This is a genomic window from uncultured Chloroflexus sp. (assembly GCF_937129525.1).
Classification (GTDB): Bacteria; Chloroflexota; Chloroflexia; order Chloroflexales; family Chloroflexaceae; genus Chloroflexus.
Window position 1 is genome coordinate 1 of sequence record NZ_CAKZNK010000019.1, and the last position, 51718, is coordinate 51718.

Sequence of the window (51718 nt, forward strand, 5' to 3'; positions counted from 1 at the left end):
TAGCCGGGGGTAGGGGCGCAGCGGTGCTGCGCCCTTCTGTTGTTGCTAGCGGGTAGCCGAGAGGCGAGAGGCGATAGGTGATAGGTGATAGGTGGTCTCTGCGGTCGCGGGCGTTCATCATCTTCCGCGAGTAGGGGCGGGTTTCAAACCCACCCCTACAGACGTTTCCCCCCCTGCCTGGAGGGGCTGGTTGGTTGTGGCGTGGTATGTCGCCAGGGGATAGGCGATAGCTGATAGGCGATAGGCGATAACCAATCGTTTCTCTGCGCACTCTGCGACCTCTGCGGTAAATGAATAGGCTACAGGCGAACAGGGAGATCTTCCGCTCGTTGGGAACGAGAACCCGATTTACGCCGTCGCCATTGCTGCTTTCTGTTTCGCCTTCTCTTCCTCCACCAGCACGCGACGCAACACCTTGCCTACCAGCGTCTTTGGCAGCTCGGTGCGGAACTCGACCTCGCGCGGCACTTTATACGGCGCCAGATGTAGCTTGCAGAACTCCTTGATCTCTTCAACGGTTGGCTGCTCGCCCGGCTTCGGCACAATAAATGCCTTCACCGTATCATCACCGCGCTGTGGGTGTGGAATGCCAACCACCACCGCCTCCATCACCTTTGGATGCATGAAGAGGACTTCCTCTACATCGCGCGGCAATACCTTCAAACCGCCAACGTTGATCATGTCCTTCTTACGATCGACAATGTAGAAGTAGCCATCTTTATCGACACGGGCAATATCGCCGGTGTGCAGCCATCCTTCACTGTCAATCGTTTGCGCCGTCTCCTCAGGCCGTTGCCAGTACCCCTTCATCACCTGCGGCCCGCGCACGCACAATTCACCGGTCGCATCGCTGCCAGGCTCAATCTCCCGGCCTGTATCGAGATCGATCACCTTGGCCTCGGTATCAGGCAGCGGAATTCCGATGCTGCCGGCCCGTCGCTCGCCAAAAACCGGGTTGCAGTGCGTCACCGGGCTGGCCTCAGTCATGCCAAAACCTTCCACCAGGCGACCGCCGGTAAGCTGACCGAACTTCTCCTGAACTTCCATCGGTAGCGGCGCCGATCCGCTAATACATGCCTTCACGCTGCGCAGATCGTATTCGTTGACCTTGGGATGATTGATAATCCCGATGTACATTACCGGCACGCCGGGGAAGAGCGTGCAGCGTTCGCGCTGAATCACATTCATCACATTGTCAATCGGGCGCGGGCTGGGCACAATCACAATCTCGGCGCCGATGTGGATGCTGTACATCATGGCTACGGTCATCCCATAGACGTGGAAGAAGGGGATAGCCGCCATCATCTTCTCGCCGCCGGGTTGCCCGCGGGTCAGCCATGCCGCAACCTGTACCGTATTGGCGATCAGGTTGCGATGGGTTAACATAGCAGCTTTCGGCAGGCCGGTCGTGCCACCGGTGTACTGGAACAGCGCCACATCATCGGGGCTAACGTTTACTTTGGGCGGCGTAGGACCATACTTCTCCAGCAGATGTTGGAAGAAGAAGATGTCCTGCTCGGGCATCACATCCACCCACTCTGGCGTCTTCTTCTGCGCGCTCTTCACCAGCAGGTTCGATGGGAAGCCGAGCGTATCGAAGATATGCGCCACAATCACCCGCTTAACCGGAGTCTCGGCCCGCACCTCGCGCAGACGCGGCCAGAAGATGTTCAACAGCACAATCGTTTCGGCGCCCGAGTCGTGCAACTGATGCTGCAATTCGCGCCCGGTATAAGTGGGGTTGGTATTGACGACAATCGCGCCCAGTCGCATGCAGGCATAGAAGGTGATGATGTAGTGTGGTGAGTTAGGCAACATCACCGCTACCCGATCCCCCTTGCGCACGCCAAGCTGGTAAAGCGCCGTCGCCATCCGATCAACTTTTTCGTTCAACTGCCGGTACGTCATCTTGCCGCCGACGGTGAATCGTCCGCCTAGCAGGTAGCGCAAGACGAAATTAGTAGCTGTGTGGTCGGCGTAGGTCTTGGCACTGTTGTGCAGCATGTCGCTGAGCGTTATGTCCGGGTACGTCAGCGATGGCGGCACACCCGGTTCGTAGTACGACAACCAGACTTTGTCCAATTTGCACCTCCTTGTGCGCTTAAGTGGGTCGGGAATAAGCGCCTGTACTGCTGCGCGGTGAAAGCAACTCCAACGCTCTCACCGCATCCAATCGTGACTATACATCGTCGCGGAGCCAGCCCCGTTCGCGAGCAATGAATTTAATAGTGGCATCGTCCGGCGGATATAATCCGGCTGCCTGATAAGCGTAGGCGAGCAGCGCTGCGCCGCCAATCAGACCAATAATCAGTCCAAGTAGAAAGGTGAAGACTCCGATCACCTGTTTCATATAACCTCCCCGTAACTATATCCCATATGCATTGGGGGAATACATATCGATTGTACCATATTTTACCGGTTCTGGAAGTGGATCGAGTATAATAAAGGTGTTGCCGCTCTGCTCCTTCCCAATACGTGTCCATATGTTATTCGTCCACTTATTTTACCAGTCTTGTTTCACTGGTTGCTGCTCGATGATCTGAACAAGGAGTTGTCCAATGGCTAAAGTGAAAATGACGCGGGGAAAGTTCAATGGCATCCAGGCTTGCGCTGATGCTAATGGTATTATTGCAGCCGCGGCAATGGATCAGCGCGGTTCGCTCAAGAAAGCAATTGCCAAAGCTCGTGGCGCTGATGCAACCAACGAAGATCTGACCGCATTCAAGACGGCAGTAACCCGCATTTTGACTCGCTACGCCAGCGCGATTTTAATGGATCCAGAATATGGCCTGCCCGCTATCGCTCAACGCGCTCCCGGTACCGGTGTGTTGCTCGCTTACGAGAAGACCGGTTATGATGCGTCGGTGCGCGGTCGTTTGCCCGATCTGCTCGATGTCTGGAGTGTGCGCAAGTTGAAAGAAGCCGGCGCTGATGCGATCAAGATTCTTCTCTACTACAATCCGTTTGACGATGCCGCTATCAATGACATCAAGCATGCCTTCATCGAGCGGATTGGCGCTGAGTGCGCGGCGAATGATATTCCCTTCTTCCTCGAACCGATTGCCTATGATGATACCGTCGGCGACGAGAAGAGCTTCGAATTTGCGCTGGTCAAGCCCAGGTATGTGACCGCCTACATGGCCGAGTTTTCGAAGCCCCAGTACGGCGTCGATGTGCTCAAGGTTGAAGTGCCGGTCAATGTCAAGTTTGTCGAGGGGATGCGGGTATTTAGCGGCCAGAAGGCGTATAGCCGCGAAGAAGCGAAAGAATTTTTCCGCCAGGCTGCCGATGCTGCTCGCAAGCCCTTCATCTACCTCAGCGCCGGTGTCTCTGATGAGGTCTTCCGCGAGACGCTCGAACTGGCCGCCGAGGCTGGTACACCGTTCGCCGGCGTGCTCTGTGGTCGCGCAACCTGGCAAGATGGTATTCCAGTCTACGCCCAGCACGGTCTGGCTGCGCTTGAGTCCTGGCTTGAAGATCGCGGTGTTGCCAATATTATGGCTCTGAATGAGACGCTGGCCAAGGGCGCAAAGCCGTGGTGGACGATTTACGGTGGTCTGGAGAATATCGAAATAGTTGACCTTCCGACGCTGAACTGATCGCGTTCGCTGCCGTTTACGCTCACGCCGAAATTGATCGCTTCCCTTCGTCTAACGGTTTCGCCCTCTCTCACACGAGAGGGCGAAACTGTCGGGCTGTGCATGCTGATACCGGTTTCAGGCGCAATGATATTGCTGACAGCGATTGCTACGATTTCACCAAAACAAGAGACAGGCTGATAGCGTTCTGTTCGACACCCTCACACCGAATCACATCCCCACAATTCCCATCCCGCCACGACCGGCGCGGCGCAATCGCTCAATGGTTGACCAGCGTGGCGCTACCGGCACTCGCACTGGTGGCAGGCCCTGCGCGATCAGGCGCATCGAGTCCCGCCAGCGTGCCGGTAATGCTCCCACTTCTGCCCCGCTCTGCGCAGACTCTTCGGCTAGAAGCAAGGTGATTGCCGCCACTGCTGCCGCTGCTTCTTCTTCAGTCGGCGAGCCAGTAATGATATGCATAGAACTGCCTCTCATCGTTGCGTCAATCTCGTTGTGAAATGTGTTCATCTCTATCGCCGAACCAACCGCTGCACCATCACCCGCTGCGCTGTCAGTTCGCGTTCGGCGGGTAATGGCGGTACCTCAATCTGTGTTCCATAACGTCGGCGCAAAGCCAGCTCAATCAGGTGATCGGTCAATTGCGGATTTTTCGGCAACAATGCGCCGTGCAGGTAGCAACCAAAGGTATTGCGATAGATTGCGCCACCCCAGCCATCCTGACCGTTGTCGCCATAGCCGATCAATACTCTACCCAATGGCCTGACCCCTGCGCCGTGGAATGTGCGCCCGCTGTGATTTTCAAAGCCGACCAACCGCCATGGCCCTTGTCCGAGATCGACCTCGATCACGATGTTGCCGATCATGCGTTGCTTGCCGGCGATCGTATGCACATCGAGCGCACCCAGACCGGGTAATCGTTCGCCGGTATGGGTAAGAAAGTAGTGACCAAGCAACTGATAACCGCCGCAGATCGCCAGCACAACCAGATCGTCCTCGATTGCAGCGCGCAGGGCCGGCCCCTGCCGTTCAATCAGGTCGGTGGTGATCAATGCCTGCCCACTATCCTGCCCGCCGCCAAAAAACGCCAGATCGACTGTCGTCCAGTCAATTGTATCACCGGGATTTACAGCGACGACTTCAAGCTCGATGCCTCGGCGCGCGCATCGCTGGCGTAATGCGATCACATTGCCGCGATCGCCATAGACATTCATATGGTCAGGATAGAGATGGGCTAACCGCAATGTGAACATAAGCCTGTCAGGTGGTAGCGTCGCGCCGTTTTTACTTGCGCACCAGATAATCGCCTTCGCCGATCCAGGTGTACGTTGTTAACTCTTGCAAACCCATTGGCCCGCGCGCATGTAACCGGTTTGTCGAGATCGCTACCTCGGCGCCTAGCCCAAACTGGCCGCCATCGTTGAAGCGTGTGCTGGCATTGACAAAGACTGCCGTGGCATCAACCTCGCGGGTAAAGCGGGCTGCGCTGGTCGGGTCGCCGGTCAGAATGGCTTCGGAGTGGCCACCGTATTGGGCGATGTGATCAAGCGCTTCGTCAATATCGCTAACCACCTTAATGGCGACAATCAATGCGAGAAACTCTTGGCCAAAATCGCTCGGATCAGCCGGTTTTAAGTTCCATGATTCGTGATCGGGCGTATCGGCCAGAATCGCTAGCGCTTCGAGATCGCAGCGCATCTCTACCCCGTGACGGGCAAGCGCCGCCGCGACCATCGGCAGGAAAGCAGGCGCTGCCGCGCGATGCACCAGCAATGTGTCGAGCGCATTGCATGCTCCCGGTCGCTGCACTTTGGCGTTGACGATCACCGGCACGGCGCGGGCAAAGTCGGCGCTCGGCTCGACATAAATATGACTGACCCCCATCCCGCCTACAATCACCGGCACGGTAGCATTCTCAACGCAGAAGCGGTGCAGACTGGCGCCGCCGCGCGGAATGATCATATCAACGTAGCGGTCAAGGCGCAGCAATTGCCGCACCAGCTCGCGGTCAGGATCGGTAATACTCTGGGCGGCAAAAGCGGGCAAGCCGGTCTGTTCCAGTGCAGTTGCAATCACTGTTGTCGTTGCCGCCACACTCCGGGCAATATCGCTGCCGCCGCGCAAAATGACCGCATTGCCGGCCTTCAGGCAGAGCGTGGCAATGTCGATCGTTACGTTCGGGCGCGCTTCATAAATCGCGCCGATCACGCCAATCGGCACCCGTCGCTTATACAGGCGCAATCCCGACGGCAATTCTCGTTGATCAAAGATCTCGCCAACCGGATCGGGCAGGTCTGCAACTTTGCGGCAATCCTCGGCGATGGCGGCAAGCCGCGCTTCGGTCAAGAGCATCCGGTCAATGATCGCCGGTGGTGTACCGTTCCGTTCGGCATCGGCGACATCGGCGGCATTGGCACTCAAAATGTCGCTCTGTCGGGCCAGCAAGCCATCGGCAATCGCATGCAGCGCCGCATTCTTCTGCTCAGTCGTCAATTTGGCCAGCGCCCGCGCCGCCGTCTTGGCGCGCCGGCCAATCGTTTCAAGATCGGTCATCGCGAGAGCCTCCCTGATCGTATTCGTCGTAGCGGCGACGTTCAGACTCAAGATAACGACGGGCACGCTCAAAGCGGTCGTCGAGTTCGCCCTTCTGGTATGCCTGCCAGAGTAACCATACAGCAGCCAGCACTAGCCCGCCTCCGATCACCATCAGCGGTAATAGCGCTGCGGCAAACACGTTTGAAGTGGCAATCACGACCATCGCTGCTGCGCCCAACGCAAAAGCGCGCCGCCGTCGTGAGCCGGGCGCGCTGCGCCGAAACTGCTCAATCAGCAGCGCGGCGATGACTATTGCCACAATTAGCCGAATGATGTCAGGACTCATATTGTCGTTCCCGTGGTATGTTCCTGGCGGCATTGTACCACAGCTACGCCGGTTCGGTTTAGCTTAACGCGGTTGTTCAGGCACTGTGCGCCGAACAGCAATATCCCCGATCCTGAAAGCTGCCCAGATCAGCAGGCCAAAACTGACGTAGTTGATCGGAGTGCGCAGCGCGTTCAATTGATTCCAGGTGTCGCGGGCCTGCGTCCAATCGGCTGGCGGCGCTGTCGGATCCCATCCCAGTACGGCGTTGTTGATCGGCACATTCAGTACAATCGTAAAGACACCGACTCCGAAAAAGAAGAGGATCCATCCCAACGCAGTTAGCCGCCAATACAGAGTATGACGTTCACGCCAGAGTCGAACCAGCGGGTACAATGGCAGCCACATGGCCAGATTGGCCACCACTATCACGCCGGTCGGGAAAGCGTCGAGGGCGCGAATCAATCCCTGCTCGATCCGGGTGTATTCGCCAGCGTTCAGAGTCATCAGAGTGGGGATAACGCCTTGCTCGAAGGTGTAGAGCAGGCCGGCAAACAGCCCAATCGCGAACGTGAAGATAAGGTGAATGATACGAATGCTCAGCATACGCTCTCCTGATCGTAATGCGTTCACCATAGCGGTGGCTCAAAGATTTTCAGCGCCAGAATGATGACTACCAGGATGCCCATCGCCATGCCAACCTGATTGGAACGGCGCGCCAAAGCCTGATATTCCGGATCGTCAGCGCCTTTCGCCGCCAGGGTGTTGATCTGGCGGTTGAGCAGCGGAGTGTAGACGCCATAGGCGATGCTCATGGCGATGAGGTAGAGCGCAATCGCTACCCATAGAAACGGCGCAACACTCTTTCCCCATACGATCATTAACACCCCGGTGACGCCACCGATGAGATAACATGGGTTGGCTACGTAATCATCGATCCATTTCACCCCGCGTAACGCAAAAGCGAGCTGCGTCGGATCGCGCGAGCCACGCATGATCCAGATCGCGTAGCTGGCGTTCAGGCCGACCGCCGTCATTGTGGTAAAGATGTGCAGGAAGACGAGGAGCGTGTATCCCAATGGATGCGCGCCGTCTGGTGGTGGGTGCATAGCTGTTCCTCCTTTGACGAGCAGACGATACGTTGACTATAATGGCAACCGTCTGGATGATCTATGTTGATTCATCCGTTTTGCTTTGCCAATCGTCCACACTCTATGGATGCATTCACCTCCATTCTCGACACGCTGCGCCTCAAAAGCAGCGTGTACTGCCGTTCTGAGCTGGGTTCGCCGTGGGGTTTGCACTTCGCGCCGCGTTCGTGTGCGGTCTTTCATGTATTGCACCGCGGTAATGGTTATGTGCGTCTGTCTCATGAAGAAGCGTTGCTGCCGTTGCGCGAAGGCGATGTGATCCTCTTGCCGGGAGGAGATGAGCATACGCTGCAAGAGACGCCAACGGCGCCGCTGTTCCGCAATATCGAGCTGGATCAATGGGGGGAATGCGCTTTGATGCGCTGGAGTGATCAACCAACGACTGTTGTACTGTGCGGAACGTTCGCCCTTGAGCAACAAGTCCTGCTTCCGTTGTTGACGCAGTTGCCTCGTCTCGTGCATATTCCGCGTAGCGAAGCCGATTCGCTTAACAGTGTGCTGGCGCTGATGGCTGCTGAAGCCGAGGCGTCACGGCCTGGCAAAGAGGTCATTCTGCGTCGGCTGGCCGACATTCTGTTCATTCAGATCATTCAGCGTTGGGTGGCGCTACAAGGTGTCGAACGCTGCGGCTGGTTGGGCGCGCTGCACGATCCGCTGATTGGCAAAGCCTTGAGCCTGATCCACTCGCATCCCCAACATCCCTGGACGGTTGCGGCGCTGGCGCAAGCCGTTGCCTGTTCGCGTTCGGCATTTGCCGCGCGTTTTGCCGCTCTGGTTGGCGAATCGCCAATCGCCTACCTGAACCGCTGGCGCGCGCAGTTGGCTGTTCGTCTGCTGGCCGAGCAACCGCGCGCAAAGGTGAGCGACATTGCCGCGCAGGTTGGCTACGATTCCGAAGCCGCTTTCAGCAAGGCGTTTAAGCGCCAGATTGGCGTCGCGCCGCGCGCGTATCGACTGTTAACCCAACAAGCCTATCCCAATCCAACAGCCTGAATATCCGGCAGTGGTGGCGCTGTTTCGCCATCCTTCTGATCGGGGCGACGTAACCTGATCGGCTGATAACACGTGCCACGCAGCCAGTGTCGCGACCGGTATTGCTCACTTTCCTGCGCGCGATTGCTGCTACCTGTGGTACTATACAAAAATAAGGCAATGCTGCCCGTCATCGTGACGGGCATTTTTGTGCGTTTCATTCCAGAAAACGAGGTGAAGGGTATGTCCGTTGGGGTGGCTTACACGCTGACCTTGCGCTGTCAGATCGAGAACCGGCCCGGTATGCTGGGCCGGCTCACGACGCTGATCGGCGAGTTCGGCGGCGACATCGGCGCCATCGATATTGTCCGCGCCGAACGCAACATTCTGGTGCGTGACATCACTGTGCGCGTGCAAGATGAACAACACGGTGAACAACTGGTAGCCGCGATCAACATGCTTCAGAACATCAAAGTGCTTCAGGTCAGCGACCGTGTATTCCTTACCCACCTTGGCGGCAAACTCGCCACTCAGAGCCGCGTCTCGCTCAAAACCCGCGATGATCTCTCGCTGGCGTACACGCCAGGTGTAGCTCGTGTCTGCCGCGCAATTGCCGATGACCCCGAAAAGGTCTATTCGCTCACCTGGAAGGGTAATAGCGTGGCTGTCGTCAGCGATGGTTCGGCGATCCTCGGTCTGGGTAACCTCGGCCCCGAAGCGGCAATGCCGGTGATGGAGGGCAAAGCGATCCTGTTCAAAGAGCTGGCGAATATTGATGCGGTGCCGATCTGTCTGCGCTCGCAAGACCCTGATCTGATTGTGCAAACCGTTGAGCAGATTGCTCCCAGCTTCGGTGGCATCAATCTCGAAGATATTGCCGCTCCTAACTGCTTTCTGGTTGAAGGTCGGCTCGAAGAGAGTCTCGATGTTCCGGTCATGCACGATGACCAGCATGGCACTGCTGTGGTAGTGTTGGCTGCCTTGCGCAATGCGCTTCGCCTCACCGGTAAAACGTTGTCCGATGTGCGGGTGGTTGTGAATGGCATCGGCGCTGCCGGTACCGCGATCATTCGCGCCCTGATCGAGGCCGGTGTGGGTGAGATTACGGCAGTTGATCGATTTGGGATTCTGGTCGAAGGTGATCATGCCCGCCAGACCCCAATGCAGCGGATTATTGCTTCTCTGACTAACCGCGAACGCCGTCGCGGCGATCTGTCGGTTGCGTTACGAGGAGCTGATGTCTTTATCGGCGTTTCCAGAGGGAATATCCTAACGCCTGACCACGTGCGCGCAATGAGCGCCGATCCGATCATCTTCGCTCTGGCCAACCCCATTCCCGAAGGCGATCCCGATATGCTGCGTCAGTACGCTCGTGTGGTTGCGACCGGTCGCAGCGATCAGCCCAATCAGATCAACAATGTGCTGAGCTTCCCCGGTATCTTCCGCGGTGCGCTTGATGTCAATGCGCGCAAGATAACTTCGGCGATGCGCCTCGCCGCCGCCGAAGCGCTGGCGCAAGTGATCCCTGAAGAAGAGATGAACGAGGATTACATTGTGCCCAGTGTGTTTAATCGCCAGGTCGTGCCGGCGATCGCCGCTGCTGTGGCGCGCGCTGCTATTACCGATGGCGTAGCTCGGCGCGCTTACACGCCGGGTGATTGAGCGCAGTAGCGAGGCGGATAACGACGCTTCGCTCCAGGATGCCGAAACGCCACCTCACCCCGATCGCGCGTTTCGGCATCACCGATTCTGCGTCAACCATACCCGCCATTCGGCTTCGAGTGTTGCCAGCTCAACACCGTATATGCCGTAGTAATCGGCGCTCCCCGCAACGCCATTTCCGCTCTGATAGAGCCGGTCAAATGCGTCACGTCCATACTGACTCAAGAGGTATTCTACAAAACTGGCCCACTGATAGTAGAGGGTATTCATTTCGGCGGCGGATCGTCCCAAATGGTTGGCAACTAGCGGCATCGGCGCTTGCCCGCCGAGAAAGGCGTGAAAGTCAGGCGAGCGACCGAGCCAGTACATTCCCGCACCCCAGGTTGCCCAGCCTTCGAGCAGAATCGGGTCACTCTGAAGATGGGCATCACCATAGTAATCGTGGGCGAGCTGGTGAACAAATTCGTGCGCGAGAATATTCACAGCGCGGGCCGCTGGAATGTCCGCGCATGTAAAGACCTGCGCTTCGCGTCGGCTGGTATAGGCTGCCCCGTGCAGGGCACAGTTCGGTTCAGCCTGAATTGTTACGGTAATCGGCCCGGTTGGCGCAGTTGCCGTGCGCGCGCTGACGTAGGCCAGCGCAGCGTACAGTTCGGCGGTGATGGCCTGGTCGCTTGTGCCCGGGGGCAGCGCGTTTGCTGCGACGATAACCTGTAGTGTCGCCGCGCTCACCGGCATCATCGTTGCCCTGAGGCTCTGCGGCTGCTCAACATTGCCGATACTGGCAACGATTGGCGAAATGTACGGTTCAGATTGGTTGACCCGATGGAAAGCAATCGCGCCGGCTATGATGATCAAAACGGTTGCGATCAGCCACCAGTGTCTCTTGTGCGGTAGCGCCATAGAGTGGCCTTTGCCCTGATCGCGGTGATGGCAGGTCGCTACTGACGTTCGTGCCAATGATAGATTGCCGTTGACGGTTCAAACGGTTGTCGCCAGCGCTTACGCAATCTCTGGCATCTCTCTAACTCTACTCACTGATCACTTCATACTGCGCGCGCTCGCTGGTATGCGGAGTCACGGCAATGACTACCAGGATGCCACGCTCTCCGTTGTTGAGTGTGGCCGTTGCCAACCCGTCGCTATCGGTGGTTAACGCCTCTACGGTTATCTGTCCGTTGGCTGCCGCGCGCACCAGGCGCAATTCCCATTGTTGTGGAAGATCGCCATCGATCCGCGCGAACCCTATCGCTTCCCAATCGCCGGGGCCGTCTTCAACATCGTCGCGAAAGCCGATCTCAGGAATTGCGATGTTGTCGATCATGATACCCGGCGCATGCACACCCTGATCGTTGATCGACCAGAAACGCAAGAGGATCTCGCGTCCGGCAAAGGGAGTGAGATCCATCTGCTCGGTCACCCAGCGCCCTCGCAAACCATCCTCTACATTCGCCTCCGGTCGTCCTGAAACACCGGTCAGACCGTGCCCGTAATTCACCCCCTGCGGATCGTAGTCTGTCGTCCACATACCGGGCAATGTCTCCCAGGTCTGACCCTTGTCCGTGGAAACGGTGACAAAGGCGTAGTCGTAGTCGTCTTCAATTTCAAACCACATATCAAAGGTCAGCGTTGCTGCGCTTACAGCGCGCAGATCGACCTTGCGCGTGAGCATTGCTACGCTATCATCACTCCGGTTGCTCCACCAGGCATAGCGACCACGCGGCATTTGTCCGGCAATGCGCGTTGTTGTATCGCCGCGAAAGGTCACCGCGCGCGTGTTGCGTGGCAGTTCCAGATAATCTACCCCGAACTGGATGATGTCATCACTGTAACGACTGTCAATCGGAGTGGGTCGTATTTTTCGTGGCAACAGGTTGCTCAGTTCAGTGCCGGTATCGTAGGTGTAACGCCCATCGCCGACTCGCGGGTCATTGATCAGATTGGCGACAGCCCAATCAGCCATAATCTGGCGAAAATGGGTAATGTCGGGCCGGGTGCGCGCAGTCAGCGCGACAAATGCCTCGAGATTATGGCCGGCATTAGCCTGAATCAGGGGGCGCAACTGATCGCGACCGGCATACTGCGCATAGATATAGCGCATAAACAGGTGAGCTGCTCCGTAATGTACGCCTGACTGACCGGGCGCGAAGCCCCATCCGGTGAGCTGGATGTCAGGATTGCGCAGGTAAAGCGGAATGAAACCTTCACTCTGGAAGCCATTGAGGTCTTCGGCTAACTGCGACATGCCTTCATTCAACCAGAGCGCGCTACCCGGCTGCTCATTCTGGTGGATCATGTGCTGGAATTCGTGGGCCAGCACGTCAAGGTAGGTATCGCTATCAAACGGCATCAATTCGATGTTCATAAAGAACATCTCGCGCTCGTTGCTGTAACGATTGATCTGTCGGGGTAGCGAGTCGCTGGAGGAATAGTAGCCTAAGATTTGGCGGCTGCGCTCAACCGCATTGAGGATGGTAATGCGGTTGTCACCATCAACACCGGGTTGCGCTTCGCTGCCGAAGATCTCGCGAGTGCGCGGATAGATCTCTTGCTCAAAGGTTTGGGCAGCGCGTTCGAGCGCCCGCTGGTCGTAAGGCACACCCGTTTCCACGTACATCAGCACAATCGGCCCGACGTAGCGCAGCTCAGCAGTAATTTCATATTGGGTATCGTCGCTAAAGTCGGTCACGAAAAAGGTGCGTCGTTCACCCACCTGCACATCGAGTGGCTCGCTGCGTGCTATGTAGGGGCATGCGTCTGGCGCCGAACGACAGGCGCCGAGCTGGCGGGCCAGTTCAACCTGATCGCGCGGCAATCTGGCAGCAGCGTCGATCAGGGCAATTTCGTCAACACTGCCGATCGGTTCCGGTATCACGGTCGCTACCGGAGTTGGTGGGGCCGGCGGCGCATCGGTTGAGCCGGTAATCGGTGTTCTGGAAGGCTTGTCAGGCGTCGGTTCAGCCGGCGGCATGCAGCCTGTCAAAACGGTCAGCACAGCGATGATTGTGATCAGGGAATGAAGTGCGCGTTTCATTATCCTTACGCCTTTGCGCTATCCGCCAAACGCCGTCATGCCTTCCCCTGCATTGTACCGCAAAAAGAGCGCCACTCGCCATCGAGTGACGCCCATAAAAAAGGGGGGAAGGGGATAATCTATGTCAACGCGCTGCGGGCATGGCTGTTACGCGGCGATGGCAGTGTTCCCACTACGATTGGCCATCGCGCGCAGGCGCGAGATTCGCTTGTGCGTCTCCGGGTGGGTGCGGAACAGGCTGGCCAGGCCACCCAATACCGGATTGATAATGTACAGGTGTGCAGTTGCCGGACGCGCCTCTTCCATCGGCATCCGCCCCGCTGCCCACTCCAGCTTCTCAAGCGCGCTGGCAAGTGGCAACGGATTACCCAGAATTTGAGCGCCGCCAGCGTCAGCCATATATTCACGCGAGCGCGAGATCGCCATCTGAATGATCAGTGCCATGATCGGCGCCAGCATCGCCGTAAGCACGCCGCCAACCATCCCGGCGAGGCCACCATCCTCCTCATCACTACCTCCCAGTCCGGCAAAGATCATACCCCACATCACCATGTCGGCCAACATCCCAATCGCGCCAGCGATGGTAGCCGCAATTGATGAAATGAGGGTGTCACGATGCTTGATATGCGCCAGCTCGTGCGCAATCACCCCGGCCAACTCCTCGCGCGTCAGCAGGCGAGCAATGCCGGTTGTCACCGCGACAGCGCCATGCTCCGGATCGCGACCGGTAGCGAACGCATTCGGTGCATCGGTGTCGATAATGTAAACGCGCGGCTTTGGAATGCCGGCCCGTCGCGATAGCTCTTCAACCATCGTGTGCAGTTCAGGCGCTTCGTCAGGCGATACTTCTTGTGCGCCACTCATCTTGAGCGCCAAGGTGTCAGAAAACCACCACGCGCCCATATTCATAATGATGGCCAGAACGAAGGCGATGATCATACCGATCTGACCGCCAACTGCGCCACCGATCACGATAAACAGACCGGTGAGCAATCCGAGCAGGCCGACTGTCTTCAAGCTGTTTATGAATATCGTCATGTGGTCTCCTCCACAGCATGAACAGAGGCTTAATGCGTATTGTTGTAATTGCACTATCAGTATAGCGAAGCGGGTGGAGGTAGCCAAGGGGTTGCCTTTCCCGTTGGAGTGGGAAGAAGTTCCCGTTCGGATGGCGCGCATGGTCTCTGCGCAGCCGCCGAGAGGATGCTGCCGGTAGCGAGTGGGTTGCGTCGAGCAGGAGCCGCAGATGGTACCCTTAGTCCGGCTAGTGCCGCGCCCTATCACCAGCGTGATCGGTTCATTCGATGGCAGATTGGGCAATGCGCGATTGCTATCGGGGTTTTTGGCTTGGGTTGACTGGCTACGCTCTGATCACCCCGACGCGCCTGATCGCGACGTAAAGCGGAGTCTAAACCCTGACAGGCTGGTGTACCTGTCAGGGTTGTGTTACCACCATTGACCGGCACGATAACGTTACCGCTACAACGGTTTCAATCCAGCCTCAATCTCAGCTCGATATGGTTCAAGGAAAGGTGGCAATGCTAGCCGCTCACCCAAGGCATCAAACGGCTCATCGACCGCAAATCCTGGCTCATCGGTTGCCAGCTCAAAGAGGATGCCGTTCGGTTCACGGAAGTAGATGCTGCGAAAGTAGTAACGGTCAACAATCCCGCTGTTGGGGATGCGTAACTCGCGCAACCGCCGTGCCCACGCCTCGTGTTCAGCAAAGGTTGGCACGCGGAAGGCTACATGATGGACTCCGCCGGCGCCTGGCTGAGCCGGCGGTAACTGCGGTTGCCCGATCACGTGTACCTCGGCTGCCGGCCCGCCTTCGCCCATCGTGTAGACGTACACCGTGTCACCGGGATAATCGGGATGCACATAGCTCCGCTGCAATTGCATGCCGAGCGCCATGCGGAGCACGGCATCGGTCGGACCGGGTCGGGCTACGCTCAACATCACCGGCCCTAACCCGCGAATCTGGTGTTCGGCAGGCACCGGACTGTATTGCCACGGCACAAATTCGCCGGCGCCACCATCATCGATCAGGGTCAGCCGTTGCCCTTCCGGGTCTTCAAAATCCAGCGCCAGCCGGCCATCGCGTTCGTTCACCTCGCCAACTACAATGTTCGCTGCGCGGAGTCGTTCGGCCCACCATTCCAGGCTGGCTCTTCCATGAACCCGCAGCATTGCGCGAATGATGCTATGCGTACCGCGCCGTTCGGGTGGCACTGGCCAATCAAAGAAGGTCAGGTCGCTACCGGGTGTGCCGACGCCGTCAGCGTAGAAGAGATGGTAGGCGCTGGTATCGTCTTGATTTACAGTGCGCTTAACCAGTCTCATGCCGAGCACGCGGGTGTAGAAATCGTAGTTACGGCGAATGTCGGCTGAGATGGCTGTAACGTGGTGAATACCGGTCAGAGAGAGCATGATACATTCCTTCGCCGCCATCGCACCATTGCATGGTGCGATGGCATGATTGTCCTGGTCATCAACGGAGTTCCGGAGGCGGCACCAGCCCGCGCTGTACGGCGACAATCGCCGCCTGAGTGCGGTTACTAACGCCGAGCTTCTGAAAGATCTCACTCAAACGGTTGCCGACCGTCTTCTCGGCTAGACTGAGCTTGAGGGCAATAGCGCGATTATCATCACCCTGAGCAACAAGAGCGAGAATATCGCGTTCACGTGGCGTCAGCACTTCATTCAGTGACGGCGCATTATCATTCCGGCGCAGCAGATCAAGCACTCGCGCGGCGGCGCTGCCGGCCAGCGCTGCTTCACCGCGGTAAACCACGTGAATGGCTTCGATCAGCTCAGTCGCATCGGCATCCTTCAGCAGATAGGCGTTAGCGCCGGCCCGCAGGGCCTCGAGCACTGTCTGTTCGTCGCGGTGCATCGTCAACACGACGCAGCGCGTGTTAGGGCTGACCTGCCCGATCTGACGCGCGGCCTCAATGCCGGTCATCACCGGCATTGACACGTCGAGCAGGGCGATGTCAGGTTGAGTGGCCTTGGCCGCTTCAACCGCAGCCGCGCCATCGCGCACTTCGGCGACGACCTGGAAGCCGCCTTTGCGTTCGAGGATTTCTCGTAACCCTTGCCGGAACATTGTATGGTCATCAGCGATAAGGATCGTTATCGCATTGTTCATAATGCCTCCAACCTGCATGCACAGGTTTATCTGAACAAAGTATCTGTCATGCATCTTACCATGGAAGCTTCATCAAATGCCAAAAGCCGGCGCGTCCGGCAGGGTGATGGCGCGCTGGCGAACGGGGCAATCTGTTGTGCGCATCAACGTGGGCGTGGGAAACGGATCAGGTCTGCGTTTTCTCGCTCAGTTGCGTTGTTGGCGAAGAAGCTGTGACCAGTGCCGGCTCTCTGTGCCGTCTCACTCCGTTTCTAAAATCCCTTCCAGCCGTGATGGTTGCGGCGCTGCCTGCGTCTGCCGACCAAAATTGTCGCGGCGGAAGACGATGTTGCCGGCAGCCATAGTCAGCATTACCTGTCCCTTCAGCCGCTGGCCGCGCAGCGGCGTGTTCTTCCCCAGTGACACGAAATGTTCCGGTTCGACCACCCAACTGCGTTCGGGATCGAAGATCACAATATCGGCAGTCGCGCCCGGGCGCAGGTTAGCAGGTGAACGGTTCAAGACCTGCGCTGGCCCCTCAGTTAGTTTTGCAATCAGGTTAACAATATCCATCTCACCTCGATGAACGAGGGTAAGGGTCAATGCCAGCGCCGTCTCAAGCCCGCTAATGCCGGGTGGCGCGATGCCATATTCGCACTCGCGATCAACCAGCGCCTGAGGGGCGTGGTCAACCGCAATGGCGTCGATCACCCCATCGCGCAACCCTTCAACCAGCGCCTCAATATGTTCGACACTGCGCAATGGTGGCTCGACCCGCGTACAACTGTCGTAAGGCGGGAGCAAAGCCGGATTGAGCCACGACGGCAGACTCAGATCAGGATGCGCTCCAGGTCGGCTGGTTTCAATCTCGTTCCGCTCTTCCAGCCAGCCTAGCAGCCAGCGGTCGGTCAGGGTAAGGTGATGAGGTGTTACTTCCGCTGTTACCCGTGCGCCGCGCGCGCGCGCGGCGCGGATGAGCGCCACGCTGCCGGCAGTGCTGACCCGGCTAATATGCAGGTGAGCGCCGGTTGCTTCGGCCAGGGCAATGTCGCGGGCAACGATTGCTTCTTCGGCGGCAGCAGGGATTCCAGGCAATCCCAGGCGGGTACTGACCGCGCCTTCGTGGGCAACCCCTCCGGCAGCCAGTTGTGGATCCTGACAACTAACCATCACCGGCAGCCCCAGCGCGGCAGCATAGGCCAGCGCGTTGCGCATCAACCCCGCGTCGGCGATTGTTCGTCCGCCATCACTGAAGGCAATGCAACCCGCTTCAGCCAGTTCGCGCATCTCGCTCAGCACGCGCCCTTCGTTGCCCAGCGTCAGCGCGCCGATCAGATCGATCCGCACCTTGCCGAAACGGTCGGCCAGTTCACGTAATTGGCGAACTGTGGCGGCATTGTCTGGAGTTGGGCGAGTGGTAGGCCGCGCGCAGAGTGTGGTAAATCCGCCAATGGCAGCGGCAGCGCTGGCGCTGGCAATCGTCTCTTTGTGCTCTTCTCCGGGCTGGCGCAGATGGGTATGCAAGTCGGTAAATCCCGGCGCAACGACGCAACCGCGCGCGTTGATCACTTCCACATCTGGACCCGGCGGCTCTCGTTCGCTGTGCAGGTCGGCGAGGTCGTATAATCGTTCGACTTTGCCATTGGTAACCAGAATATCGCCAATGGTAGCTACCCGGTTGGCCGGATCGATAATGGTGCCATTTTTGATGAGATATCGCATCGGAACCTCCCTTAACCGGCCATTCGGTAAAGTAACGCCATCCGCACAGCAACGCCATTCATCACCTGCTCTTCAATCACTGCCGCCGGTGATGTGGCAACTTCGGGGAAGATCTCAATTCCTTCGTTCATCGGGCCGGGGTGCATCACAATCGCATGGCCGGGCAGTCGGGCGAGTCGTTCGGCAGTCAGGCCGTACACCCTGGTGTATTCGCGCAACGCCGGCAGCAAACCACTCTGCATGCGCTCTTTCTGCAACCGCAGCGCCATCACCACATCCGCCTTGGCCAGTAACGGATCGAGATCGTAGCTGATCCGCACCGTTGGCCAAGTCGCTGTCCAGAATGCCGCCGGGCCGATCAGGGTGGGGGGGCCGCAAAGAGTCACCCGCGCTCCCAGCCGGGTGAGACCCCACAGATTCGAGCGGGCAACGCGGCTATGCAGCATATCGCCCACAATCACCACATTGAGGTCGCGGATCTGACCGAATCGGCTGCGCATAGTATAAAGGTCAAGCAGGGCCTGAGTCGGATGGGCGTGGCGGCCATCACCAGCGTTGATCACTGCGCCGCGAAAATGGCGGGCAACCAGATACGGCGCGCCTGATTGACTGTGGCGCATCACGATAATATCGGCGCCGAGAGCCTGGAGTGTGCGCACCGTATCAACCAGCGACTCACCCTTCTCGACACTGCTCCCGCGCGCCGTGAAAGCAACCACATTCGCCGAGAGGGCGCGGGCTGCCAGTTCAAACGAGATGCGAGTGCGCGTGCTCTCTTCAAAAAACATATTGACCACCGTTTTGCCTCGTAGCGCTGGCACCTGCTTAATCTCGCGCTCAAGCACTTCGCGCATACTCTCGGTAGTCTCTAAAATCTCTTCGATCTCGGTGGCGCTGAAATCATCGAGATCAATCGCGTGGCGGCGTCGTTCAGTCATTGCTTCCACCTCGCTGGATTACCACCTCATCAATGCCATCGGTCTCACGCAGCCGCACCATCACTCGCTCAGAGAGTGAAGTTGGCACATTCTTGCCAACAAAATCGGCGCGAATGGGCAATTCGCGATGGCCACGATCAATAAGCACGGCTAGCTGAATGCGGGCAGGCCGACCAAAATCGGCAATGGCGTCGAGCGCAGCCCGTACCGTGCGCCCGGTAAAGAGGACATCGTCAACCAGGACGATCGTCTTGCCGGTAATGTCAATCGGCAGATCGGTTTTCCGCACTCGCGCTGCCGGGCCGCGGAGTTTCAGGTCGTCGCGGTAGAGGGTAATGTCCAGTTGACCAACCGGCACTCGCGTGCCTTCAAAATCGGCGATTGCGGCGGCGATGCGTTCAGCCAGCGGCACGCCGCGGCTCCGAATGCCGACGAGTACCACATCGCGCAGGCCGCCGTTGCGCTCGTCGATCTCGTGCGCAATCCGCACCAGCGCGCGCCGAATCTCGTCGGCGGAAAGGATCTGTTTCTCGTTACTCATGCCCTCCTCCGCATCAGCCCTTCCGCGCAAACAAAAAAGCCTTTGCCCACAATAGTGGGGCAAAGGATGAGCGGCATGTCAGGCCGGGTTGAATTCAGATTCATCGAATGACTCCTTCACAGCCTCACGGGACTGTATTAAAGGTGTCGTGATCGTATCACATCCCCAACTACCCGTCAATGTCAATCCTGCTCGTCGCGTGTGCCATCTCTGCTGATCGCTATGCCTGACGGTTGCACATTTCACATCAATCCGGGTTCAGGGGTTCTTTCAGATTGGCTGCTGCGATGCCTGGCCCTGTCTCTGCCTGATCGTGTTCCCTCACGACAGCCGGGAATTGCGACTGACCGGCTTCCAATCGCGCGATGCCATCCTTGCCAGCTTGCAATTCCCGTCAGACTGCGTAATCTCTTTGTCGCGCAACAAATAATGGCGAAACATGGTACCATACGTTCAAGTGAGACTCAACTGCGCGCCGTAAGGCGCTTCGCCGGAGATATAGTTATGCCGCGAGTCCTGATTTTGCATGCATCGGTCGGCACCGGTCACAAACGTGCTGCCGAAGCACTGGCTGCCGCCTTCAGTCGTCGCCAACCCGGCGAAGTTCGGGTGGAAGACGTGCTTGACCATACGTCGCGCCTGTTTCGTCTCGCCTATGCTCGTTCCTACCTCGAACTGACCGATCGGGCGCCGCTGGTGTGGGGCTATTTCTACACGCAGACCAACGCCGATCCGAACCTGGCTGAGATTACCAACAACATTCGCAAGCTGGTCGAAAGTATTGGCACCAACGGCCTGAAAGAGGTGTTGCGCGCTTTCCAGCCCGAAGTGATCATCTGCACCCACTTCTTGCCGATGGAGTTGCTGGTCGGCTATAAGCGCAGCGCTCGTCTGACCGAGCCAATCTATTGTGTGATTACCGATTATGCCGCCCATACCTTCTGGACGTATACCGAAATTGATGGCTATTTCGTTGGCGATGAGCAAACGCGCGCGCAACTGATCGAACGGGGAATTAGCCCCCAACAGATTGTGGTGAGTGGCATTCCCATCGATCCCGCTCTCGCCCAGCCCAACGATTGTCGCCAGGCTCGTATCCGCCGCGATCTACCCCTGCAAGGCACCGTTATTACCCTGTTTGGCGGTGGCGTGGATGATGACCACGTGCGCCAGATTGTCAGCGGCTTGATGCAAAGTCCGCTGAAAGCGACCCTGGTCGTTGTCGCCGGTCGGAATACAACCCTGGTTGAGACGTTGAGCGATTTTATCTCAACTCCGAATATTGATCTGCGGGTTCTGGGTTTTATCGATTATGTTGATGACCTGATTACGGCGAGTGATCTGGTGATCACCAAGGCCGGCGGTCTGATCGTCAGCGAGGTGCTGGCTCGCGGCACCCCGATGATTATCATCGACCCGATCCCTGGTCACGAAGAGTGGAATGCCGATTACGTCGTTAGTACCGGCAGTGGCATTCAGTTGCGGATGTGTGAGTCGACCCCGCGCGCAGTGTTGAACCTGCTCAATCATCCCACTATGCTGAGCGAGATGCGCAAGTGTGCCCAGGCGGCGGCGCGACCAAGGGCAGCGCTCGATATTGCCGAAAAGGTGATCGCCGATCTCGAACGGCACCGCTACGATTGACAATCTTATGAATCGACAACCGATCGATGTCCTGTTTGCTATTTCAGATACCGGCGGCGGTCACCGCAGCGCAGCCGTCGCCATCAGCGCGGCGCTCGAACAGATGTCAGGTGACGCAATCAGTTGGGCTATCGAAGATATTTTGCGCGCCACTAATGTGCCCGGCGTGCGCAGCGCCCCTGGTCTGTATGATCAGCTTTCGACCCGCTGGCTGAAGTTGTATAACTTCTCGTTTCAGTTGACCAATTCCGGCTCTACCGTGAGTTTTCTCTCGCGCGTGGTCTATCTGATCGCTCGCCAGAATCTTGAACGCTTGCTGGCTGAACGCCAACCGCGCCTGGTCGTGGTGACCCATCCACTGGTTCATCGCCTGGTCTGCGCGGCCCGGCGACGGCGCCGTAATGCTTTTGGCGTGGTGACGGTTGTGACCGATCTCGTGACACTCCACGCCTCCTGGAGTTATCCCGGTGTCGATCTCGCCCTGACGCCAACCGATGAGGCTTATCGTCTGATGCACAAACGTGGCATGAAGCCGAGTCAGTTGCAGCGTTGCGGCTTTCCCGTACATCCGAAGTTTGCCGCCGAGAACCGCGATGCGGTCACTGTTCGCCGCGCGCTGGGGTTTGACCCCGATCGCTTTACCGTCCTGTTGACCGCCGGCGGTGTCGGATCGGGTCGCCTCGGTGAGCTGGTGCAGGCGCTCGAGCAACAACTACCCGATAAGCAGTTGCTGGTCGTAACGGGCAAGAATCGGGCTTTGTTCGAGGAATTGCAACGCGGGCCGCGCTCGTCCTATACCCATCTGTTTGGGTTTGTCAATAATATGGAAGAGCTGATGGCTGCCAGCGATGTGGTGGTGACCAAAGCCGGCCCCGGTACGTTGATGGAAGCCCTGGTGATGCGCAAGCCGGTGATCGTGACCGAAGCAGTTGGGATCCAGGAACACGGCAATATTGACTTTGTGCTGAATTACGAGCTGGGATTCTTTTGCCCGACGACCGAGCGTATCGTCGCGGCGATTGGTAGTCTCGAAGACCCGGCGCGCTATGCAGCCACTGTCGAGCGCCTGAAGCATGCAGTTCCCCGCGATGGCGCAATGCAAATTGCTCGCGTTATCCATCAGCGCCTGGCGTTGCAGTCGCAGCGTCGTCATGGGTAGCGAGCGATCGGCAATTGCGTGTTGCTGTGGCGACGCGCTGGCACAATTGTGATGCCGATCCCACCGGATGATCGCGGGTGATGCCCGGTGCCATCAGCCTGGCAATACCCGGCGCGCGCTGACGACTGCTCCATTGCGGATCGTTTCACTCTGCGCCGCTTCCTGCCTGGCGCAACAGCCGGCTTAACAGCTCTTGTACCAGCGTCTGCCCCCGTAGTTGTCGGCGCCAGTGTTCGGGAATCCCGCTCAATCCGTAGCGAATCCCGGCGATGCCACCTGCAACACAGGCCGTGGTATCGGTATCGTGGCCAAGCGCAATGGCTACCCGCACAGCGCGCGCGTAATCGGCGCTTTGTTGAACGGCCCACCGCGCCGAGCGGAGCGTATCGACGACGTAGCCCTTGCCCTCTCCTGGTGACAGATCGTCTGGACGAATGTGGCGCTCAAGTTCTATTCTGGCCTGCCCGTCGCCGTAGATTTCACGCAAGCGGTTGGTGGCTCGCTCCCAGGCTGCCGGATCGCCGGCCAGCTCATAGCGCGCCCACAAGCAATACAAGGCGCAACAGACCTGCGCTCGCAGGTGACCATGTGTCGGCAACGATTGCATATGCGCGTCGGCTACCAGTTCGTGATCACTACCGATATGCCATAACGCCAGCGGGAGCACTCGCATAAGCGAACCGTTCCCGTTATCATATTCGCCAGCCGGCCCGGAACGATTGGGGGGAATGCCGCTCTGCAACGCATGAATGGCTTTGACTGTCTGAATGCCGGCATCGAATACCACGCCATCGGGTGTGTACGCGCATTGCTCGTACCAGGACCGAATCTTGAGCGCAAAATCGTTCAGATCGAGCCGATCACACGCCAGCAACGAATCAAGCAGGGCGAGCGCCAATGCGCCATCATCCGACCAGGTGCCCGGCGGCACACCGGGGTGACTGCGCTGGAAGCCGACCGGCGGCTCCATGTCGATCTGGGCCAATGGTGGCAGCTCTGTGGGGGAATGAAATTCATACGGCACGCCAAGCGCGTCGCCGATGAGTAATCCGAATAGTCCGCCGGCAATGCGTTCGGATCGCTCCATGGTGTGCTCCTCGTTTCATGACGGTGCCTATGATCTGTGCTCATTGTATCGAGTCCGGCAGATATTTGCACCAACAAAAAAAGGGCGGGTACTCAACCCGCCCTTGCGTCTGAGCAGCACTGTTATCTACCCCAGGGCCTGCTCCAGCGTACCGGTCGTTGTTCCCTGAGCGTCCAGCGCAGCCGCGATTCGTTCGCCAGCTTGCGCGCCGCTGGCCCAGGTCTTTGGCACGCCGACACCACCGCGATAGCTGCCGGTCAATTGCAGGGTTGGCCAGCGTTGTTCCAGCCGTTCGAGCGCCGCAATCCGCTCGCGATGACCGAAGGTGTATTGCGGAATGGCGTAACGCCAGCGTGTCACATGGGTGAGCAGCGGTTGTCCGCTGATCCCAAGCACCTGCTGGTTGTCGCGAATCGCCGCTTCGATCAGGGCCTCTTCGCTCTGTTCGGCCAGTTCGGGTCGAATAGCTCCGCCGACCAGCGTGATCGTCAGTGCCCGGTCGGTGGGTGCGACGTGGGGGAACAGGCTCGAAGCCCACAGAATGCCAAGGAAGTGTCGCCGCTCGCTCGACGGCGCCAGCACGCCAAACCCGTTCAATTCGCGCGAGAGTTGATCGCGGCGGAAGCCAAGGTGAACGACGGCCACCGGCGCATACGGAATGGCGCGCAACGCCCCGGCTGCCGTCGCATCGAGTGTCTCGATCAGATCGGCAGCGGCGTAGGCCGGCGTGGCAATAATCACACTGCGCGCCGTTACCGTTTCGAGTTCACCAGTGCCATCGATGGTTACCTCCCAGGAGTTGTTGCGATAGCGCAACCCCACCGCTCGCCGTCCCGTCCAGACATTGTTTGCCCCCAACGCGCGGGCCAATGCCCGCGGCCATTCGGCCAGACCATCGCGGAAGCTAAAGGTGCGACTCCGCATCTTCGGCTCGCTCACGGCAGGCTTCGGTCTGGGCGCGCTCAACATGCCGCGCGCGATGCTGCCGCTGCGTTGCGCCGCTTCCCATAGGGATGGAAAGACCGCCGCAACCGATAATTGATTCGGGTCGCCAGCATACACACCGGCCACAAAGGGATCAAGCAGGCGCGCCGTCGCTTCGGGTCCGATCCGGCGGCTAAAGAAAGCAGCCACACTCTCTTCAGTGCCGGTTGCGGCATGTGGCGCAACCGGTTCGGCCAGCGCCCGCAGCTTGCCGCGCCACGAGAGCAGGCGGGTCGTTACCAGCCCAATCGGCGACGTGGGAATCTCAATCGGTTGGCCATTGATCAGAATGAAGCGTCGCTTGCCACAGCGCGCGGCTGGCGTGATGCGCTCGCGCAACCCCAGATCGATCAATTCATTCCAGAGTCGGGTGTCTTTTGTGCCCAGGGTATTCGGCCCACAGTCGAGCGTAAATCCATCCTGCGTTTTGATGCTATGGATGACTCCCCCTACGCGATTGGCCGCTTCGATGACCAGCACGCGATAGCCCCGCTTATGCAGGGTATACGCTGCCGCCAATCCGCCAATGCCGCCGCCGATCACGACACTGTCATAGCCTGGCATCATACTCCGCCTCTCTTCTTGCTGATCGGTAACGCACCGTATTCACCAGATTGTTTGCCGGTCTCCCTTTAGCAGGAGTTGACCGCGCCGAAAGCGGTGTTCTGCCCATTCGCGCGCCTGACCAACCTCCTCGGCCCTTCCCTGGCAGGTGAAGTTGGTGGCAAGCGCATTCAACGCGCTCTGGTTGGGTTTGCTCTTATCATACCGTACTTGAAAAGAGTGGCCGCTCGCTGGCCTGTTGTAAATAGCGATCAAGCTCCATCGCCAGATTGCGGATGAAAAACCGTCCTCGTTCTGTCACCCTTAACCGGCGCGGCTCCACTTCGACCAGGCCATCGTCGGCATAGGCGGCAATCCGTTCGATCTCGCTGGCGAACACGTCGCCAAGACGTTGACCATCAGGCGGCAGCGACAGATCGAAGGGTACCTCAAGATTGCACATCAGATGCATAATCGCCTTGCGCCGCCGAATGTCGTCATCGCTCAGCCGCATCCCGCGCGTAATCGGCAACTGGCCGGCGTCAATCGCGCGCTGGTAATGGCCCAAATGCGAGTCATTTTGCGCATAGCGACCGGCCATGTCACCGATGGCGCTCATGCCGAAGCCGATCTGATGCGGCGCCGGCAAGACCGTATAGCCCATAAAGTTGCGTTGCAGCCGCCGCTCACGCGCCGCTATTGCCAGTTCGTCATCGGCCAGGGCAAAGTGATCCATCCCGATCCATTCGTAGCCGACTGCCGTCAAGGTGTCAATAGCTTGCCGGAAGAGTTGAAACTTTTCATAGCCGGTTGGCAACTGGCGGGCATCAACCCGCTTCTGATTGGGCCGGGCCTGTGGCAGATGGGCATAGCTGAAACAGGCAATCCGGTCGGGCCGCAGATCGATCATCGCCTGCAAAGTGGCGGCAAAGCTGGCCGGAGTCTGGTACGGCAGGCCGTAGACCAGATCAATGTTGATGCTGGTAAAACCGGCATCACGCGCTGCTGTAACCACCGTCTCAGTCTGACTCAACGGCTGGATACGGCCAATTGCGATCTGCACCTCCTCGGCAATGTCCTGCACGCCAAAGCTGATCCGGTTGAAACCCAGTTCGCGGAAGAGAAAGACCTGCTCGCGACTGCCGATCCGTGGATCAACCTCCAGCGCCACTTCTGCCTCAGGATCGATGGTAAAAGCAGCCCGCAACATGCCCATTAAACGCCGTGTCTGCGCCTCATCGAGAAAGTTAGGGGTGCCTCCACCCCAATGGAGTTGCGTGACACGCCGTCCGCGGTTCAACACCGCAGTGACCATTGCCAGTTCGCGCTCGATCCGGTCAAGGTAGTGGTCAACTACGTCGGCCCGTTTGGTCGAAGTCGCGTTGCAACCACAATAGGCGCAGCGTTCGGCGCAAAAAGGCAAATGAACGTAGACGCTGATCGGGTCGTCGGTAGCGGCGACATCGCGCAGCGCATCCAGATAGTCTGCGGCGGTAAAACTGGCACTCCAATGCGGTACGGTGGGGTAACTGGTGTAGCGTGGGCCAGGACGGTTGTAACGATCAATCGTTGCGTGGCTGATCTCGATAGTCATAGCAACCCCTCTTGGCGGCGGATGGCGTAGTTTGGTTTTCAAACTACGGAAAGAACGAAAAACCTTAACCCCATGATGTGCCAAAAAGTGCATGATCAACTCTGATTGTAGCATGATAGTCAATTGTTTGATTATTCGAGCAATTAGTTCGTAGCGGATGGGAAAAGCCATTTTTCCGTATAAGAATGCGATGGTTTGCCGCGCAAGCGGCTGAATTCGTTGCGAAAGCGCAATCTTAAATGAGTGTTTTTCTCGCGAATGAAGCTGGTCTCTGGTGCTTGATCACATCGCCTTGCGATCTCATGCTATACTGTAGTGCTGCATTCCCGGGCAGCGAACCAGATGATGTACGGTGATTTCCATGAATCGTTCTCGACATCGACCGATCCGGTTGAGTGCCTTGCGCTGTATCGCTTACGAAATCTCGCTCAATGGCTGGCGTATTCTCCGCCGCACCGTCAATGATTTTAGCCTCTGGCGATTAATCGAATATCCCTGGGCAGCGAAAGCCCTCGATGTCCGTCGCGGCGATCTGGTTGTCGATATTGGTTCAGGCACCTCCTCGTTTCCCTATATGTTGCGTGAAGATCGATGTTATCAAATTTGTTATCGTGTATTATCATGGGAACAAAATCCGTTCCAGATGCGTCTCTCGTTCGAGAGACTTATTTCAGGTTGACTTATGCGAGTTTTGTATATATTGCCGCGCTATGACCGCACGGCGATAGCCAATCAAATACATACTGAAATAATTTACACTTGGCGCTCGTTTGGCATCGAGGCAGAAATATTAAGCTTCTCGTCTCAATACCGCTCGCCATTACGAAGCGTTGAAGACGGAGTCGTAGTCCATCGCTGGCCTTCTAGTGGTTCCTTGCCAAAGCGAATTGCCAACCGATTGCTGTACGCTCTTTTCCCATACCCATTTCTGTTCAGTCTCATCGAAGGAATGCATCGATTGTTGACTGCTGTAGCACCTTTCGATCTTTGCCATGTGGAAACTGCATTTCCTTTAGGGTGGGCAGCCGTACTTGCTGGACGTCACATGCCTCCGTTGGCGATAACCCTGCCTGGTGCTGATGTGATGTCTGAACCGAAATTCGACTACGGGTATGCTCGCTTCCGTTCCGTTCGCGTAATTTTGCCAAAGGTCTTTCAACAGGCGTTAGTTATCAGAGCCGACTCACCAATGATTCGAGATCGTGCTATTCATCTTGGCGCACCCGCTTTTAAGGTAAAAGCTATTCCGTATAACATCACTAACAGTAGTTTGCCACCGCCTGACGTGCCAATAGACTCCTTTCGATCTCACTGTCGAGAAATGGTTGTCAAACGGCATCAACTTACGCCTGACCAACCAATTGTCATTAGCCTGAATCGACTACACCCTTTCAAAGGAATAGTATATCTTGTCGAGGCCTTGCCGACTGTGCGCGCCGCAGGTTTGAGGCCACAAGTCTTAATCATTGGTCCCAATCGTGTTACTCCCACTTTTGGTGATTACGCGGCATTCCTTCGCCGACGGGCTGTAGAGTTAGGCGTGGCCGATCAGGTAATGTTGATCGGTGCCATTCCGCAAGAAGAGGCGATAAAGTATCTTGCAGCGGCTGATGTGGCTGTTGTTCCCTCTGTTGCTGAGGCTTTCAGTCGAGTGGTTATTGAAGCCTGCGCGGTAGGTACACCGCCTGTGGTTACAAGTACTACCGGTGCCAGTGTATACGTTGCAGCAGCCCAAGCTGGAATTGTTGTTGAGCCGTGTTCCGGTCAAGCAATTGGTGAGGCAATTATACGCCTTCTCCGTGATTCTGCGACCTGGCAGACATTTAGTGCGCACGGAGTGATGCTAGCGCCAAAATTTACGTCGACTCAAGTCGCTACCGAATTGGCGCATCTGTACTATGCAGCATTGCGCGGAGATTATAAGTCTGATTCAGTCTTGTTTTAGTCTTAGTAACGTTCTTGCTTCGTTGGATCAGTAACCGTCAGTTAGTCCAGGAGGTCTTCATGGCTCGTCGAACGAAACTAATGCCACTGCTAGCAGTTATGGTTGCGGGAATTGCTTTATTCGCTGCGCTTGTTTTGATATTACGCCCAGGTCAAGCAAAGGAAAGTGGGCCACTTCTACAATATCCTCCTGAACAGCCAGCACCCACGATTGGTCCTAATCCTACGCTTCCGGCTGGCTTAGCATCTGGACCGCTATTTGTAGCTGATTTCACTACTGCTGAAAGCTTAAGTGATTGGCAACTAGTCGAGCTAGATTTTACCATGCCCGGTGAGAATGCTAATTGGGTGATTGACAATGGCCGATTACGGCAAGATTTTACCGGTGAGTTACGGAGTAGTCTGCTGCATGAAGTGGCAGCACTTGCGCCTGGTGTGTATTCCAACGGTGTTGTGCGAGTCAGCTTCTACGATGAAGCAAACGGTGTTGTGGGTCTCATTGCTCATTATCAGGGGGAGCCTGGCTACGAATCTAGCTATTACCGATTGCGTTTGCTGAAAAACGAATACGAGGCAACTCCGAAGTACAGGCTCGATAAGGTGGTTGAAGGGGTTGTCTTCGAGCTGGGTACCGTCGAAGGACCAGGATTTGTGCCGCAGCAATGGAACGTTATTGAACTCGAATTTCGTAATGGCACGTTATTAGCCCGTTTAAACGGGAAACTTCTGATGCATGCAACCGATACCGAACCTCTGCCGGCTGGTAAAGTAGGAGTTTATACTCTTGCAATCGGTGGTATTTTCTTCGATGATTTCATCGTTGGTCAGTGATAGTTTGGTCCTATTCTTTCGCTTGACAGTGACGATCATTGTTTCTGCATTGGGAGATTGATCATATGGTCGCAATTCGCACATTACGCTACCTCCTGGTTATCTGTATCATCGGGTTTATTGCCACGCTGTTTCCGTTTCTTTCTCATGCTCAGGAACCACCAACCGCTCTGGTGCGTGACATCAGTAATATAGGTGCCAGTAATGCAAAATATCCGCAATTGGCAGTAAATGACAGAGGAGTTTATATCAGTGCAGTTGATGAAATATCTGCCAGTAACGACGGCAAGGCGAAGCTCTGGATCAAAGGTGAGGAGGACGAAGCTTTTCAAAGTCCTTTGGTGTTGGGAAGTGTAACACGTGGTACCATCCATGATCATGTCCAAACTTCAGTAACGACAGCACCTACTGGCGAAGTATACGTGATGTGGATTGATCAGGTGGCTAAAACTATTAAATTACGCCGCCGTGAACCAGATGGTAGCTGGAATCCTGTTGTCTTCGAGGTTATGCGTGGTCATAACTTTGCAGCAGAGCCAGCGCTCGCAGTGCGGCGTACTGATGGACAAATTGTGGCGGCTTGGCGAGAAGCCGCGTTGGGGAGAATTAACTATACGTACTCGAATAACCGTGGACTGACCTGGGCACCCGTTCGTGAGATCTCTACACCCGCCTATAAGATGCAGCAGACAGCAATGGCTGCAGGACCAAATGGTGAAATAGTGTTGCTGTTTATTCGTGATAATCCGCGACCGATTCACGTGATGGCTACATTCTGGAGTGGAACTGTCTTCGGTCCTCCACGCGATATCAATAGTGATCCGTCGCAAATTTCACAAGCGTATGGTGATGCCAGCGCTACCTTTACGCCCGAGCCCGCACCGAATACTAGGATTGTGATTGGATACCGTCATGTTGACGAAGGTATCTTCCTTATTGAGAAACCGGTATCTGAGTTCAGTGCGCCATGGAATCCCGTGCTTTTGGCTAGCGGTAAAGGTGATAGCCGTGTCTCCGTTGACTACGATCAGAATAGCAATCTGCACGTTTCATGGATTCGCTCGAATATTCCTGGAAATCGGCGCACAAATCAAATACACTACACGATGAAACCAGCAGGTCGAAATGCATTCCTGCCGATTGCTACTGCCTCGCAAGTCTGGCGAGTGTTCAGTGCGTTTGGCAAAGCCAGGGAGGGTCTATACCCTTACATGCATGTAGCCTATGAGATCTTTACAGGAGAATCACAAATCCCCATACTCGGTTACGCGCAATTTCGCGGCCCGAGACCTGCTCGGTTTAGTTCCCCGCCAGTGATTGAGGATGATACGATTATAGTTGGTGGTGATGGAAGAACGACGATAAATGTCAAGTTCCCTAACCTGACTTCATCCTTTCTACCCGATCAGGTGCGCTGGCGCTGGGGCGCGCCGCCGACCGACACCGAAACCGATTCCGACGGCTGGGTACCCTTCGCTCCCTCACTCTCCGTGCCTATCCCGGAAGCGATGCGTACCGATGCCGGTTGCGTTGAACGCACACTGTATACTCAGTTGCGTAATGTGAGTAACAATTTCACCGATCAGGTATATTCTGATACGGTGATTTTGGATCTGGGTGTTAATGTGACTGTTATCATGGGGAACCCCTTTTCACGAATCAAGACGTCACCGTTTACCGGTGCTTCACTGATCGATATGCTTGCAGAAGGGGGAGCAAGTGATGGTCACCCTGATTATAGCCGGGAGAGATTTATTTTCACTGAAATCCGCGATGCTGGCGATTGCAGTGGTTTACGTAGCTTCAGACTAGCGCCCAATACTACGTCACTTGGTCCTTACCCCTTATACGAGATTAGGGGCGGTCGATTCGCAAATATCATAGCATACCCCCATATGATACCCGAAGGCCCTATGCCAGTAGCTATTCAGATACGTGATGCAATGAATAATTCAGTTATCATATCGCGTACCTTCATATACGATAGGACAGCGCCGGTTTTAAACAGCGGGAATCTGCAAGCGCAATCGATCAGTGACGCGGCGAAGATGATCGTAAGCCTGCAATTTACCGATCTCTCCGTCACTGACAATCTCTACCCCGATCGCGGGTTCTGGGGAGTCTGGCTGGCGAACAGTCGCGCGGCCAGGACGAATCCGGCTACCGATCCGCAATTGGTCTGGACACCGGTCGAGGCGCCGGGAGAGGGCAATAGCTTTACCGTCATTTGGAGTCTCGCTACCGGTCTACCCGAAGATCAATTGACGCCGGGCACATACTACATCTACGCTCGCGTGCTCGATGGCGCCGGCAATCCCAGCGCGACGGTTTTGCCGGTAGCCGAAATCTCGATCGATGAGGTCACCTTCCCGCAGATGTTTTTGCCGATCATCAATCGATAAACGGCGTGGCCCCTTCTTGATCTGCGCCACCGGGATAACAGCCGATCCAACCACGGCTTTCATTCCGGTGGCGATTTGTTGCCTGAGCGATGCGCAATGTCGATGGCGATTCGTCATACAATAACGAAGCATCTGCGCGCAATCGCGGTCAGGCTTTTTGGGAAGTGGTTTGCCTGAACCGGTTGTCTGCTCAGGCGAGTAACCATTGCTAATCGTTGAGGAATGCTATGTCCTCATTCACTGTCAGTGTGAAACATGAGATGTATGAACGGATTCGGAGCTTCCTGGCCGGGCGTGAATTCGGGCCACTGCTCATCACGCTGGTCTTTGCGGCCCTCTTGCCGCTCAGCCTGCCGCGCATTGCGCTCAGCGATGAAGTGCAATATTACGCCTATTTGCGCTCGCTCTATTTCGATCACGATCTCGATTTCTACAACGAATATCAGCATTTTGCTGCGCTTGGCCTGCGCAACAACGATCCGGCAATCTTCAATGCGCTGTTGCGTCCCGATGCGGCCAATCCCAACCCGGTTACCGGCAAGTTGCGCAATGTCGCCCCGGTTGGTTCGGCGCTGCTCTGGGCGCCTGGTTTTGCGCTCGCCGATCTGTGGGTGCAGGTAGCCAATGCCAACGGGGCAACCATTCCACGCGATGGCTATAGCCAGCCCTACATCACAGCGGTATGCATGATGTCGGCTTTGTATAGCTTGCTGGGTCTGCTGCTGACCTATCGGTTAGCGCGGATCTATGCCGGCCAGGTTCCGGCCCTGGTGGCAACCCTCGCAATCTTCCTGGCGACACCGCTGGTCTTCTACACCTATCTGGCGATGGCCTGGTCGCACGCAAACGGCTTCTTCCTGTTTGCTCTGTTTCTTACCATCTGGTTGCGTGGGCGCGAGGGAAATATCGCTCAGAGCGATGGTCGGCGTCACCCGAGTGTCTGGCTGGCGCTGGGTGTGGTGGCCGGGTTGATGGTTATGACCCGCGAGCAGTTGGGCTTGCTGTTGCTGATTCCGGCGCTGGAGGCGCTGGCCGCGTATACCGGCGCGTTACGTCGCCGTCAATGGACAGTGGCGCGCGATTTGCTGATCGGTCACGCCGTGTTTCTCGGCGTCTTTGCGCTGGCGCTCACCCCACAACTGGTAGCGTACTGGGTGCTGAACGGTCGGATCGGGCCTTCAACCACCGTTGGCAGTAAACTGGCGGTAGTGAATCTGGGACCGCTGCCGGTGCTGATCAGTCCGCGTTTCTTCGATACCCTCATCAATCCGGCGCACGGCGCGTTTTTCTGGAGTCCCATCCTGGTAGTGGCGCTGTGCGGTCTCCTCTTCCTGTTTCGGCGCGATGGCCCCCTGGCACTCTTGTTGCTGGTCGGTTTTCTCGGTCAGGTTTACATCAACGGCGCGTTCGGCACGACATGGCATCTCAGCGGCTCGTTCGGCTTTCGCCGCCTGATTGAGGGTACACCCATCTTTGTCCTTGGGCTGGCGATGTTGCTGGCGTGGCTGCAACCGCGGGTTGGTTGGAAGCCGCTCGTCATCGGCGCAGCGCTCTTTGTAGCCTGGAATATCGGCCTGATTGCGCAATGGACGTTTGTCAGGCCAGAGTTGCGCAAGGGGCTGATTTGGGAGGATATGCTCTACTATCAGCTTCAGGTGCCGTTACAGGTGTTAAGCCGGTTGGGGGATATTCTCTTCAATCGTTGCCGCCTGACCATCAATTGTTGATGGCGTGTGGCGATGGCGCTACTGTGCGCGCGCACAGCAGCGCCGGTCGCTAGAGGGCATGCTGCTGTTCGCGAGTCGTAGCCAGTTGCCCGAGGTGACAGGCCTCGCTTAGGCTGACCAGATAAGGCAAATCGTCACCATACTCGATCACGCTAATACTGGCGTTGGTCACCCAAATCCGATTAATTCGATCCATATTCATACCGAGCGCATCAGCCACCAGAATCTTGACAATCACATCGTGCGTGCTGATCAACACCGTCTGATTGGCGTGCTCGACGCAGATGCGCTCGCGAAAATCAAGCACCCGCTTGAGCACATTCGAAAAGCTCTCGCCACCCGGCATCTGCGAGCGGGTCGGATGTTTCCGCCATTCGCGCAACCCATCGGCGTAGCGTTCCATAATCTCGTGCAGGTATTTGCCCTCCCATTCGCCATGGTTGATCTCAAGCAGCGCGTCATCATAGATGATTTCCAGGCCGGGGTGATACGCCACAATCGCTTGCGCAGTATGGGCTGCTCGCTGTAGCCGGCTGCTGTAGACAACATCAATCTTCTCGTGGCGCAGGCGCTCAGCCAGAGCCGCCGCCTGTTTGCGCCCCAGTTCTGACAGGGGAGCGTCTTGCTGGCCTTGATAGCGGTTAATCCGATTCCATTCACTCTCGCCGTGGCGCACAATAATCAGTCGCATAGTTTCGATACCCTTGACGCAGATCAGGCTGTTGTTGCAGCGTCATTATAGCCGAGATGGTATCATTCGCGGTGTGTAACCGGTATGACCCTAAACAGGAACAACCGCTATGGCGGAGCCGATTGATCGCAGTACCCGGCGTTTTTTTGTTGCGTTTCGTTACGCATTCGCCGGGATTGGCCATCTTGTTCGCTCCCAGCGCAACTTCCAGATCCATCTGTTGATCGGGGCCATTGCCATTGCGCTTGGAGTGGCATTGCAGATTACCCGTTGGGAATGGATTGCTCTGAGTCTGACCATTACGCTCGTGTTGGCGGCTGAGGGGGTAAATACCGCCATCGAGGCGACAGTTGATCTCGTTACCCGCGAGTATCAGCCGCTGGCGCGCGTCGCCAAAGATGTGGCTGCCGGCACGGTCTTGCTCTGCGCGTTGGGTGCGATAGTGGTGGGGGTGTTGATCTTTGGCCCGCGCCTGTGGCTGTTATGGCAAATGTTGACATAAACATCTATCATTAAGAGCGCGCTCTGAGTGGGATGATATTTGAGAAGATAATCACGACAGTGGCGCGGATACGGTATACTGAAATAGCAGAGTATGGCCGCTGTCAGCGGTTAGACGGACAGGCATCGTATGTGGCCACTCGTTCGGCAGGCGCGTTATCTGGGGCGTTACCGTGAAATCGCGCAGGTCCTGGTGCATCACGGGTTCGGCTATCTGGTCGATCAGCTCGGTTTGACTTCTCTGTTGTCTTTGCCACGTCGGTTGATCATGCGCGCGCCGGCACCACCGCCGCCGGGCAATGCGGCCCGGCTCCGCGAGGCGCTGGTCGAGCTTGGCCCTACCTTCGTCAAGCTTGGCCAGGCCCTGAGCACGCGGCCTGATCTGCTGCCGGTCGATGTTGTGACCGAACTGAGCAAGCTGCAAGATACGGTGCCACCCTTCCCCGGCGAGCAGGCGGTAAAGCTGATCGAAACTGCCTTTGGTCAGCCGATCAACCGGTTGTTCAGTGCATTCGAACGCGAACCGTTTGCCGCCGCCTCGCTGGGGCAGGTGCATGCGGCGGTCTTGCCCGACGGCACGCCGGTTGTGGTGAAGGTGCAACGGCCCGACATCGCCAGCCGCATTCAGACCGATCTGGCCATTCTGGCCGATCTGGCAGCGTTAGCGCAAGAGCGGATAACGGTGGCGGCGCAGTATAACCTGACCGAAATTGTTTGGGAGTTTAGCGCCACCCTGCGCGCCGAGCTTGACTACGTGCGCGAGGGTCGCAACGCCGAACGCTTTCGTCAGATGTTTTGCGCCAATCCGCACATCTACATTCCCCGCGTCTACTGGGAATACACCGATAGCCGCGTGCTCACAACTGAGCGAATATTCGGCATCAAGTTAAACGACATGCCGGCGCTCCGCGCCGCTGGCGTTGATCTCTCGCGCCTTGCCCGCGCCAGCGTTGATATTACGCTAGAAGAGATCTTTACGCATGGCTTCTTTCACAGCGATCCCCATCCGGGCAACTTTTTCGTCATCGATGGCGCGGTATTGGGCGTGGTCGATTTCGGTCAGGTCGGTATCCTCGATCAGACCACCATGCAAGGGTTGCTCTGGATGATGGGATCCCTGATCAATTACGACAGCCATGGGTTACTGCGCGCGCTAGAGCGGTTAGGTGTGATTACGCGCCGGGCGGCGACGCTCGCGCTCCGGCGCGATCTGGAACGTTTCGTTGAAGGTTTCGTTGACCGTCAATTGGGCCAGATCTCGGCGCGCGAAACCTTTGACGGATTGACGGCGCTTTTACGCCGTCATCGGCTGATAATTCCCGGCCCGCTGGCCACACTACTGAAAACGATTGTGATGATGGAAGGGTTGGGAATGCAGCTCGATCCCACTCTTGATGTCTTCAGCGCGGCGCGCCCTTACATTCAGCGCGCGTTGCAAGAACAGTTCACGCCGGCTGCGTTAGGAGCGCAGGCATTGACCAGCGGACGCGAGTTGGGGGAACTGGCCCTGGAAATTCCTGAGCAGTTGAACCAGAGTTTGCAACGCCTCAACGAGGGCGAATTGCGCCTGCAAACCCGCGAACTGGAGTTGCGGCGTGTGGCGATGGCGTTGATCGGCGCGGCTAATCGATTGGCGCTGGCGCTGGTTGTGGCGGCGTTCATCCTCGGCGTGGCGGCGCTGGTGATTGCGATGCGGGCCTTTGAATGGTATAGCCTGTTGCCCTGGACGCTCTTATTTGTCGGGATCGGCGGCGTTGTGACCGGCGGCATCTTGCTGACCCTGGCGCTATTGCGCCGCGAATAGCGCCAGTGGTCTGCCTGTCGCTATCCCTGCAATAACCGATTAACTGTTGCCACGATCAAGCGCCGTTCAACCGCTTTGATGCGTTCGTGCAACGTTTCAACCGTATCATCGGGCAAAATCGGCACTTCGGCGCGGGCCAGAATCGGGCCATCATCAACTCGCGGCGTCACCCGATGGATCGTGCAACCGGTTACCGGGAGGCCAAGGCGCAGCGCATCGGCTACCACGTGAGCGCCGCGCAAGGCCGGTATCACAATCCCACTGCTGGTCGTCACCGTATCACCGCCATCGTTCGGCAAGAGTGCCGGGTGCTGGTTAATCACTCGATCAGGAAATCGCTCGAGAAACCGGGCCGAGAGCACGCGCATAAAGCCGGCCAGCACAATCAGGTCAGGTTCAAAAGCCGCAATCACGCCGGCCAGGCGTTCTTCCCACTGCTGGCGCAACGGGCCACGAGGGGTGGCCAACGGCACATATGCGGCGGCAATGCCGGCGTTGAGTGCGCGTTGCAATCCGTAGGCCTGCGCGCGGTCGCTCACCACGAGGGTTACTTCGCCGGCCAGCTCGCCGGCAGCCTGCGCATCGAGCAGCGCCTGCAAGTTGCTGCCGCTGCCACTCAACAACACCGCAATAGCTGGCACAGCCTACTCCTGACCGATGTCGCGGCGGAAGTGTTTGCCTTCAAACCGGATCTGATCGGCAGCGGCATAAGCGCGCTCGCGCGCCTGGCGCAGGCTCGAACCAAGCCCGGTTACGCCTAACACTCTTCCGCCAGCCGTGCAAAGCCCGTTGGGGCCGATGGCCGTGCCGGCGTGGAAAACGAGCACCTGATCCTCATCAAGCGCCTCGACGCCGCGGATCAGATCGCCCTTTCGCGGACGACCAGGGTAGCCGGCAGCGCACAAGACCACGCATACCGCGTACCCTTTGCGCCGGCGGAGCATATCCGGCTTAAGCTGACCGGTGGCGCAGGCGTACAGCGCGCCGAGAAAGTCGCCTTCGAGCAGCGGCAAGACGGTCTGCGCTTCCGGATCACCGAAGCGGGCATTGAACTCCAGCACTTTTGGCCCGTCGGCAGTCAAAATGATGCCGGCATAGAGCAGCCCCCGGAAGGGTGTGCCGCGATTGGCCAGTTCATTAACGACCGGTTGCATACAGCGGTTAACGATCTCGTCGAGCAGGGCCGGCGTCACCTCGTCAACCGGCGCGATCACGCCCATACCACCGGTATTCGGGCCGCGGTCGCCCTCTTCCAGGCGCTTGTGGTCACGCGCCGGCGGCAGCGGCCAGAGTCGCTCGCCGTCACAGAGCGCCTGCACCGACACTTCTCGCCCATACAGACGCTCTTCGAGCAAGAGGCGATGGCCGGCAGGGATGGCGCTCAATCTGGCAATGGCGTCGAGCGTTTCTTCCAGCGTCTCGGCCACAATCACACCCTTCCCCAATGCCAGGCCATCAGCCTTTACCACCCAGGCCTTGCCGCTGGCGCGGGCAAAATCAGCCGCTGCTTGCGCCGAGTCAAAGACGTGACTTTGGGCAGTTGGCACGCCAGTAGCAGCCATGATCTCTTTGGCAAATGACTTACTGCTCTCGATCCGGGCTGCCGCTGCGGTGGGGCCAAACGCGGGGATGCCGGCAGCCTGAAACGCATCGACAATACCATCGGCCAGCGGATTGTCGGGACCGACAACGAGCAGGTCAATCCGCTCGTGGCGCGCCAGATCGATCAAGGCCGGGTGATCGTTCAGGGGAAAAGGAACATTTTGCCCATAACGACCGGTGCCAGGATTGCCGGGAATGGTGAGAAGTCTGGTAAAGTCAGGTGAGCGAGCGATTTTCCAGGCCAGCGCGTGCTCACGTCCGCCGGAACCAATTAGAAGTACATTCATAGGATTTGGTCACTGCCATCGGGCATCTTATCTTATTCAGCGGCTTCAAGTATAGCATGGTTAGAGAGATTATTAAACAACGAGTGAGGGATAAAGTGTCGATTTCCATTGTGTTGCCGACGGCGATTGCCGGTACACCAGCTTTGCAGCAGAAGGGAACCTACCTCTTACACTTCCGGTTAGCCCATCCCTTGCGCCAGATTGTGGTCGGGCGACTGGGACGTTTTGACCTGGCTGCCGGGCACTACTACTACGTGGGCAGCGCCTTTGGCGCTGGCGGATTGGCCGCGCGCCTGCGGCGACATCTTGCGGTCGAGAAACGTCAGCGCTGGCATATCGATTATCTGCGCCCCTACCTCGATTTGCAAACGATCTGGGTAGCCATCGATCACAATCGGCGCGAGTGTCGCTGGTGTCGCAAGATAGCTGCGCAGCCGGAGTTCAGTCGTCCTATTGCCGGCTTTGGCGCTTCTGACACCGGCTGCGGTGGTCATCTGTTTTACACGGTGACTGCCATTGCCGGTATAACCGAACTTCTGGCTCAGGCGTAAGTCCAGATAGCAAGGAAGGTTATTCGGGTGACCCGCTCCCCGCTGTAGCCCCTTTGAGCAAGGGGAATACGCGCCGAGCGCAGAGCGCGGCTGTGCCGTCGCCGGCAGGCGCGCCCTGAGCGCAGAGCGACCCGCTCCCCGTTGTAGCCCCTTTGAGCAAGGGGAATACGCGCCGAGCGCAGAGCGCGGCTGTGCCGTCGCCGGCAGGCGCGCATTGGAGGAAAAGATAACAAATCGGGCGGAGGGATACCTCCGCCCGACACCAGACTACCTGGAACTGCCTACTGACGCACCGGTAGACCGCGTTCGACAATCAGATCCATCGCCCGGTCGATGGGGATATGAACCTTGCCTTCCATTGTATAACCGTAGTTACTGAGCAATTTGCGGGCTTCTTTTACATAGCTTTGTTGATAGGTATTACCGGTGACCGGCGCCGGTTGCGGCGTAAAGGGGAGTCGTCCGGCCAGCAATACCACCAGACTGAGCATGATGAAGACCACCAGACCAGCGATCATCAGGCGACTCAGTGGCGGTTCAGACGCAGTTCGTCTAACCGGTGATGCAGTATATCGCGGAGCAGCGTAATTCGGGCGATAGCTCATAATTGTCTCTCCTCGGCGTTAGTGATGACCGCTGTTTTGCAACTGTTCCATATTGGGATCGCGCAGCGGCAGCAGTGGCGCTTGCTGAACATTGGCGGCAAAGAGGGCCAGCACCAGCCCGATCAAGCCAATCGGCGCGGCCACGTCGGTAATGGTGATGTCCCACAGATGTTCGCGGAACTCAGGCAGCACGATCCAGGCCATATCAACAAAGCGCATGAAGACGATCCAGCCGGCAATAGTGGCCAGTGTGGTGAGATTGCGCTTGGTGCCGCGGAAGAGCAAGACGAAGAAGGGCAGGGCGAAGGCGAAGAGCATCAGCGCCAGCGCCACAAAGACCCAACCGTGCTGAGTGCGGTGTACATACCAGGGTGTAAACTCGGCCACATCGCCCGACCAAATAATCACCAGTTGGCCGTATGACATATACGTCCACAGCACGGTGAAGGCGAACATCAGCTTGCCAATGTCGTGGATGGGCTTCACCGACACATATTCACGGAAGAGCGCAGCATCGCGAACGCGACTCATCATCAGGGCCAGGAAGGCCAGGGTCATCAGGCCGGCGTTCGCCATATAGTGGGCGCCGTAGATGGTCGAGAACCAATGCGGATCGAGTGACATCGCCACATCGAACGAGAAGAAGGTAACGGTAATGACAAACAGGGCTACTCCGATCCCGCTCAGTCGCCGCATCCGGCGAGCCAGCACCTTCGGATCGCCACCGGCGTCCTGCTGGCGCGACCAGGCGCGCAGCGTGTAGGCCAGGATCGTCCAGATGACGAAGAAAATGGCGATGCGGGCCGTCACCCAGATTGGGCTGAGCCATGGCACCTTGTGGGCAATAATCGGATCGAACTCGGCGCCGCCCGGAGTTACCACTTCCGGATTCGCCCACTCGTACAAGGGGTGTTCGAGACCGAGCGTCTTGTAGGTGTCAAAATAACCTAGCGCGATGGGGATAAAGAGCAACCCCATAATTGGCAGGATCGCCGCGCCAGCTTCCAGCATCCGCCGCACCGTAACACCCCAGGCGCCACCGGTCAGATGCTGCACCATCAGAAAACCGAGGCAGCCGAGCGGGATGGTCATTGCCACATAGTAGCCGTAGATATACGACTCGAAGAACGAAGTCGGGTTAAGAAAATAGCCGGCAGCCAGTACGCCGATGCCGAGCACGGCAGCGGTCAGACCGAGCACCTGCACCTGCCCGAGCTGCGGGATACGAGTTTGGGAAAGACTTGTCGTCGCCATGGTATCGTCAACCTTCCAGCCTAGTTACCCAGCCGCGCGCGTTCGGCGGGAGGAACATCTTCAATGGTTGCATTCTGGCTCAACTGCAAAGCCCGAATGTATGCGGCGATTGCCCAGCGATCTTCTGGCGTAATGCGCGATGCATAGCCATACATCGACTGATAACCGCCATTTTCAGGATCGCCACGGTATACGCCATTGGTAATGATAACGAAGAAATGGCTGAGCGGCGCTTCACGCAGACGCTGCTGATGGAAATTTGCCGGCACAATGCCACCACGCTCGGCAACCATGCTGGCGCCGTACCCTGATTCGCCGTGGCACACCGCGCAATAAATGTTGTACTTGAGCTGGCCGCGAAGGAGTAACTCTTTTGTCACCGGGAAGGGCATGGCATCCACTTCCTGACCATCGATCAAGCCGGTGTAAAGAAACTCATCAGTCTTCACCACTTCGTAAGGGGTCGTGCCCGGCACATTGGGGCGCGACGAACGACCATCGGCGAAGAAGCTGCTCGGCTCGTAAGTGGTGTACTTTTGCTGGTCGTACATGTCCTGATGGCAGGCAGTAAGCAGCAACACCAACAGGCCGACCCAACCAAAGCGAATCATGCGCGATGTTAAGCGAGGCGTCTGCATGGGCTTCCCTCAGTACGCGACTTCAGAGACCTGCATCGGATTGAGTGAGCGCAGGAACTGCGAAGTGCGCGAACGATCGAACAGCGGATCCGTTGACTCAATACACAGGAAGAAGGCGTCTTGCGACGCATACTGGAACCGTGGCGCATTGAAGACCGGGTGATATGGCGCCGGCAGGCCATTGAGCACAATCATCCCGATCGCCGACGCAAACGAGGCAAGGAGAATCCCGCTCTCGAAGGTAATCGGGATCATCGCCGGCCAGTTGGTAATATCGAGTGGACGACCACCGATGTTCAGCGGGTAATCGACCAGATTGCCGATGTATTGCAAGATAAACCCGGTTGCGGCCCCGATCAGGCCGAAGAGCAGTACCAGTCGCGGCACGCCGGTATCGCCGTGGGCAATCTCTTCGATCACCTCTTCGATCGGGAAGGGCGAAAACGCATCCATTTTGGTATAGCCAGCCGCTTTGGCCTTGCGGGTCGCCTCAATCAAGGCTTCTGGCGTTGGAAATTCAGCTATCACGCCATAAATATCGTTGCGCATCGTTATTCTCCTCTAGTCTGCCGTCGCTGCGCCGTGGGCCGCGCTGTGATCATGTCCATGCCCATGCGCGCCATGCTCTGCCCGCCGCTTCGCCTTCTCTGTTTCCTGATGGAGGAAGAGCCGCATCTCGAAGATGTTGATCATCGGCAAGACGCGGATGAAGAGGAAGAGCAGCGTGAAGAAGAGACCAAAGGTGCCGATATAGAGCGACCAGTCCCAAATAGTCGGGATATAAATATCCCACGACGAGGGTAAGAAGTCGCGTTCGAGCGAGATCACGATGATCACGTAGCGTTCAAGCCACATACCAACGCTTACGATCAGCGAGATGATCAGCAGAGCCGGAATATTCTGCCGCACCTTCTTAAACCAGAGGGGCTGAATCGCGACCGCATTGCAGAAGAGCAGACCCCAATAGGCCCACGAGCTTGGCCCGAACATACGATTATAGAGGAGGTACTCTTCGTACTCATTGCCGCTGTAGAGCGAGGCAAAGACCTCCATGAAGTAGCCGTATACCACAACCATGCCGGTGGCCAGCATCACTTTAGCCATCACGTCGAGATGATGGATGGTGATATAGCTTTCGAACCCGTAGAAGGTGCGCACCGGGATCATCAGCAAGAGTACCATCGCGAATCCGGCAAACACAGCACCGGCCACGAAGTAGGGCGGGAAGACCGTTACCTGCCAGCCCGGAACCTGCGAGATGGCGAAGTCGAGCGAGATGATCGAGTGAACCGACACGACCAGCGGCGTCGAGAGACCGGCCAGCAAGATCGAGGCCATCTCGTAGCGATGCCAGTGGCGGGCCGAGCCGCGCCAGCCGAGGGCTGCGATACCGTACAGGCGCTTGACCCAGATATTCTTGGCCCGGTCGCGGAGTGTGGCGAAGTCGGGGATCAGACCCACCAGCCAGAAGATCAGTGACACAGTGGCGTAGGTCGAGATTGCGAACACGTCCCACGCCAGTGCGCTGCGGAACTGTGGCCACATCCCGTGGGTGTTGGGGTAAGGAATCAGCCAGTAAAACAGCCACGGACGACCGAGGTGCAGGATCGGGTAGAGACCGGCGCAGGCCACGGCAAACAGCGTCATTGCCTCTGCGAAGCGGTTGATCGAGTTGCGCCAGCCCTGATTCAACAGCAACAAGATTGCCGAGATCAGCGTTCCGGCGTGACCGATACCGATCCACCACACGAAGTTGATGATGTCCATGCCCCAGCCGACCGGGATGTTAATACCCCAGATACCAACGCCGCGGATGAACAGCCATGTCACCGATACAAAAAAGATCATGAGCATGAAGAACGCCACGCTGAAGCCGGCCAACCAGCCTTTAGGAGTCTTCAGCGGCGGCGTCAACGGAACATCGCCGATCTTAGCAGTGATCGACGAGAAGGTTTCACCCGGCAGCAAATAGGCTTCGCCATCATCGTGGGGCCGGGTTCGGAGTGGTTGCGCCTGTGCCATTGCTAGCCTTCCACCTTTTCTAGATCCTCAGACGGATTGCGGACCCGGGCCAGATATGTGGTGCGTGGTACGGTGTTCAGGAAGCCGAGCAGGCCGTAGTTGTGACCTTCTGCTTTCCATTTGGCGACGCGGCTGTTAGGATCATTGATGTCACCAAAGACAATTGCGCCGGTCGGACATGCCTGCTCACAGGCTGTCTGTATGGCGCCATCGCTAATGACATATGATGCCTGGCCAGCCTGCACTGCTGCCCGTTTGGCCGCAATGCGCGCGCCGCTGATTCGCTGCACGCAGTAGGTGCACTTCTCCATCACACCTCGGATGCGCACCGTCACATCTGGGTTGAACGCGAGCTTGAAGGTCTCGGTTGTCGTATCGCTGTATTGCAGGAAGTTAAACCGCCGCACCTTGTAGGGGCAGTTGTTCGAGCAATACTTCGTGCCGACACAGCGATTATACACCATGTTGTTGAGGCCTTCGTAGTCGTGTACAGTGGCCGCAACCGGGCACACAACCTCGCAGGGCGCTTTCTCGCACTGCATACAGTTGACAGGCATCATGTAGATGGCAGGATTGTCAAGGTCTTCGCCAGCGAAGTAGCGGTCGATCCGGATCCAGTGCATCTCGCGACCACGCGAAACCTGGTCTTTGCCGACCACCGCGATGTTATTTTCGGCCTGACAGGCAACGACACAGGCATTGCAGCCGATACAGGCATTCAGATTGATCGTCATGCCCCAGGCATTGCGACCGGTGTAATCATCTCCCGGTTGCAACGAGATGTACCCGGGCGATTCACGACCGTATTCCTCTTTGTACACCTCTTTGGCGATATATTTCGGGTCTTCCTTAAACTTCTTAAACTCGCCGACCCGATAAATATCGCGCCCCTCAATCGTCCAGTGGTCTTGCGTGCTGACCAGCAGGTAGGTGCGCCCGGTGTTGGTTACTCTGGCTCCTGCGCCAAACCAGGGGCTATCGCTGGTGCGGATCGGATACACATCGATCCCAACGCCGTTACCTACCCGTCCGGCATTGGTACGACCGTATCCCAGATTGAGAGTGATCGAGTCTTCGGCGTGACCGGGCAGCAACCAGACCGGCATTTCAACCACACCGCCTCGATACTCGATCCGGGCAATAGTACCATTAACCTTTGAGAGCTGTTCGAGGTAGCGCTGGCGCTCACGGTCATCTTCTTCGCTGCCAATCAGTCGGTCGGCGCTAAAGGGAAGGCCCAGCAACTTGATCGCTGTGCGCGGACTCATCAGGGCTGCGTTGTCCCACACCAGCTTGGTGAGCGGTCTCGGCAGCTCTTGCAGCCAACCATTATTTGCATAGAACCCATCGAAAACTGATGGATCTGGCCGGAAAACGATTTCAACACCCTCACCGGGCTGAGGGATGGCTGCCGCCCGAATTGCCGCTTCGTTCAGTGTCGGGCGGATGACTGGCGCAGTCGTATCGGCAATCACGCCGGTTGCGAGCGCAATCTCCCAACCGGTTTTTCCGATTCGCTCTTCCCAATAGCCGCGCACTAAATCGTAGCTATCGGCGTCGGGCTGGCCGAGCATTGCTGCCAGTAGCTCGTTAGCCGTCTTGCCGCCGTAGAGTGGCTCGATCAAGGGCTGAACGATGCTGGCGGTGCCGTCGAACGCGCGCGCGTCACCCCAACTCTCGAGCGGATGGGCCTGCGGAATATGCCAGGTAGCCCGAACAGAAGTCTCATCGACAAACTGGCTCAGGTGGATCGTGAGCGGAACGGTTGCCATCCGGTCGGCGAAGCGTAAATCGCCGGGCGCGTTATAGACCGGGTTGCCGCCGATCATAATCAGCGTTTCAACTCGACCGGCAGCGATCTCGCTCACCAGCGCTACCAGATCGTTGGTCTGATTGGTTGGGCGCGCTTCCACCGGCTCGTGGTAAAAGACCGTCTTGCCGACGTTATCCAGTTCAGCATTGATCAGATGGGCCAGCGCATGCACGATGGGCGGCTGCTGATCGCCGGCAACTACAACGCAACGGCCGCGGTGCTCTTCGAGGTCTTTGACAATCGCCTTCAAGAACTCTTCCGCTTTGCCGCCGAGTGATGCTGGCGCGCCACCAATGCCCAATTCGTGGGCTAGCGCGCCGGTAAAGGCAGCGATTGCATCGGCTCGCAGCGCCAGCCGGTGGTCGGCAGCCGTGCCGGTAGTCGAAGGACTGGCCTCGACGACGTAGAGCCGGTTCATCTCGCTGCTTCCCTTGCGCACCTTGCGACCTTCGGCAAACGCGCGCGCATAGGCGGCAAAGCCGGGGCCAGGAGCGAGGAAATCGGCATCAAGGCTGACAATGACCAGCGCTGCTGACAGATCATAGCGTGTGGTCACGTCGCGACCGAACGCAAGGCGCGCGCCTTCGACGACATTATCGCGATTCACCGGCTCGTACTGATACCAGCGCGCTTGCGGGTAGGCTTGCAAAAACTGCTCGATTTGCGCTGCCAGCGACGGCGAGGTAACGGTTGTAGTCAGCAGACGGACGCCGGCGCCCTGATTGGCCTGAGCAGCAGTCAAAGCATTGGTCAACGTTGCAGTAAAATCGGCCCATGTGCTGGCTACTCTCTGACGCAACACGGTCGTTGAGCGATCAGGGTCGTACATCGTCAGTACTTCGGCCTGGGCAAACAGGTCGGTAGCGCCAAGGCTGGCCGGATGGCGCGGGTTACCCTCGACCTTGGTTGGTCGCCCTTCGTTTGATCGCACCAGCACGCCAGCGCCATAGCCGCCAAGCGTCAGGGTAGAGGCGAAAAACTGCGGCACGCCGGGCACGCGGCCTTCAGGCTGGCGATCAAACGGCGCGATGTACTGGCGCGGCTGATAGGTACAGGCAGTCACACCCGCCAGTGCCAGCGACGCTCCCATCAGCTTGAGGAATGTGCGCCGGCTTATCCCATCGCCCAGTTCGCTCGCGCCGCGCGGAAATTCGCGCTCCACCAGTTCACGGAACGCCGGCGAGTCGGCCAATTGATCAAGCGAACGCCAGAACTGCGGTCCGCGCGCGTCGCGCAACTGAGCGCGAATGGCTTCGAGGTCATGTTGCTGCTGTGTCATGGTTGTTTACCACTACCGTTACTAACGAAATCCAGCGGGCACATCAGGCGTGTTGTCTGACAAGGCAACACACAGGGCGATTTCTAACGATGGCACACATAGCAGTTGGTCAACTGGTCTGGCGGCATGATGCCGTATTCCACCACGAGCTGGCGCCCGATCTCCAACTGATTAGGCGGTGGCACGTAATCCATGTTGTATACCTCTTCGCGAGGTCGCACATACAGTTCGGGGTTACGGTGACAGTTGAGACACCAGCCCATGTAGAGTGCCTGCTGTTGCCAGACCACCGGCATATTGTTCACCTGCCCGTGGCAGGTCGAACATCCGATGCCTTTGTTGACGTGAATCGAGTGGTTGAAGTAGACAAAATTGGGCAAGTCATACACTTTGACCCACTCAATCGGCTTACCCGTCGCGTAACTCTCGCGAACCTTCTCTAGCAGGGGGCTGTAGGTCTTGATCTGCGAGTGGCAGGTCATACAGGTTTCGGTTGCCGGGATGTTGGCAAAGTAGGACTGGTCAACCGAGGTATGACAGTAGCGGCAATCGATACCGACGATGTTGACGTGCAGTTGATGACTGAATGCAACCGGCTGCTCAATAGCTATATTCACCTGCCGGAAGTAGTTGGAGCGGAAATAGACGCCAAGAATGAGGATTCCTTCGACGACGAGCAAGACGAGCGCGAAGATGCTCAGACGGGCAAGAAGGTTGGCGTTGCGGGGAAAAATCTGTGCCATGCTGCATTACCCTGTTCAGGAATCGATCTGCACGGTGTCAGTCTAGACGGTATTATAGAACCGTTTTGCTTTTGCGTCAAATACCTGGGCGCGATTATACCTGTTTGTCTCAGTATGAAGCCGAAAACGCGATTTCTACAACGTGGTTTAAGTGGAAGGTTTTTGCATATTGTGCATTATCTGAACTGACAATGCGTCTTTTTTCCTCCGGAGTTGTCTGGCCTTGTTGGTTAGTCTCTATATATAGTACCACAATTTTTTGTGCAAACATTCGACAATTATGTGACAAATAGTGCAATTATAGCGAACCTGCCTGCACTCGTGATGGGGTTACGGCGATGATGTGTTATAGTGAAAGACAACGATGAACAGTGCCGAGGGAAACAGGCATGAAGATAGCTATCATTGGCTTGCCAAACAGTGGAAAAACAACCGTCTTTAATGCATTGACGCGCGGTCACGCCGAAACGGCGGCCTATTCATCCGGGCAACTGGAACCGAACATCGCGACGGTAAAGGTTCCCGATCCGCGTCTTGAAGTGCTGGCGCAGATGTTTAAGCCGCGCAAGGTGACCTGCGCCGACGTGCAATATGTTGATATTGGCGGCCTGAGCGGGAGCGGTCGGGCCGGCGGCGGTTTGCCACCTGTGTTGCTCAACTATATTGCTTCGGCTGATGCGCTCTTGCACGTGGTGCGCGCCTTTGATGATCCGGCAGTGCCACACCCAAACGGTTCGGTCGATCCACGGCGCGATATTGCCGCCGTGGATCTCGAACTGGCGTTTTCCGATCTGGGGATTATCGAGCGCCGGCTAAACCGGCTCAATGCCGAAATTCCGAAATTGCCGACCAAAGAGAAGGAGCTGCGCAGCGCCGAGCGTGATCTGTTGCAGCGATTGCGAGAAGCGCTAGAGGCCGAAACGCCGATCCGCGCGCTCGGCCTGACCGATGATGAGGCGCGCATGATCCGCGGCTATCAGTTTCTGACCGCCAAGCCGTTGCTGATTGCCTTGAATATTGGTGAAGAGGCGCTGGCGAATCCGCCCCAGATTGATTATCCTCACCCACAGAGCGCAGTGGTGTCGTTGTGCGGCAAGATCGAAGCCGAGCTGGCCCAGCTTGATGATGCCGAGGCTAGAGTGTTTATGGACGATCTTGGCATCGCGTCGCCGGCGCGCGAACGGGTGATCGCGCTGAGTTATGAACTCCTGGGTTTGATCAGCTTCTTAACAGCCGGTCATGACGAAGTGCGGGCCTGGCCGATCCCGCGAGGGACGCCGGCGGTTGAAGCGGCAGGCACTATTCATTCTGATATTCAGCGCGGGTTTATTCGGGCCGAAATTGTGGCGTACAACGATCTGATTGCCGCCGGTAGTATGCACGAGGCCAAAAAGGCCGGCCTGGTGCGCATGGAAGGGAAGCAGTATATTGTGCAAGATGGTGACATCTGCCACTTCCTCTTCAATGTCTGAGCGGTTGTTGACCGCGTCGCTGCGCCGTTCCGCTGGCGGTCGGGCGTTGGCTGGCGTGATGGCGGCGGCGCTGGCAGCGGCTGATCCGGCGCAGGCTACGGCGGCAGCGTTACGCCGCGAGGGCGACTGGCTGATTGTCGGTGATCGCCGCTACGATCTGCGCGCATTCGAGCGGGCCTGGCTGGTAGGGGCCGGCAAGGCTGGCGCGGCGATGACTGCCGCAGCCGTAGCCGCGCTGGTTGACCGGTTGAGTGGTGGCGTGGTGGTCGTGAAGGATGACGGCGCGCCGTTGCCGGATGTGGCCGGTGTCTCGCTGTTGCGCGCTGCCCATCCCACTCCCGATGAGCGTAGCGTAGTGGCAGGTCAACGCATCGCGACGCTTCTGGCACAGGCTGGCGCGCGCGATCTGGTGATCGGCCTGATCTCTGGTGGTGGTTCGGCGCTGCTCAATCTGCCGGTACCCGGAGTGACGCTGGCCGATATTCAGGCCCTGACAACGGCGCTGCTCGCCTGCGGTGCGCCGATCGGAGCGATCAATACATTGCGCAAGCATCTCGATCAGCTTAAGGGTGGTGGTCTGGCTCGCCTGGCAGCGCCGGCCACGCTCGTTACCCTGATCCTTTCGGACGTGGTTGGCAGTCCGCTTGATGTTATCGCCTCTGGCCCGACGGTGGCCGATCCAACGACCTTTGCCGATGCGATAGCCACGCTCGATCAGTATGGTTTGCGCGCCCAATGTCCACCGGCAATTGTGGCGTATCTTGAGGCGGGAGCGAGGGGTGAGCGGCCAGAGACTCCTAAGCCGGGCGATCAGGCACTGGCTGCCGTGCAGAATGTGTTGATCGGCAGTAATGCGCAGGCGGCGCAGGCGGCGCTGGCCGCGGCGCGCGCTGCCGGTTTCAATGCCCTGCTGTTGACCACCTATCTGGAAGGCGAGGCCCGTGAGGTTGGGCGCGTGCTGGCCGGGATCGCGCGCGAGATGGCGACGACAGGGCAGCCGTTGGCGCCGCCAGCATGTCTGATCGCTGGCGGAGAAACGACGGTGACGCTCCGCGGAACAGGACGGGGTGGACGAAATCAGGAACTGGCGCTCAGCGCGGCGCTGGCGCTCGATGGCCTGAATGGGGTATTGGTGGCGGCGCTGGCGACCGATGGCGGCGACGGCCCTACTGATGCTGCCGGCGCGGTTGCCACCGGCGATACGGTAGCGCGCGCGCACGCATTGGGGTACGAGCCGCGCGACTATCTTCAGCGCAACGATTCGTATACGTTGTTTGCATCGCTTGATGACTTACTGTTGCCCGGCCCAACCGGCACGAATGTGAATGATCTGGTCTTTGTGCTGGTGGAAGCAACCTGAAGCTGCCTGACATGACGTGTATGCACTGCACTGGCAGCGCGCGCAGGCTGGTCATCTCGATGATCAGGTATCGACGCTACCGGCAAGTCTTGCTCTGGCTTCCCGAAGCAATTTAAGATCACTTTCTGTATGTAGTGGCGGTTCCTGGTTCACTGTCTGCAGGCAATAATCCCACCATTGCGTGGCATAGTCAGTATATCCTTCCAGATGTTGCACAACGGCCTGCCAGTCTTTGTTTTTCCTGGCAATTTTGGCTCTGGCGCTGGCTATCTTGCGCAGCTCGTCTAATACAGCCGGCGATGGGTAAGCTTTCAGCAGCAGCTCCTCTGCCTTCTCAAGATTCCCATTCTTGCGGAGTTGTCGCACATATTTGAGCTCGTCGTCGCCCAGAGCTATTCGCTCTGGCGAGGTAGCGGAAATATTCAGGCGACGCCCTCTGATGCGTTCGGCCTCAATAAGAAAGGCGGTCGGATCTCTTCCTTCACTCGATGCCAGTCCGGCCATTTCTCGATAAACTTGCTCGAGCATGTGAGCATCGCGCGCAGAACGACGGACAAGCTGATTCAGAATCCGCCACAAAGTATCAGTAACGCTGGCTTGACTACCGAACTGCTTACTAAGCTCACTCATGTATATATCAAAATCTTTTCGCGCAATACCAAAGATTTCAAGGCGGGCTAACCAGTCAATAATCATAGCCTCATCATGCGTAACCAGCGCTCCATTGCGCGCGAAAATGAATTTGCCACAATGAGGGCATGCCTGTTTGCGAATTGGTTTGGTTGGTAGTTTCTGGTCGCAATTTGGGCACGTTGGCTGCCGCTGGAGGAATTTCAGGATGAATTTCATCATATCATCATAATTGTTGCGGCTCGCTCTAGGATTATGGCGTGTTACATAGACACAAACATGCGCAATCTTGGAAGTGGTCAATAACGTGAGAGTGTCATCTGCGAATCCGATCCGCTTCTCACACGTTGATTGCCTTGGCGACCGATGGTGTCAATGGCTTTACCAATGCCACCATCGGTTACTGTTAGCAGTGCGATGCGCGCGTTCGGATATGAGCCGCGCGATGGTTGGCGACTGTCATGGCTTGCGCGCGGCGATTTTCACGCTGGCAACCTTCCCTTGCAGTTGTGTTGCCCACTGCCGGGCAAAGTCATCATCCGAACCGTTGCCCTCACCGCTCTCTCCTTCCAGGGATTTGGAACCGATCAGCGTCGCAATTTGTGCCGCGTCGTAGATGATGTGGTCTGTGATTTCCACATCAACCAGCCCAACCTGCTGTAAGCCTTCCAGATAGGCCTGCGCTGACACTGCTCCGGCCAGACACGACGAATAGAGTCGGCGATGGCTGGCGATCTCGGCGGGTAGATCCTCGGCGACAATGTCTGCAATCAACATTCGGCCACCGGGTTTAAGCACCCGGGCTATTTCGGCGAAGACCTTTGGTTTTTCCGGCGAAAGGTTGATAACGCAGTTTGAGATGATCCAGTCGATGCTTGCGTCAGCGACCGGCAGCTCTTCGATCAGTCCCTTGCGCACCTCAACATTGGTCAAACCGGCAGC

General features: G+C 57.4%; 48 protein-coding genes. 16 read left to right on the forward strand and 32 right to left on the reverse strand.

Annotation, left to right across the window (positions count from 1 at the left end; all coding sequences use genetic code 11):
• Positions 1 to 348: 348 nt before the first annotated feature.
• On the reverse strand, positions 349 to 2082 hold the full coding sequence (locus Q0650_RS01180; protein ID WP_298814977.1) for a long-chain fatty acid--CoA ligase: 1734 nt from the start codon (positions 2080 to 2082) through the stop codon (positions 349 to 351).
• A gap of 97 nt (positions 2083 to 2179) precedes the next feature.
• On the reverse strand, positions 2180 to 2350 hold the full coding sequence (locus tag Q0650_RS01185) for a hypothetical protein (RefSeq protein WP_156525280.1): 171 nt from the start codon (positions 2348 to 2350) through the stop codon (positions 2180 to 2182).
• 208 nt (positions 2351 to 2558) lie between these two features.
• On the opposite strand from Q0650_RS01185, the gene Q0650_RS01190 reads away from it, so the two are divergent.
• The gene (locus Q0650_RS01190; RefSeq protein WP_298814979.1) at positions 2559 to 3599 is read left to right on the forward strand and encodes a tagatose 1,6-diphosphate aldolase; all 1041 of its coding nucleotides are present in this window, start codon (positions 2559 to 2561) and stop codon (positions 3597 to 3599) included.
• A gap of 210 nt (positions 3600 to 3809) precedes the next feature.
• On the opposite strand, the gene Q0650_RS01195 is transcribed toward Q0650_RS01190, so the two are convergent.
• The 6 genes from Q0650_RS01195 to Q0650_RS01220 all read right to left on the reverse strand — a co-directional run bounded on the left by Q0650_RS01195 (position 3810) and on the right by Q0650_RS01220 (position 7568).
• Entirely contained in the window at positions 3810 to 4061 is a 252-nt protein-coding gene (locus tag Q0650_RS01195; RefSeq protein WP_298814981.1) for an acyl-CoA carboxylase epsilon subunit, read from the reverse strand.
• Between the two features lie 50 nt (positions 4062 to 4111).
• Positions 4112 to 4852 (reverse strand): type 1 glutamine amidotransferase, encoded by a 741-nt coding sequence (locus tag Q0650_RS01200; protein ID WP_298814983.1) that lies wholly within the window; start codon positions 4850 to 4852, stop codon positions 4112 to 4114.
• A 31-nt stretch (positions 4853 to 4883) separates the two neighbouring features.
• Positions 4884 to 6152 carry a glutamate-5-semialdehyde dehydrogenase gene (locus tag Q0650_RS01205; protein WP_298814985.1) on the reverse strand — a complete coding sequence of 423 codons (1269 nt, stop codon included), beginning with the start codon at positions 6150 to 6152 and terminating at the stop codon, positions 4884 to 4886.
• Positions 6139 to 6480: a hypothetical protein gene (locus Q0650_RS01210; RefSeq protein ID WP_298814987.1), complete on the reverse strand. Its 342-nt coding sequence runs from the start codon at positions 6478 to 6480 to the stop codon at positions 6139 to 6141. Before Q0650_RS01210 ends, Q0650_RS01205 begins: the two co-directional genes overlap by 14 nt.
• 63 nt (positions 6481 to 6543) lie before the next feature.
• Positions 6544 to 7065 carry a DUF1772 domain-containing protein gene (locus Q0650_RS01215; protein ID WP_298814990.1) on the reverse strand — a complete coding sequence of 174 codons (522 nt, stop codon included), beginning with the start codon at positions 7063 to 7065 and terminating at the stop codon, positions 6544 to 6546.
• 23 nt (positions 7066 to 7088) lie between these two features.
• Positions 7089 to 7568, reverse strand: coding sequence for a DUF2269 family protein (locus Q0650_RS01220; protein ID WP_298814993.1), 480 nt, complete (start codon positions 7566 to 7568; stop codon positions 7089 to 7091).
• Positions 7569 to 7631: 63 nt separating this feature from the next.
• On the opposite strand from Q0650_RS01220, the gene Q0650_RS01225 reads away from it, so the two are divergent.
• On the forward strand, positions 7632 to 8603 hold the full coding sequence (locus Q0650_RS01225; protein ID WP_298814996.1) for an AraC family transcriptional regulator: 972 nt from the start codon (positions 7632 to 7634) through the stop codon (positions 8601 to 8603).
• Positions 8604 to 8825: 222 nt separating this feature from the next.
• Complete coding sequence (locus tag Q0650_RS01230; RefSeq protein WP_298815100.1) at positions 8826 to 10244, forward strand: malic enzyme-like NAD(P)-binding protein; 1419 nt, start codon at positions 8826 to 8828, stop codon at positions 10242 to 10244.
• A gap of 78 nt (positions 10245 to 10322) precedes the next feature.
• Here Q0650_RS01230 and Q0650_RS01235 read toward each other — a convergent pair whose 3' ends face one another.
• From Q0650_RS01235 to htpX, 3 genes are all read right to left on the reverse strand, one after another.
• Positions 10323 to 11147 (reverse strand): hypothetical protein, encoded by an 825-nt coding sequence (locus Q0650_RS01235; protein ID WP_298814999.1) that lies wholly within the window; start codon positions 11145 to 11147, stop codon positions 10323 to 10325.
• A 127-nt stretch (positions 11148 to 11274) separates the two neighbouring features.
• Positions 11275 to 13278, reverse strand: coding sequence for an immune inhibitor A domain-containing protein (locus Q0650_RS01240; RefSeq protein WP_298815002.1), 2004 nt, complete (start codon positions 13276 to 13278; stop codon positions 11275 to 11277).
• Between the two features lie 147 nt (positions 13279 to 13425).
• The gene (gene htpX, locus Q0650_RS01245) at positions 13426 to 14316 is read right to left on the reverse strand and encodes a zinc metalloprotease HtpX (protein WP_298815005.1); all 891 of its coding nucleotides are present in this window, start codon (positions 14314 to 14316) and stop codon (positions 13426 to 13428) included.
• Positions 14317 to 14524: 208 nt separating this feature from the next.
• Between htpX and Q0650_RS01250 the strand changes: the two genes are divergently transcribed.
• Positions 14525 to 14737, forward strand: coding sequence for a hypothetical protein (locus Q0650_RS01250; RefSeq protein ID WP_298815008.1), 213 nt, complete (start codon positions 14525 to 14527; stop codon positions 14735 to 14737).
• Positions 14738 to 14757: 20 nt separating this feature from the next.
• Here the strand turns inward: Q0650_RS01250 and Q0650_RS01255 are convergent, their stop codons facing one another.
• The 5 genes from Q0650_RS01255 to pyrR form a co-directional block, all read right to left on the reverse strand.
• On the reverse strand, positions 14758 to 15708 hold the full coding sequence (locus tag Q0650_RS01255; RefSeq protein WP_298815011.1) for a ring-cleaving dioxygenase: 951 nt from the start codon (positions 15706 to 15708) through the stop codon (positions 14758 to 14760).
• Positions 15709 to 15769: 61 nt separating this feature from the next.
• On the reverse strand, positions 15770 to 16429 hold the full coding sequence (locus Q0650_RS01260) for a response regulator transcription factor (RefSeq protein WP_298815014.1): 660 nt from the start codon (positions 16427 to 16429) through the stop codon (positions 15770 to 15772).
• Between the two features lie 240 nt (positions 16430 to 16669).
• Positions 16670 to 18130, reverse strand: coding sequence for a dihydroorotase (locus Q0650_RS01265; protein WP_298815017.1), 1461 nt, complete (start codon positions 18128 to 18130; stop codon positions 16670 to 16672).
• An 11-nt stretch (positions 18131 to 18141) separates the two neighbouring features.
• Positions 18142 to 19068: an aspartate carbamoyltransferase catalytic subunit gene (locus tag Q0650_RS01270; protein WP_298815021.1), complete on the reverse strand. Its 927-nt coding sequence runs from the start codon at positions 19066 to 19068 to the stop codon at positions 18142 to 18144.
• A complete protein-coding gene (gene pyrR, locus Q0650_RS01275; RefSeq protein WP_298815024.1) occupies positions 19061 to 19609 on the reverse strand; it encodes a bifunctional pyr operon transcriptional regulator/uracil phosphoribosyltransferase PyrR in 549 nt (182 codons plus the stop codon). Before pyrR ends, Q0650_RS01270 begins: the two co-directional genes overlap by 8 nt.
• Before the next feature lie 504 nt (positions 19610 to 20113).
• On the opposite strand from pyrR, the gene Q0650_RS01280 reads away from it, so the two are divergent.
• The gene (locus tag Q0650_RS01280; protein WP_298815027.1) at positions 20114 to 21253 is read left to right on the forward strand and encodes an MGDG synthase family glycosyltransferase; all 1140 of its coding nucleotides are present in this window, start codon (positions 20114 to 20116) and stop codon (positions 21251 to 21253) included.
• A gap of 7 nt (positions 21254 to 21260) precedes the next feature.
• The gene (locus Q0650_RS01285) at positions 21261 to 22412 is read left to right on the forward strand and encodes an MGDG synthase family glycosyltransferase (RefSeq protein ID WP_298815029.1); all 1152 of its coding nucleotides are present in this window, start codon (positions 21261 to 21263) and stop codon (positions 22410 to 22412) included.
• On the opposite strand, the gene Q0650_RS01290 is transcribed toward Q0650_RS01285, so the two are convergent.
• From Q0650_RS01290 to hemN, 4 genes are all read right to left on the reverse strand, one after another.
• A complete protein-coding gene (locus tag Q0650_RS01290; protein ID WP_298815032.1) occupies positions 22403 to 22546 on the reverse strand; it encodes a hypothetical protein in 144 nt (47 codons plus the stop codon). The genes Q0650_RS01285 and Q0650_RS01290 overlap by 10 nt on opposite strands.
• Before the next feature lie 11 nt (positions 22547 to 22557).
• Positions 22558 to 23499: an ADP-ribosylglycohydrolase family protein gene (locus Q0650_RS01295; RefSeq protein ID WP_298815034.1), complete on the reverse strand. Its 942-nt coding sequence runs from the start codon at positions 23497 to 23499 to the stop codon at positions 22558 to 22560.
• A gap of 126 nt (positions 23500 to 23625) precedes the next feature.
• Entirely contained in the window at positions 23626 to 25050 is a 1425-nt protein-coding gene (hemG, locus tag Q0650_RS01300; protein WP_298815037.1) for a protoporphyrinogen oxidase, read from the reverse strand.
• Between the two features lie 196 nt (positions 25051 to 25246).
• A complete protein-coding gene (hemN, locus tag Q0650_RS01305; protein ID WP_298815040.1) occupies positions 25247 to 26620 on the reverse strand; it encodes an oxygen-independent coproporphyrinogen III oxidase in 1374 nt (457 codons plus the stop codon).
• Positions 26621 to 26981: 361 nt separating this feature from the next.
• On the opposite strand from hemN, the gene Q0650_RS01310 reads away from it, so the two are divergent.
• The 5 genes from Q0650_RS01310 (at position 26982) to Q0650_RS01330 (ending at position 33524) form a co-directional block, all read left to right on the forward strand.
• Positions 26982 to 27299, forward strand: a complete 318-nt coding sequence (locus Q0650_RS01310; RefSeq protein ID WP_298815044.1) for a hypothetical protein — start codon at positions 26982 to 26984, stop codon at positions 27297 to 27299.
• A gap of 3 nt (positions 27300 to 27302) precedes the next feature.
• Positions 27303 to 28565, forward strand: a complete 1263-nt coding sequence (locus tag Q0650_RS01315; protein WP_298815047.1) for a glycosyltransferase family 4 protein — start codon at positions 27303 to 27305, stop codon at positions 28563 to 28565.
• A gap of 59 nt (positions 28566 to 28624) precedes the next feature.
• Positions 28625 to 29395 carry a hypothetical protein gene (locus tag Q0650_RS01320; RefSeq protein WP_298815050.1) on the forward strand — a complete coding sequence of 257 codons (771 nt, stop codon included), beginning with the start codon at positions 28625 to 28627 and terminating at the stop codon, positions 29393 to 29395.
• Positions 29396 to 29460: 65 nt separating this feature from the next.
• Positions 29461 to 31797 (forward strand): exo-alpha-sialidase, encoded by a 2337-nt coding sequence (locus Q0650_RS01325; protein WP_298815052.1) that lies wholly within the window; start codon positions 29461 to 29463, stop codon positions 31795 to 31797.
• A 227-nt stretch (positions 31798 to 32024) separates the two neighbouring features.
• Positions 32025 to 33524 (forward strand): glycosyltransferase family 39 protein, encoded by a 1500-nt coding sequence (locus tag Q0650_RS01330; protein ID WP_298815054.1) that lies wholly within the window; start codon positions 32025 to 32027, stop codon positions 33522 to 33524.
• A gap of 49 nt (positions 33525 to 33573) precedes the next feature.
• On the opposite strand, the gene Q0650_RS01335 is transcribed toward Q0650_RS01330, so the two are convergent.
• Positions 33574 to 34215, reverse strand: coding sequence for a histidine phosphatase family protein (locus Q0650_RS01335; RefSeq protein WP_298815056.1), 642 nt, complete (start codon positions 34213 to 34215; stop codon positions 33574 to 33576).
• Between the two features lie 109 nt (positions 34216 to 34324).
• Here Q0650_RS01335 and Q0650_RS01340 point away from each other — a divergent pair, with 109 nt between their 5' ends.
• A complete protein-coding gene (locus tag Q0650_RS01340; RefSeq protein WP_298815059.1) occupies positions 34325 to 34717 on the forward strand; it encodes a diacylglycerol kinase family protein in 393 nt (130 codons plus the stop codon).
• 129 nt (positions 34718 to 34846) lie between these two features.
• Complete coding sequence (locus tag Q0650_RS01345) at positions 34847 to 36520, forward strand: AarF/ABC1/UbiB kinase family protein (protein WP_298815062.1); 1674 nt, start codon at positions 34847 to 34849, stop codon at positions 36518 to 36520.
• A gap of 20 nt (positions 36521 to 36540) precedes the next feature.
• Here the strand turns inward: Q0650_RS01345 and Q0650_RS01350 are convergent, their stop codons facing one another.
• Both Q0650_RS01350 and purD read right to left on the reverse strand, forming a co-directional pair.
• On the reverse strand, positions 36541 to 37161 hold the full coding sequence (locus tag Q0650_RS01350) for a phosphoribosylglycinamide formyltransferase (protein ID WP_298815065.1): 621 nt from the start codon (positions 37159 to 37161) through the stop codon (positions 36541 to 36543).
• A gap of 3 nt (positions 37162 to 37164) precedes the next feature.
• A complete protein-coding gene (purD, locus tag Q0650_RS01355) occupies positions 37165 to 38409 on the reverse strand; it encodes a phosphoribosylamine--glycine ligase (protein ID WP_298815068.1) in 1245 nt (414 codons plus the stop codon).
• A 95-nt stretch (positions 38410 to 38504) separates the two neighbouring features.
• On the opposite strand from purD, the gene Q0650_RS01360 reads away from it, so the two are divergent.
• Positions 38505 to 38960: a DUF123 domain-containing protein gene (locus tag Q0650_RS01360; RefSeq protein WP_298815070.1), complete on the forward strand. Its 456-nt coding sequence runs from the start codon at positions 38505 to 38507 to the stop codon at positions 38958 to 38960.
• A gap of 281 nt (positions 38961 to 39241) precedes the next feature.
• On the opposite strand, the gene Q0650_RS01365 is transcribed toward Q0650_RS01360, so the two are convergent.
• From Q0650_RS01365 to Q0650_RS01395, 7 genes are all read right to left on the reverse strand, one after another.
• On the reverse strand, positions 39242 to 39565 hold the full coding sequence (locus tag Q0650_RS01365; RefSeq protein ID WP_298815072.1) for a hypothetical protein: 324 nt from the start codon (positions 39563 to 39565) through the stop codon (positions 39242 to 39244).
• Between the two features lie 18 nt (positions 39566 to 39583).
• Positions 39584 to 40819, reverse strand: a complete 1236-nt coding sequence (locus Q0650_RS01370; RefSeq protein WP_298815074.1) for a hypothetical protein — start codon at positions 40817 to 40819, stop codon at positions 39584 to 39586.
• A gap of 20 nt (positions 40820 to 40839) precedes the next feature.
• The gene (locus tag Q0650_RS01375) at positions 40840 to 41457 is read right to left on the reverse strand and encodes a cytochrome c (RefSeq protein WP_298815077.1); all 618 of its coding nucleotides are present in this window, start codon (positions 41455 to 41457) and stop codon (positions 40840 to 40842) included.
• Between the two features lie 9 nt (positions 41458 to 41466).
• A complete protein-coding gene (locus Q0650_RS01380) occupies positions 41467 to 42006 on the reverse strand; it encodes a DUF3341 domain-containing protein (protein ID WP_298815080.1) in 540 nt (179 codons plus the stop codon).
• Positions 42007 to 42018: 12 nt separating this feature from the next.
• Positions 42019 to 43479, reverse strand: coding sequence for an NrfD/PsrC family molybdoenzyme membrane anchor subunit (gene nrfD / locus Q0650_RS01385; protein ID WP_298815083.1), 1461 nt, complete (start codon positions 43477 to 43479; stop codon positions 42019 to 42021).
• Positions 43480 to 43481: 2 nt separating this feature from the next.
• A complete protein-coding gene (locus Q0650_RS01390) occupies positions 43482 to 46571 on the reverse strand; it encodes a TAT-variant-translocated molybdopterin oxidoreductase (protein ID WP_298815086.1) in 3090 nt (1029 codons plus the stop codon).
• A gap of 83 nt (positions 46572 to 46654) precedes the next feature.
• Positions 46655 to 47314 (reverse strand): cytochrome c3 family protein, encoded by a 660-nt coding sequence (locus Q0650_RS01395; RefSeq protein ID WP_298815089.1) that lies wholly within the window; start codon positions 47312 to 47314, stop codon positions 46655 to 46657.
• Positions 47315 to 47703: 389 nt separating this feature from the next.
• On the opposite strand from Q0650_RS01395, the gene ychF reads away from it, so the two are divergent.
• Positions 47704 to 48786, forward strand: a complete 1083-nt coding sequence (ychF, locus tag Q0650_RS01400) for a redox-regulated ATPase YchF (protein WP_298815092.1) — start codon at positions 47704 to 47706, stop codon at positions 48784 to 48786.
• On the forward strand, positions 48752 to 50146 hold the full coding sequence (locus tag Q0650_RS01405; protein ID WP_298815094.1) for a glycerate kinase: 1395 nt from the start codon (positions 48752 to 48754) through the stop codon (positions 50144 to 50146). The genes ychF and Q0650_RS01405 overlap by 35 nt, the downstream gene beginning before the upstream one ends.
• Positions 50147 to 50209: 63 nt before the next feature.
• Here Q0650_RS01405 and Q0650_RS01410 read toward each other — a convergent pair whose 3' ends face one another.
• Positions 50210 to 50842 carry a hypothetical protein gene (locus Q0650_RS01410; protein WP_298815096.1) on the reverse strand — a complete coding sequence of 211 codons (633 nt, stop codon included), beginning with the start codon at positions 50840 to 50842 and terminating at the stop codon, positions 50210 to 50212.
• A 393-nt stretch (positions 50843 to 51235) separates the two neighbouring features.
• A partial coding sequence (locus Q0650_RS01415; protein WP_298815098.1) for a methyltransferase domain-containing protein occupies positions 51236 to 51718 on the reverse strand: 483 nt, incomplete at its 5' end.

Excerpts from the sequence above, each read along its gene's own strand:
- Q0650_RS01185 (WP_156525280.1), bottom strand. The coding sequence starts at position 2,350 with ATGAAACAGGTGATCGGAGTCTTCACCTTTCTACTTGGACTGATTATT.
- Q0650_RS01190 (WP_298814979.1), top strand. The coding sequence starts at position 2,559 with ATGGCTAAAGTGAAAATGACGCGGGGAAAGTTCAATGGCATCCAGGCT.
- Q0650_RS01195 (WP_298814981.1), bottom strand. The coding sequence starts at position 4,061 with ATGCATATCATTACTGGCTCGCCGACTGAAGAAGAAGCAGCGGCAGCA.
- Q0650_RS01200 (WP_298814983.1), bottom strand. The coding sequence starts at position 4,852 with ATGTTCACATTGCGGTTAGCCCATCTCTATCCTGACCATATGAATGTC.
- Q0650_RS01205 (WP_298814985.1), bottom strand. The coding sequence starts at position 6,152 with ATGACCGATCTTGAAACGATTGGCCGGCGCGCCAAGACGGCGGCGCGG.
- Q0650_RS01210 (WP_298814987.1), bottom strand. The coding sequence starts at position 6,480 with ATGAGTCCTGACATCATTCGGCTAATTGTGGCAATAGTCATCGCCGCG.
- Q0650_RS01215 (WP_298814990.1), bottom strand. The coding sequence starts at position 7,065 with ATGCTGAGCATTCGTATCATTCACCTTATCTTCACGTTCGCGATTGGG.
- Q0650_RS01220 (WP_298814993.1), bottom strand. The coding sequence starts at position 7,568 with ATGCACCCACCACCAGACGGCGCGCATCCATTGGGATACACGCTCCTC.
- Q0650_RS01225 (WP_298814996.1), top strand. The coding sequence starts at position 7,632 with ATGTTGATTCATCCGTTTTGCTTTGCCAATCGTCCACACTCTATGGAT.
- Q0650_RS01230 (WP_298815100.1), top strand. The coding sequence starts at position 8,826 with ATGTCCGTTGGGGTGGCTTACACGCTGACCTTGCGCTGTCAGATCGAG.
- Q0650_RS01235 (WP_298814999.1), bottom strand. The coding sequence starts at position 11,147 with ATGGCGCTACCGCACAAGAGACACTGGTGGCTGATCGCAACCGTTTTG.
- Q0650_RS01240 (WP_298815002.1), bottom strand. The coding sequence starts at position 13,278 with ATGAAACGCGCACTTCATTCCCTGATCACAATCATCGCTGTGCTGACC.
- htpX (WP_298815005.1), bottom strand. The coding sequence starts at position 14,316 with ATGACGATATTCATAAACAGCTTGAAGACAGTCGGCCTGCTCGGATTG.
- Q0650_RS01250 (WP_298815008.1), top strand. The coding sequence starts at position 14,525 with ATGGTACCCTTAGTCCGGCTAGTGCCGCGCCCTATCACCAGCGTGATC.
- Q0650_RS01255 (WP_298815011.1), bottom strand. The coding sequence starts at position 15,708 with ATGCTCTCTCTGACCGGTATTCACCACGTTACAGCCATCTCAGCCGAC.
- Q0650_RS01260 (WP_298815014.1), bottom strand. The coding sequence starts at position 16,429 with ATGAACAATGCGATAACGATCCTTATCGCTGATGACCATACAATGTTC.
- Q0650_RS01265 (WP_298815017.1), bottom strand. The coding sequence starts at position 18,130 with ATGCGATATCTCATCAAAAATGGCACCATTATCGATCCGGCCAACCGG.
- Q0650_RS01270 (WP_298815021.1), bottom strand. The coding sequence starts at position 19,068 with ATGACTGAACGACGCCGCCACGCGATTGATCTCGATGATTTCAGCGCC.
- pyrR (WP_298815024.1), bottom strand. The coding sequence starts at position 19,609 with ATGAGTAACGAGAAACAGATCCTTTCCGCCGACGAGATTCGGCGCGCG.
- Q0650_RS01280 (WP_298815027.1), top strand. The coding sequence starts at position 20,114 with ATGCCGCGAGTCCTGATTTTGCATGCATCGGTCGGCACCGGTCACAAA.
- Q0650_RS01285 (WP_298815029.1), top strand. The coding sequence starts at position 21,261 with ATGAATCGACAACCGATCGATGTCCTGTTTGCTATTTCAGATACCGGC.
- Q0650_RS01290 (WP_298815032.1), bottom strand. The coding sequence starts at position 22,546 with ATGGAGCAGTCGTCAGCGCGCGCCGGGTATTGCCAGGCTGATGGCACC.
- Q0650_RS01295 (WP_298815034.1), bottom strand. The coding sequence starts at position 23,499 with ATGGAGCGATCCGAACGCATTGCCGGCGGACTATTCGGATTACTCATC.
- hemG (WP_298815037.1), bottom strand. The coding sequence starts at position 25,050 with ATGATGCCAGGCTATGACAGTGTCGTGATCGGCGGCGGCATTGGCGGA.
- hemN (WP_298815040.1), bottom strand. The coding sequence starts at position 26,620 with ATGACTATCGAGATCAGCCACGCAACGATTGATCGTTACAACCGTCCT.
- Q0650_RS01310 (WP_298815044.1), top strand. The coding sequence starts at position 26,982 with ATGAATCGTTCTCGACATCGACCGATCCGGTTGAGTGCCTTGCGCTGT.
- Q0650_RS01315 (WP_298815047.1), top strand. The coding sequence starts at position 27,303 with ATGCGAGTTTTGTATATATTGCCGCGCTATGACCGCACGGCGATAGCC.
- Q0650_RS01320 (WP_298815050.1), top strand. The coding sequence starts at position 28,625 with ATGGCTCGTCGAACGAAACTAATGCCACTGCTAGCAGTTATGGTTGCG.
- Q0650_RS01325 (WP_298815052.1), top strand. The coding sequence starts at position 29,461 with ATGGTCGCAATTCGCACATTACGCTACCTCCTGGTTATCTGTATCATC.
- Q0650_RS01330 (WP_298815054.1), top strand. The coding sequence starts at position 32,025 with ATGTCCTCATTCACTGTCAGTGTGAAACATGAGATGTATGAACGGATT.
- Q0650_RS01335 (WP_298815056.1), bottom strand. The coding sequence starts at position 34,215 with ATGCGACTGATTATTGTGCGCCACGGCGAGAGTGAATGGAATCGGATT.
- Q0650_RS01340 (WP_298815059.1), top strand. The coding sequence starts at position 34,325 with ATGGCGGAGCCGATTGATCGCAGTACCCGGCGTTTTTTTGTTGCGTTT.
- Q0650_RS01345 (WP_298815062.1), top strand. The coding sequence starts at position 34,847 with ATGTGGCCACTCGTTCGGCAGGCGCGTTATCTGGGGCGTTACCGTGAA.
- purD (WP_298815068.1), bottom strand. The coding sequence starts at position 38,409 with ATGAATGTACTTCTAATTGGTTCCGGCGGACGTGAGCACGCGCTGGCC.
- Q0650_RS01365 (WP_298815072.1), bottom strand. The coding sequence starts at position 39,565 with ATGAGCTATCGCCCGAATTACGCTGCTCCGCGATATACTGCATCACCG.
- Q0650_RS01370 (WP_298815074.1), bottom strand. The coding sequence starts at position 40,819 with ATGGCGACGACAAGTCTTTCCCAAACTCGTATCCCGCAGCTCGGGCAG.
- Q0650_RS01375 (WP_298815077.1), bottom strand. The coding sequence starts at position 41,457 with ATGCAGACGCCTCGCTTAACATCGCGCATGATTCGCTTTGGTTGGGTC.
- Q0650_RS01380 (WP_298815080.1), bottom strand. The coding sequence starts at position 42,006 with ATGCGCAACGATATTTATGGCGTGATAGCTGAATTTCCAACGCCAGAA.
- nrfD (WP_298815083.1), bottom strand. The coding sequence starts at position 43,479 with ATGGCACAGGCGCAACCACTCCGAACCCGGCCCCACGATGATGGCGAA.
- Q0650_RS01390 (WP_298815086.1), bottom strand. The coding sequence starts at position 46,571 with ATGACACAGCAGCAACATGACCTCGAAGCCATTCGCGCTCAGTTGCGC.
- Q0650_RS01395 (WP_298815089.1), bottom strand. The coding sequence starts at position 47,314 with ATGGCACAGATTTTTCCCCGCAACGCCAACCTTCTTGCCCGTCTGAGC.
- ychF (WP_298815092.1), top strand. The coding sequence starts at position 47,704 with ATGAAGATAGCTATCATTGGCTTGCCAAACAGTGGAAAAACAACCGTC.
- Q0650_RS01405 (WP_298815094.1), top strand. The coding sequence starts at position 48,752 with ATGGTGACATCTGCCACTTCCTCTTCAATGTCTGAGCGGTTGTTGACC.
- Q0650_RS01410 (WP_298815096.1), bottom strand. The coding sequence starts at position 50,842 with ATGATTATTGACTGGTTAGCCCGCCTTGAAATCTTTGGTATTGCGCGA.